Below are 57,136 nucleotides of genomic sequence, written 5' to 3'. Positions count from 1 at the left end.
GGTCTATGTCGGTCCGGCAGCCGGCTGGCTGGTTGAGCTGTGGGGATGGCCGACGTTCTATGCCTTTACCGTCGTCGCCGGCCTGCCGGGCTTGCTGCTGCTGGCATTCTGCCGCCAGACGCTGGATCAGGTACAGCAAAGCGGCACCTTCCTGGTCCGCTGCTGCTACCCGCAGGGTTATCGCTGGACCCATCGTCTGTTCGCCGCCGGATGCAGCATCCTGGCACTGTGGCTGCTGGCGCTGGCGATCGACGCGCTCGGGGTGCTGACACTCTCTTCGTGGCTGCCAGCGCTGTTTGAAATCGGCATGGCGCTGACCTTGCTGGCGGTGTTGTCTGGCGTGGTGCTGGACTATCGGGCGCTGAAGAACAGCCGCGCGTCGCCGGCCACCAGTCATTAGCAGAATCAATGTTTCACCGGCGATCGCTTATTGTTTTACCGAAGCGCGGTGGTCGCCTGGTTTTATCATCGCGTGTTATTTTAAAAAAAAACATTCTTGCGAAAATAGGATCCTCTGAAATACTAAAAACCGGTGAGCAATTAGTTTGGTTAAATTTCATCGATCAAATGATGCGAATTTGTTAAATAATCTGGAGATAAAAGTAAGGGTTATTCCTTTCCCTGATTTTTTAGCGGTTACTTCCATTGGTTTTTGTTATATTAGCCCCAACTGCTTGTCTGCGTTAATAATTTGTCACCTGAAGCAACATCTGTGACACCCTTAGCAAAAGGTGTCAACACGCCTCTGACACATCCTTAAGCTGGTTTACACTGCATAAACCTTCCCGTAAAATGCGCGCACACTTAAACGACAATAGAGCCCTTTGTCATTGAGGTCGTTAAATGAGACTCAGTAAATACAATAAAAGTTTGGGGATTTTGTCATTAATTGCAGGCACTTTATTAATGAGTGGCTGCGATAGTGCATTGTTAAATCCCAAAGGACAGATTGCACTGGAGCAACGTTCGCTGATACTGACTGCCTTTGGCCTGATGTTGATCGTCGTGATTCCCGCAGTCTTGATGGCCGTGGTGTTTGCCTGGAAATATCGGGCGTCCAACACGAATGCGAAGTACAGCCCGAACTGGTCACACTCTAATAAAGTGGAAGCCGTGGTCTGGACCATTCCGATCCTGATCATTCTCTTCCTCAGCGTGCTGACCTGGAAATCAACCCACGCACTGGAGCCCAGCAAGCCGCTGCAATCCGATGTGAAACCGGTTGAAATCGATGTGGTTGCACTGGACTGGAAATGGTTGTTCATTTACCCGGAACAGGGTATTGCGACCGTGAACCAGATTGCCTTCCCGGCAAATACGCCAGTGAACTTCAAAATCACGTCCAACTCCGTCATGAACTCTTTCTTCATCCCGACACTCGGCAGCCAGATTTATGCAATGGCTGGTATGCAGACCAAGCTGCATCTGATTGCGAATGAGCCAGGGACTTTCGACGGTATCTCTGCGAACTTCAGTGGTCGCGGTTTCTCTGGCATGAAGTTCAAAGCCATTGCAACCAAAGACGATGCGGAATTCCAGCAGTGGGTGGCAAAAGTTAAAGCAGCCCCTAACACGCTGAACACTATGGAAGATTTCGAGAAAGTGGCGGTGCCAAGCGAAAATCATCCGGTGGAATATTTCTCTTCAGCTGATCCGAAACTGTTCTTGCAAGTCATTAACAAGTTCAAGATGAGCCACGGGAAAATGGACATGCCTGAGCACGAAGGTATGGACATGAGTCACGCCGCTTCCGCGGGAGCCGAGGAATAATACGATGTTCGGAAAATTAACACTGGATGCAGTGCCGTACCATGAGCCGATTATCATGGTTACGGTCGCCGGTATCATCTTAGGTGGTCTGGCGCTGGTTGCTGCCATCACCTATTTTGGTAAATGGCAATATCTGTGGTCAGAATGGCTAACGTCTGTTGACCACAAAAAACTGGGTATCATGTATATCATCATGGCATTCGTCATGCTGCTGCGTGGCTTTGCTGATGCAATCATGATGCGTACCCAACAGGTAATGGCTTCGGCCGGGGAAGCGGGCATACTACCACCGCACCACTACGACCAGATCTTTACCGCGCACGGCGTGATTATGATCTTCTTCGTAGCGATGCCGTTCGTGGTTGGCCTGATGAACATCGCCGTACCGCTGCAGATTGGCGCACGCGACGTGGCGTTCCCGTTCCTGAACAACCTGAGCTTCTGGTTTACCGCGGTCGGTGTGATCCTGGTTAACCTGTCGCTGGGTGTGGGCGAGTTCGCACAGACCGGCTGGCTGGCCTATCCGCCGCTCTCCGGCGCGGAGTACAGTCCCGGCGTCGGGGTCGATTACTGGATCTGGAGTCTCCAGCTTTCCGGTATTGGTACGACCTTAACCGGTATTAACTTCTTCGTGACCATTCTGAAGATGCGCGCACCGGGCATGAGCCTGTTCAAAATGCCGGTATTTACCTGGACCGCGCTATGCACCAACGTCCTGATCATCGCTGCGTTCCCGGTTCTTACCGTTACGCTGGCACTGTTGACCCTTGATCGTTATCTCGGCTTCCATTTCTTCACCAATGAAATGGGCGGGAACATGATGATGTACGTCAACCTGATCTGGGTCTGGGGTCATCCGGAAGTTTACATTCTGGTTCTGCCGGTGTTTGGTGTGTTCGCTGAAATTACCGCGACCTTCTCCAAAAAACGCCTGTTTGGTTACACCTCACTGGTGTGGGCGACCATCGCCATTACCGTACTGTCGTTCATCGTCTGGCTGCACCACTTCTTCACCATGGGTGCGGGTGCCAACGTTAACGCCTTCTTCGGTATCATGACGATGATCATCGCGATTCCGACCGGGGTTAAAATCTTTAACTGGCTGTTCACCATGTATCAGGGCCGCATTCAGATGCACTCTGCCATGCTGTGGACCGTTGGCTTCCTGGTAACCTTCTCCGTAGGGGGTATGACCGGCGTACTGCTGGCCGTTCCGGGCGCTGACTTCATTCTGCACAACAGCCTGTTCCTGATTGCACACTTCCATAACGTAATTATCGGTGGTGTGGTGTTCGGTTGTATGGCGGGCGTGACCTACTGGTTCCCGAAAGCCTTTGGCTTCACCCTGAACGAAACCTGGGGTAAGCGCGCATTCTGGTTCTGGATCATTGGCTTCTTTGTTGCCTTTATGCCGCTGTACGCACTGGGCTTCATGGGTATGACCCGTCGTCTGAGCCAGGATATCGATCCACAGTTCCACTCCTTACTGGTGGTTGCTGCGGTCGGTGCTGGTCTGATTGCAATGGGTATCCTGTGTCAGCTGACCATGTTCTACGTTTCGGTCCGTGACCGTGACCAGAATCGCGATGTGACCGGTGACCCGTGGGGCGGCCGTACGCTGGAGTGGGCAACCTCTTCACCACCACCGTTCTACAACTTTGCTGTCATCCCGCATGTCCATGAGCGTGACGCTTTCTGGGAAATGAAAGAGAAAGGCGAAGCGTACAAACAGCCGGAAAAATATGAAGAAATTCATATGCCGAAAAACAGCGGCGCTGCACTGGTTATCTGTGCATTCGCTACAGTTATGGGCTTCGCGCTGATCTGGCATATCTGGTGGCTGGCTGGCCTCTCATTCCTCGGCATGATCGTTACCTGGATCGTGAAGAGCTTCGACGAAGACGTGGATTACTACGTTCCGGTTGCCGAAGTTGAGCAGATTGAGAAGCAGCACTTTGACGAAATCAGCAAAGCAGGTCTGAAATAATGTCAACTGAAACTCTGATTAAGCATCACCACGACGCCCATGCGGAGCATGGGCATCACGATGCAGGAGCCAATAAAGTCTTTGGTTTCTGGATCTACCTGATGAGTGACTGCATTATCTTCGCAACCCTGTTTGCGACCTATGCAGTTATGGTCAACAACACTGCCGGTGGCCCGGCAGGTAAAGATATCTTTGAACTGCCGTTTGTTCTGGTAGAAACCGCCCTGCTGCTGTTGAGTTCGATCACTTACGGCATGGCTGTTATCTCGATGAACAAGGAGCAAAAAGGTGCCGTTATCGGCTGGCTGGCGCTGACCTTCCTGTTTGGTCTGGGCTTCATCGGCATGGAAATCTATGAATTCCATCACCTGATTGCTGAAGGCTTCGGTCCGGATCGCAGTGGCTTCCTGTCTGGCTTCTTTACGCTGGTCGGTACCCACGGTCTGCACGTGACCTCCGGTCTGATTTGGATGCTGGTACTGATGTTCCAGATTTCCAAACGCGGCCTGAATGCCACTAACCGTACCCGTATCATGTGTCTGAGCCTGTTCTGGCACTTCCTGGACGTGGTCTGGATTTGCGTCTTCACCGTTGTTTACCTGATGGGAGCCATGTAATGAGTCATTCTGTTAACGAACATGGCGCTTCTCACGGTAGCGTGAAGTCTTACATGATCGGCTTCATCCTCTCTATCATCCTGACGGCGATCCCGTTCTGGATGGTAATGGATGGCAGTGCATCTCACGGTACCATTCTCGGTGTTGTGCTGGTCTGTGCAGTGATTCAGGTGCTGGTGCACCTGGTCTACTTCCTGCATTTAGACAGCAAATCTGAGGGTGGCTGGAACATGGTGGCCATTGTCTTCTCGGCAATTATCATCCTGATTGTCGTAGTAGGCTCACTGTGGATCATGTGGAACCTTAACTACAACATGATGCCTCACTAAAGAGTCGCGCGTAATGTTTAAGCAATACCTGCAAGTTACAAAACCAGGAATTATTTTCGGGAATTTAATTTCTGTGATCGGCGGATTTCTGCTGGCTTCTAAAGGCAGCATTGATTACGCCCTGTTTCTCACCGCACTGGTTGGCGTGTCACTGGTGGTCGCATCAGGTTGTGTTTTCAACAACGTGATTGACCGCGACATCGACATCAAAATGGAGAGAACCAGGAATCGGGTGCTGGTAAAAGGCCTCATCTCCGCGAAAGTAAGCCTGGTTTATGCCACTGTTTTGGGTATTGCTGGCTTTGCGTTGCTCTATTTCGGCGCTAACCCGCTGGCCATGTGGCTGGCGGTGATGGGCTTCGTGGTGTACGTTGGCGTTTACAGCCTCTATATGAAGCGTAATTCAGTCTACGGAACGCTGATCGGCAGCCTGTCTGGCGCCGCGCCGCCGGTGATCGGTTACTGTGCGGTCTCCAACGAGTTTGATGCAGGCGCGTTAATCCTGCTGGCGATCTTTAGCCTGTGGCAGATGCCGCATTCGTACGCGATTGCCATCTTCCGCTTTAAAGATTACCAGGCAGCGAACATCCCGGTTCTGCCGGTGGTGAAAGGCATCTCAGTCGCGAAGAATCATATTACGCTCTACATCCTGGCGTTTATGATTGCTACGCTGATGCTGACGCTGGGCGGATACGCCGGCTACAAATATCTGGTGGTGGCTGCTGCCGTTAGCGTCTGGTGGCTGGGCATGGCGTTATCGGGCTATAAGACCGCTAACGATCGGGTCTGGGCACGTAAGCTGTTCGTCTTCTCCATCGTCGCCATCACCGCACTCAGCGTGATGATGTCGGTAGATTCGATGGCTCCGGCCTCGAAAGACCTGCTGACCTACGTCTGGTAACTGATACCGCAACAGCATGATAAGGGCGCGATTTTCGCGCCCTTTCTTTTTGTTACCACTGCTTAAAAACTATTATTTTACCCGCCCTGCCCCGCCCCCTAGAATAAACGCAGCACATTAACAGAGGTTGGAATGAACGATAATAAAATGACTCCGGTGGAGCTGCGCGCCACATGGGGCCTCGGTACGGTCTTTTCCCTGCGCATGTTGGGAATGTTCATGGTCCTGCCGGTATTAACCACATATGGCATGGCGTTACAGGGCGCGAGTGAAACCTTAATCGGCCTGGCGATTGGTATTTACGGCCTTGCTCAGGCGATATTTCAGATTCCTTTTGGCCTGCTATCCGATCGTATCGGTCGTAAACCGCTGATCGTCGGCGGACTGCTGCTGTTTGTGCTGGGCAGCATCATTGCGGCCTGCACCGAATCGATCTGGGGAATTATTCTGGGCCGCGCGCTGCAGGGGTCCGGAGCCATTGCCGCCGCAGTGATGGCGCTGCTGTCCGATCTGACGCGCGAACAGAACCGCACCAAAGCGATGGCCTTTATCGGCATTAGTTTCGGTATTACCTTTGCGATTGCGATGGTGGTCGGCCCCATCGTCACCCACGCGCTGGGCCTGCATGCGCTGTTCTGGATGATTGCGATTTTGGCGTCGCTCGGCATCGTGATTACCCTGCTGGTGGTGCCGTCCGCCTCCCATCACGTGCTGAATCGCGAATCCGGGATGGTGAAAGGCAGTTTCCGCAAAGTGCTGGCCAACTCCCGGCTGGTTAAGCTCAATATCGGTATTTTCTGCCTCCACGTGCTGTTGATGTCGAGCTTTGTCGCCCTGCCCGGGCAGTTTGAGCAGGCAGGCTTCCCGGCACCTGAGCACTGGAAAGTCTATCTCGCCACCATGCTGATCGCCTTTGCTGGCGTGGTACCGTTTATCATCTACGCCGAAGTGAAGCGTCGTATGAAGCGGGTGTTTGTCGGCTGCGTCGGGATGATCGTGGTAGCGGAAATTGTACTGTGGGGCGCGGCGGGCCACTTCTGGACGCTGGTGGTCGGGGTGCAGCTATTCTTCTTCGCCTTCAACCTGATGGAAGCGATCCTGCCGTCGCTGGTGAGTAAAGAGTCCCCTGCCGGTTATAAAGGCACGGCGATGGGCCTCTACTCCACCAGCCAGTTCCTCGGCGTGGCGGTGGGCGGCAGCATGGGTGGCTGGGTATTTGGCCACTTCGATGCGCAAACGGTATTCCTGGTCGGTGCTATAGTCGCCGCCGCGTGGCTGTTTGTCAGTATGACGATGCAGGAGCCGCCGTATGTCAGCAGCCTGCGGCTGGTGCTGAGCGATGCGGCACTGGCAGCGCCGAATCTGGAGCAGCGTCTGAAAGCCCAGCCGGGCGTTAACTCTGTGTTTATCGTGCCCGAAGAGAAAAGCGCCTACATCAAAATTGATAGCAAGGTTACCAGCCGCCCTGAGCTGGAAGCTCTGTTAGGCAGTTGCTAGTTTAAAATGGGTTCTGCCGGTTAAATCTGGCCGATTAGCCCGTTTCGCTGTGGGATCGAACTGGCTCAGGGAACACGGTCAGATCGGAAAGACGCAAAAGCCGCCATCCATGGCACGCTCGGCCCGCGCCGTCCCTGGCGCGGGACGCTTTCCTCTTCTGCCCGTGTTCCCTGCGCCCCTGAGCTTTTGAATTGCTGCCAGGAGCAACCGCATTTAAATTTGTGAGTAGCCTCAACCCCAGTTTAATCCTGGCTCCAGAAAGTTCATAACTTAAGCAATATTGGTCAACCCCCACTCAACAGCTTCAAACCCGGCACAAGCCTTACTTACAGACGACTCATAAATGGAAAGCGATGGGAGCCTGTGCCTGTAGCAAAGCATCGCGGGCCAGGGACAAAAACGCCGGGAGCGTTTTTGAACAACGCAACGTGTTGGCCCGGCTACGGGCGCACCTCAGGGATGAGGTGCGTAATCGCCCGCGCTGAGCCGCCATGGATGGCGCTTTTGCGTCTTTGCGAAAGGCACAGGCTCCCTGAGCCAGCGCGCGATCGCACAGACGACCTCTCGCTCAACAACAAAAAACCGGCCTTAGCCGGTTTTTTTCACTACCTTCAGGCTGAGGAAACGCAGCCTGCCCCGCTTAGTCGCGGAAGTTTTTAAACTGGAACGGCTGCCCCAGATTGCTGCCGCGCACGATCGCCATCGCACCCTGCAAATCATCACGGGCTTTGCCGGTAACACGCAACGCTTCGCCCTGAATCTGAGTCTGCACTTTCAGCTTGCTGTCTTTAATCAGCTTCACCAGCTTCTTCGCCACGTCGCTTTCAATGCCTTTTTTCAGTTTGGCATCGACCGCCCAGCTTTTACCGCTGTGCTCAATCTCTTCCGGCACCTCTAAGGCACCGCCTTCAATTCCGCGCTTCAGCAGCTTCTCACGCAAAATATCGACCAGCTGTTTGACCTGGAAGTCAGACTCGCTGGTGATTTTGATGGTTTCATTCTTTTCGTTGAGCTCAAATTCGGCGCTCACGTTGCGGAAATCAAAGCGGGTAGACACTTCACGGTTGGCATTTTCCACCGCATTGCGAATTTCCTGCAGATCGACTTCTGAAACGATATCGAAAGATGGCATCTCTTCTTCTCCTGACGCTAAAGTGACATGCATAATACGCGTCTTACGGTGCTAAATAAAATCAGGCTGCACACAACGCTATACTTGTTTTGTGACAGTGAAAAATAAATAGATAGCCCGCCAGCGGGAGGCAGTATGAAAATTACCGTGTTAGGTTGCGGCGCTCTGGGTCAGGTGTGGCTCACGGCGCTGGCCCGCCAGGGACACGAGGTTCAGGGGTGGCTGCGGGTGCCACAGCCCTATTGCTCAGCCAACGTCGTCGATCCGCAAGGCAACATTTCAAACCGCACCTTTATTGCTAACGATCCGCTGTTTCTGGCCGAGAGCCAGTTGCTGCTGGTGACACTGAAAGCGCCGCAGGTGTCGCCTGCGGTTAAAAACCTCGAAAGCGTGCTGGCGGAAAACTGCCCGGTACTGCTGCTGCATAACGGTATGGGCACGCTGGAGGAGCTAAAAGGGCTAACCCAACCGCTGCTGCGCGGTGTCACTACTCATGCAGCGATGCGCGACGGGACGGTAATCAAACACATCGCCAGCGGCATTACCCACATCGGGCCGGGCAACCGTAAAAGCGCCGCTTACAGCGATATCGCCGACATCCTGCATCACGCCCTGCCCGACGTCGCCTGGCACGACAATATCCGCGCCGCCTGCTGGCGTAAGCTGGCGGTCAACTGCGTCATCAACCCGATGACGGTGGAATATGATTGTCAGAACGGTGCCTTACGCGCTTACGCCGATCAGATCGCGCGGCTGTGTGATGAAATCAGTTGGGTGATGGAGCGTGAAGGTCAGAACGTCGCCAGCGAAAGCCTGCAGGATATTATCTTTGATGTGATTGAAAGCACCGCGGCCAATACCTCGTCGATGCTGCAGGACGTTCGCGCCCAGCGGATGACCGAAATTGATTATATCAGCGGCTTTCTGCTGCGCCGCGCCCGAACCCACGGTCTGGTGCTGACGGAAAACAGCCGGCTGTACGACATTGTTAAACGTAAGGAGTCCTATTATGTCCGCGAACGCATCGGTACTGGTTTGCCTGGCACATGGCAGTGAAGAGACCGAAGCCGTCACCACCATCGATCTGCTGGTGCGGGGTGGACTAAAGGTGGTCACCGCCAGCGTTGAGAGTGATGGCAACCTTGAAATTCGCTGCTCGCGCGGCGTGCGTCTGCTGGCTGATGCCCCGCTGGTTGAAGTAGCCGACAACGATTATGCCGCGATTGTGCTGCCCGGCGGGCTGAAAGGCGCCGAGACGTTTCGCGACAGTCCGTTGCTGGTTGAAACGGTGCGCCAGTATCATCTCAACGACAAAATCGTGGCGGCCATCTGTGCCGCAGCCGGCACGGTGCTGGTGCCACACGACCTGTTTCCGATTGGCAACATGACGGGCTTCCCCGGATTGAAACAGACAATACCTGAAGAAAAATGGATGGAACGGCGGGTCGTCTGGGATCCACGGGTGAAGCTGCTGACCAGTCAGGGTCCCGGTACGGCAATGGATTTCGCCCTGAAGCTGATCGATCTGCTGGTGGGAAAAGAGAAAGCGCGCGAGGTGGCCGCACAGCTGGTGCTGGCACCGGGCATTTACGATTATCAGGCCTGATAATACTGAAGGCGACCCGTCAGGAGCGTGCTGGTCCTGACGGATCGTGTTACCGGCGCCGAAGGACTACGGACGGTAAACTTTGACGTTCTTATAGCCCTGCTCGTGCAGGTAGAGCGCCTGCAAACGACTCATCACGCCGCGATCGCAGTAAAGCAACCAGGTACGGTTCTGGTCGAGATCGCCAAACTGGCTGCTGAGCTTATAAAACGGCAGCGATTTGACTTCGGTGGCACTGAGCTTTAACGGGTTCTCTTCCTGCTCATCGATCGCCCGAATATCCAGCACGATGTCGTTATCGCCCAGCGAGGCCACGGTTTCGACTTCCACTACCTCTTCTTCAGTCTGTTCGGCGATGGTACGAATATCGACATTGGTTGCTTCTTCCACCACCCGATTAAGAATATCGAAATCGAAATTCTGCTCTTCGGCCTCAATTTTCGCCTTAACTGCTTTCACCGTCGGGCTTTTTGAGATCACGCCGCAATATTCCGGCATGGTGCTGGCAAAATCTTCGGTGCCGATCTCACGCGCCACCTTGATGATGTGTTCTTTATCATGCGAGATCAGCGGACGCAGAATCAGGGTATCCGAGGCGTTATCGATCAGGCGCAGGTTGGTCAGCGTCTGGCTGGAGACCTGGCCAACCGCTTCACCGGTCACCAGCGCCTGTACGCCGTAGCGCTCAGCAATCATTGAGGCAGCACGCACCATCATGCGTTTCAGCACCACGCCCATCTGGCCGTCATCGACTTTTTCGAGGATTTCACCTACTACCGGCTCGAAGTTAATCGCCACGAAGCGAACGCGGTGCGAACGGCCGAAGCGATTCCACAGATAATGTGCGACCTGACGGACGCCAATTTCATGCGCTGCGCCACCCAGATTAAAGAAGCAGTAGTGCACGCGGCTGCCGCGACGCAGCAGCATGTAGCTGGAGACGCCGGAGTCGAAGCCGCCGGAAATTAGCGACAGCACATCTTCCTGGGTGCCGATTGGGAATCCGCCCAGCCCTTCGTAACGCGCCGTCACCAGCGTCAGACGGTTCTCTTCCACTTCAAGATTCACCGTCACGTCCGGATTCTTAAGCTGTACCCGGGCGCTCTCGATGTGCTGGTTCAGCCCGCCACCGACGTACCGTTCCACATCCTGCGAACTGAAGCTATGCTTACCGCGACGTTTAACGCGGACGCAGAAGCTCTTTCCTTCCAGGCTGTCGCGATACTGGGCTAAAGTCTGTTCAAAGATGTGATGAATATCGGTGTACTCACGATCTTCAACGGCTAAAACGTGATGGATCCCCGGAATGCGCGTCAGCTCATCAGGAATAATCTCCCCGAGCGCCGGATTTTTCGAACGCACTTCAATGTGATCCCAGTAACGCACTACCGCGATCTCATCACTGACCGTCTTCAGGACGTTGCGGATATTGCTGGCAAGAATCTTAATAAAGCGCAAACGCACCGACGGACTCTTGATGGTGATTTCAGGAAATAACTTGATGATAAACTTCATGGCGACACAGCTTCGTTGGGCAAATAAGTGCTAAAACAGGCTGCACTTAGCTGGTAAAATCACAAAATTGCGGGCTGCATGGCGCAACCGCATCCGAGGCGCAGGAGTATATCACCTTTGTCAGGTGACTGCTTCTTCAACAGCCGCCGCATTGATTATTTTGCTAATCATTTGGTCTCAGCTACCATGACCGATTGCAGGATAATGTCCCAACCGTGAGTCGATCCGAAATATGCCGAAAAAAGCCGAACAGCCAGCCAGCTTTGAAACGTCATTGCAGCAGCTGGAACAGATAGTCAGCCGTCTGGAAAGTGGTGAACTGCCGTTGGAAGAGGCGTTAAATGAGTTTGAACGGGGCGTGCAGCTGGCGCGTACCGGTCAGCAAACGTTGCAACAGGCTGAACAGCGTGTGCGCATTTTGCTGAGCGATGATAAAGATGCCGACCTCACCTCTTTTACCCCGGAAAACGACTAATGGATTTTGCCCAGATGCTCAACGGGTATCACCAGCAGGTGAATGCCGCGTTGACGCGCTTTATAGAGCCACTCCCTTTTCAGAGTTCTCCTCTGGTTAATGCCATGCATTATGGGGCATTATTAGGCGGTAAACGTCTGCGCCCTTTTCTGGTTTATGCCACCGGCGAAATGCTCCATGCCGACCCGGCGAGTCTGGATGCGCCCGCTGCGGCGGTTGAATGCATCCACGCGTACTCCCTGATTCATGACGATCTCCCTGCAATGGACGACGACGCACTGCGTCGCGGTCAGCCGACCTGCCACATTAAATATGGCGAAGATACCGCGATACTGGCTGGCGATGCACTACAGACGCTGGCCTTCTCGATTCTGACCGATGAGCCGATGCCCGGCGTCAGCGCGGAATATCGGCTGATGATGCTGTCGGAACTGGCGCGGGCCAGCGGCGTGGCGGGTATGTGTGGCGGCCAGGCGCTGGATCTGGCGGCAGAAGGTCAGTCGGTCGATCTGCTGCAGCTGGAGCAGATTCATCGCCATAAAACCGGCGCACTGATTCGGGCCGCGGTGCGGCTGGGTGCGCTGGCGGCGGGTGAAGCAGGTCGTGCAGCATTACCGGCACTTGACCGCTATGCTGATGCTATCGGGCTCGCCTTTCAGGTGCAGGACGATATTCTGGATGTGGTGGGCGATACCGCGATTATCGGAAAACGTCAGGGTGCCGACCAGCATCTCGGCAAAAGCACCTATCCTTCACTGTTAGGATTAGAACAGGCCCGTGCCAAAGCGCGGGATTTGTATCAGGAAGCCCTTGATGCATTAGAAATTCTCGCAGCGCAATCTTATAACACCACAGCATTGCAGGCGCTGGCGAGCTTCATAATTGAACGCGACAAATAACTTCCATAATGAGTCTCTGATGAGTTTTGATATTGCGAAATACCCGACACTGGCGCTGGCAAATACGGTTCAGGAGCTGCGCGCCCTGCCGAAAGAGAAGCTGCCGGCGCTCTGTGATGAACTGCGTCAGTACCTGTTAGACAGTGTGAGTCGCTCCAGTGGCCACTTTGCATCGGGTTTGGGCGTGGTCGAACTGACGGTTGCGCTTCATTATGTCTATAACACCCCGTTCGATCATCTGGTGTGGGATGTCGGCCATCAGGCTTATCCGCATAAAATTCTGACCGGTCGTCGCGATCGCATCGGCACCATTCGCCAGAAAAATGGCGTGCATCCTTTTCCGTGGCGCGGCGAAAGCGAATATGACGTGCTGAGCGTCGGCCACTCATCGACCTCGATCAGCGCCGGTCTCGGCATGGCGGCGGCGGCAGAGCGTGAAGGCCTCGGTCGTCGCACCGCCTGTATTATCGGCGATGGCGCGATCACCGCCGGTATGGCGTTTGAAGCGATGAACCACGCGGGCGATATCAAACCTGACATGCTGGTGATCCTGAATGATAACGAGATGTCGATTTCAGAGAACGTCGGCGCGTTAAACAACCGGCTGGCGCAGATCCTGTCGGGCAAAACCTATGCGCGCCTGCGCGAAGGCGGTAAGCGGGTGCTGACCGGCCTGCCGCCGATTAAAGAGCTGGTGCGCCGCACCGAAGAGCATCTGAAAGGCATGGTGGTGCCGGGTACGCTGTTTGAAGAGCTGGGCTTCAATTACATTGGTCCGGTCGACGGCCATGACGTGCTGACGCTGGTCAATACCCTGAGCAACATGCGTAGCCTGAAAGGGCCGCAGTTCCTGCACATCATGACCAAAAAAGGCAAAGGCTACGCCCCGGCGGAAGAAGATCCGATCGCCTGGCATGCGGTGCCAAAATTCGATCCCGCCAGCGGTGAACTGCCTAAAAGCGCAGAAGGCCTGCCGAGCTACTCAAAAATCTTCGGCAACTGGCTGTGCGAGATGGCAGCTGACGATCCGAAACTGATGGCGATTACCCCGGCGATGCGTGAAGGTTCCGGCATGGTCGGCTTCTCACGCGAATATCCCAACCAGTATTTTGACGTGGCGATCGCCGAGCAGCATGCGGTGACCTTTGCGGCCGGGATGGCGATTGGCGGTTACAAACCGATCGTCGCCATCTACTCTACTTTCCTGCAGCGCGCCTACGATCAGCTGATTCACGACGTGGCTATCCAGAAACTGCCGGTGCTGTTTGCTATCGATCGCGGCGGCATTGTTGGCGCGGACGGCCAGACCCATCAGGGCGCGTTTGATCTGGCGTATCTGCGCTGTGTGCCGGATATGGTGATCATGACGCCAAGTGATGAGAACGAATGCCGACAGATGCTCTACACCGGCTACCACTATCAGGATGGCCCGAGCGCGGTACGCTATCCGCGTGGCACCGGCATCGGCACGCCGCTGGCACCGCTGCAAAGTCTGCCGCTGGGCAAAGGCGTGGTGAAGCGTCAGGGCGAAAAACTGGCGATCCTTAACTTCGGTACGCTGTTACCCGAGGCCGCGGCGGCGGCGGAAGCGCTCAATGCCACGCTGGTGGATATGCGCTTCGTTAAGCCGCTGGATGAGGCGCTGATTGCTGAGCTTTCGACCCGTCACGAGGCGTTAATCACGCTGGAAGAAGGGGCGATCAAAGGCGGCGCGGGCAGCGGCGTCAACGAACTGGTGATGGCGAAACGTCTGCGCATTCCGGTACTGAATATCGGCCTGCCCGACGAGTTTATCCCGCAGGGTACGCAGGACGAAATCCGTCATGACTATCTGCTGGACGCCGAAGGCATTCAGCAACAGATCGCCAGCTGGCTGGTACAGTAACCTCCCTTCCCTGCGCTCCTCTCGGGGAGCGCAGCCCCTGCTATGCTTATTCTCTGCTAAAAATCATGCGCTATGCCGCGGGAGTCATTATGAAAACCATTCAACTGGGTAATACCGATCTGCAGGTTTCACGTCTCTGTCTCGGCTGTATGACCTATGGTGAGCCGACGCGCGGAAATCACGCCTGGACGCTGCCGGAAGCCAGCAGCCGCCCGCTGATTCAGCAGGCGCTGAATGCCGGCATCAACTTTTTTGACACCGCCAACAGCTATTCCGATGGCAGCAGTGAAGAGATCCTCGGTCGGGCGCTGAAAGATTTTGCCCGTCGCGACGAGGTGGTAGTTGCCACCAAAGTTTACTTCCCGCTGAGTAACCTGTCGCAGGGCCTGTCGCGCCAGAATATCCTGCAATCAATTGATGACAGCCTGCAACGCCTTGGCATGGAGTATGTCGACCTGCTGCAGATCCACCGCTGGGATTACGACACGCCGCTGGAAGAGACGCTGGAAGCGCTGCACGACGTGGTGCAGGCCGGTAAAGCGCGCTATATCGGTGCCTCATCGATGCATGCCAGCCAGTTTGCCCAGGCATTAACCCTGCAGAAGCAACAGGGCTGGCATCGCTTCGTCAGCATGCAGGATCAGTACAACCTGATCCAGCGTGAAGAGGAACGTGAAATGCATCCACTCTGCCTGCAGGAACAGATTGCGGTACTGCCGTGGAGCCCGCTGGCGCGCGGTAAGCTAACCCGTCCGTGGGGCGAAACCACGGCACGATCGACCTCGGATAAGGTGATGGCGTCGCTGTATGCCAATACCGAAGAGAACGATGCGGCGATTGCGCAACGTCTGGCGCAGGTGGCTGAGGATAAAGGCGTCACCCGGGCGCAGGTCGCCCTGGCCTGGCTGCTGAGTAAACCCGCCGTGACCGCCCCGATTATTGGTGCCTCACGGGCTGAGCAGTTCGATGATTTGGTCAGGGCGGTAGATGTGACGCTGAGTGAGGCTGAGATTGCTACGCTGGAAGAGGTCTATCAACCGCATCAGGCGGTCGGATTCGAATAAACGCTGACGCCCGCACCTTAACCGAGGAGTTAAGGTGCGCGCCGCTAACGGCATCCGATGCCGGATGCCGGCAGTATTAGCTGGCCAGCCAGCTACCGATGCCGTACAGCATCGCGGCGGCAATCACGCCGGCAATAATATCGTCGACCATGATGCCCATGCCGCCATGCACGTTGCGATCGAACCAGCGTATCGGCCAGGGTTTCCACATATCCAGAATGCGGAACAGCACAAAGCCGCCCAGCACCCACTGCCAGCTGTTGACCGGGATCGCCATCAGGGTGATCCACATGCCAATAAACTCATCCCAGACAATACTGCCGTGATCGTGAACGCCCATATCTTTGGCGGTACGGTGACAGAGATAGACGCCGACGCAGATCCCCACCAGCACCACCAGCGAATAGAGATCCTGGGGCAGATGCGTCATCAGCCACCAGAAGGGGATCGCCGCCAGCGAGCCCATGGTACCCGGAACCACCGGGCTGAGTCCGCTGCCGAAACCGGTTGCCAGCAGATGCCAGGGATTGCTCATCCGCAGGCGGCCTTTTGCCACGTCGTTATTTAATATCAAAGTGATCAAACCCTTTATGGCGGAACGTCGCTGGCTTGCCGTTTTCCAGCAGCATCAGCCCTTCTGACTCCGGTGCCATCTGACCAATGCAGGTATAAGGCACACCAAGGTGGCCGAGCGCCACGTCCAGCGCGCCGCGGTTTACCTCGGGTACGGTGAAGCAGAGTTCATAATCTTCACCGCCGCTCAGCGCCCAGCGTAAAACCTGCTCGGGTTCGAAGTGATCGCGTAGCGCGGCGGAAAGCGGTAACGCGTCGAGGTTAAGGCGCGCACCACAGCCGCTGGCTTTCAGCACATGGCCGAGATCAGAGATCAAACCGTCTGAGAGGTCGACCGCCGAGGTGGCCAGAGAACGCAACGCCTGTCCCTGCAGAATGCGCGGCATCGGCCGCAGATGGCGCTTAATCAGCGCTTCATGCACCGCCGGATCGCTGATGCGGCAGTGATGTTGCAGCAGCGCCAGACCGGCCGCACTGTCACCCAGCGTGCCGGTAACGTAGATCCAGTCACCCGGTTTTGCTCCTGAACGTTTCAGGGCGCGGCCCTGCGGCACCAGGCCGTGGATCGCCAGCGTCAGGCTCAGCGGACCACGGGTGGTATCGCCGCCCACCAGCTGCATATCGTAATATTCCAGCAGCTCGAACAGGCTGGTGCTAAAGGCAGCGAGCCAGCTCTCATCGACCTGTGGCAGGGTTAAGGCCAGCGTCAGCCACGCCGGATCGGCGCCCATGGCAGCAAGATCGCTGAGGTTAACCGCCAGCGCTTTGTAGCCTAAATCGGCAGGATGGATATCCCGTAAGAAATGCACACCCGCGACCAGGGTATCGGTACTGATCGCCAGCGTCTGTTTTTCCGGCACGCTAAGTAACGCACAATCATCGCCGATGCCAAGTTCAACATCACGACGGCTGCGCGTTCTGCGGTTGAAGTAGCGTGCGATGAGTTCGAATTCACCACAAGACATAATTACGTTCCGCTTAACCCTTAATGAAAAAAGGCCGGCAAGCCGGCCTTTTTATTTATTTGCGATGGGGTCGAATCTGTGGACCGGCTTTATCCAGCACGCCGTTAACAAATTTATGACTGTCTTCAGCGCCGAACACTTTCGCCAGCTCAATCCCTTCGTTGATGGCCACTTTATACGGCACATCATCGCGTTTGCTCAGCTCATACAGCGAGATACGCAGGATAGCTTTCTCGACCTGGCCCAGCTCTTCGAGCTGACGCGACAGGTAAGGCTTCATCAGTCCATCCAGATACGCACTGTTGGTCGCCACACCGGACAGCAGTTCGCGGAAATAGCTAATGTCGACGTCTTTGACGTCTTGTTCCGCCAGAAACTGGTATTCCACATCGGCAATGTCGTTGTTGGACAACTGCCAGGAGTAAAGCGCCTGAACAGCGCACTCACGGGCGCGACGACGAGCAGCAGGTTTCACAAAATTCCCCTTACAAAAATCAGGCTTTGATGGCTTTCAATACGTTGATCATTTCGAGCGCGGTCAGGGCCGCTTCGGCACCTTTATTACCGGCTTTGGTGCCAGCACGCTCAATGGCCTGCTCGATATTTTCGGTGGTCAGCACGCCGAACGCGACAGGAATCTCGCTGTTCATGGCAACGCTGGCGATACCGGAGCTGGCTTCACCGGCCACATATTCGAAGTGAGCAGTGCCACCACGAATTACCGTGCCCAGTGCAATAACGGCGTCATATTTGCTGGTGTTTGCCAGTGCGCGCGCTGCCAGCGGCAGTTCATACGCACCCGGAACCCAGACTACGGTGATATTGTCATCTTTGACCTGGCCAATACGTTTCAGGGCATCAACTGCACCATCCAGCAGGCTGTCATTAATGAAGTTGTTAAAACGCGCAATAACGATGGCGACATTGGCCTCAGGCGTTGCAACAGCAGCTTCGATAACTTTCATACTTATCCTTTCAGGGGGTTTGTTTGGCCCCGCGCAGGGGGGCGGATTCTATCATACTCTTCGGCGGCGTGCTCTCGCTTTTCCGTCCGTGTTATTGCGGCGTCAGGGTCAGGCGTAAATCCTCGCCGACCTGGCGAACGTCGCGGAAAATCAGGCCCGGCGCATCAGCCAGACGATCAAGGCCCGGTAGCTGGCACAGGCCACGTCCCTGGTCGCCAAGTAATTTCGGTGCCAGATAGACAATCAGTTCATCGACCAGTCCGGCCTGCAACAGCGCGCCCGCCAGGCTGGCTCCCGCTTCGACCCAGACGCTGTTTACCTGACGCTGGCCCAGCAGCATCATCATCGCTACCAGATCCAGCTGCTGCTCGCGCAGCGGCACGGCGATCTGACTGACGCGCTCTGGCCAGTGCTGCTGATCGGGTTGATGACGCATCAGCCAGGTTTCACCCGGCTGGTCAATGATGCGATGCTGCGGCGTCACGCGGTTCTGGCTGTCAATAATCACCCGCAGCGGCTGCCGCAGTTGCTGTTGATCGAGTAACGCCTGAGTCTCCGGGTTGAGTTCGGACCAGCGCACCGTCAGCGACGGATCGTCAGCCAGCACCGTGGCGCTGCTGCTGAGGATTGCGGCACTTTGCGCCCGCAACCGCTGCACATCGCGACGGGCGGCCGCCGAGGTGATCCACTGGCTTTCGCCATTCGCCATCGCGGTGCGGCCATCGAGGGAGGCACCCAGCTTAAGCTTGATCCACGGAAAACCGGTGCGCATCCGTTTCAGGAAACCGCGGTTCAGGGCTTCCGCTTCTTCCATCATCAGACCGTGGCTGACCGCAATCCCGGCCTGATGCAGCCGGTGTAAGCCGCGACCGGCAACCTGCGGATTGGGGTCCTGCATTGCGGCGACCACCCGGCTCACGCCCGCGGCTATCAGCGCGTCGCTGCAGGGCGGCGTACGTCCATGATGGCTGCACGGCTCCAGCGTGACATAGGCGGTGGCGCCACGCGCTTTGTCACCGGCCATTCGCAGCGCATGCACTTCCGCGTGCGGTTCGCCGGCGCGCTGATGCCAGCCCTCACCCACTACCTGATCGTCACGGACAATCACACAGCCGACGTTCGGATTGGGCATGGTGGTAAAACGGCCGCGGCGCGCCAGTTCCAGCGCGCGCGCCATATAGACTTCATCGCTCATGGCTTAATCCTGTAACCGGGCGATCTCTTCGCCAAAATCACGAATATCTTCGAAGCTGCGATAAACCGAGGCGAACCGGATATAGGCGACTTTATCGAGCTTTTTCAGCTCGTCCATCACCAGATTACCAATCAGTTTACTGGGAATTTCGCGTTCACCCGTGGCGCGCAACTGGGTTTTAATGTGGTTCACCGCACTCTCGACCGCGTCAGCACTCACCGGACGCTTCTCAAGCGCTTTCATCATCCCGCTGGCCATTTTGTCTTCATTGAAAGGTTCACGCACGTCATTACTTTTTACCACGCGCGGCATCACCAGCTCCGCTACTTCGAAGGTGGTAAAGCGTTCATGACACATCAGACACTGGCGCCGGCGTCGCACCGACGATCCTTCACTAACCAGACGAGAATCAATCACTTTGGTGTCCACAGCGGAGCAGAATGGGCAATGCATGACGTTTCCTGACGCGAGATAGATGGGCCTGACAGTGTAGCGCGAACTGCCGGTCAACAAAATCTCTTCCGTGCGGTTGCCTGGTTCGCTTCTCAGCATAATCAGTGGTAAATTTGACCTGCAGCAAAAGGGACTACGCTTAATAAGCTGCACGTTAAATATTTTACCTAACACATCGGAGGTTTTATGGGCTTGTTTAATTTCGTCAAAGAAGCGGGTGAGAAGTTGTGGGATGCCGTGAACGGCGGCGACGACCCAAGTAAAAAATTGCAGGAGCACATTAATAAGCTGGGATTGCCTGACAGTAACAAAGTCGACGTCAAAGTGAACGGCGATACCGTCACAGTAAGCGGTGATGGCCTGTCACAGGAACTGAAAGAGAAGATTCTGATCGCCGCCGGTAACGTTGCCGGTATCACCAAAGTCGAAGACAAGGTGACAACCAGCGACAGCGCCACCGAGTCTGAACTTTACACCGTCAAAAAAGGCGACACTCTCAGCGCTATCTCGAAGCAGGTTTACGGAAATCCTAACGAATACAACAAGATTTTCGAAGCCAACAAACCTATGCTGTCGCATCCTGATAAGATCTATCCTGGCCAGGTTTTACGCATTCCAAAATAACCGACAAGGATAAACTTATGATCAGGACGGTTTGGGCGCCAGCAGCAGTTTCGCTGGCGTTACTGAGCGGTTGTAGTACTTCCGCGACCAACCCACAGGTTAAGCAGCTGCATCAGGAAGTGAGCCAGCTCAATCAGCAGATGCAACACTTAACCACCCAGGCCAGCGCGCTGGAGATACAGGGGCAGCTGAACAGCCATTCCGCCAACGGCGCATGGCTGGTGCCGCAGGCGAATACCCCGGTTGCCTTGCAGACCCAGCTCGGTACGCTGCGACTGACGTTGTCGCCGGTGATCGCCGAAGCCAGTGGATCGCGGACCACGCTGTCAATCCGCGCGATGGGCGATCAGCCGTTGCCTGCCCTGCATGCGACGGTGATCTGGGGCGAACTCGACCCGGCGACCGGCAAACCGCTCAACAGTGATAGCCTGAGTCAGACCATCGCCGTGCCCGCCTCGCTGTTAGCGCAACATACGGTCGAGGTTCCACTGCGGCTAAGTGGCCTGACGCCGGATCAGCTCGGGTTTATCCGGGTGCACGATGTCACCGCTGACGCACCGGCGCAAACCGTTCCTGCCGCGCCTTAACCGGCGCATAAAAAAACGGGCTGCCATCACTGGCAGCCCGTTTTATCATTCCGCCGCGCTTACGGCAGGATAGAAGGCTGATCGGCGCCCTCTTTCTCAACTTTCTGCACCAGCATATGTTCACGCTTCATGCCCAGCTTCAGCGCCAGCGCCGAAGAGACATAAATTGATGAAATCGTACCGATGGTCACACCGATCAACATGGTCAGTGAGAAGCCTTTCAGCAACGCGCCACCAAAGATGAACAGGATCAGGATCATCGCCAGCGTGGTCAGTGAGGTAATCAGGGTACGGCTTAACGTCTGGGTCAGCGACACGTTGGTAATGTCGTAAGAGCTGCCGCGGCGAATCTTGCGGAAGTTCTCACGAATACGGTCGGAAACCACGATTTTATCGTTAAGCGAGTAGCCAATCACCGACATCAGCGAGGCGACAATCGTCAGGTCGATCTCAATCCGGAACAGCGCCAGCAGTCCGCAGGTAATGATGACGTCATGCGCCAGCGCCAGCACGGTGCCCAGCGCCAGACGCCACTCAAAGCGGAAACCGATATAGATCAGAATCGCAATCAGCGCCGACAACAGTGCCATCGCCCCCGCCTGCGCCAGATCGCTGCCGACGCTCGGGCCGACAAACTCAATGCGCTTAACGGTCGCGTTCTGCTGGGTGGTCTGGTTGATCACCGACACCACTTTGTTACCTAACTCGGTGCCTGCCGGGCCGCTGACCGGTGCCATGCGCACCATCACGTCACGGCTGCTGCCGAAGTTTTGTACCAGCGGCTCGTCGAAGCCCGCTTTTACCAGATCGCCACGCAGCGTATCGAGGTCGGCCGGTTTTTCCAGCGCGATCTCAATCACCGTACCGCCGGTGAAATCGAGACCCCAGTTGAAGCCACGAATGCCGACAATCGCAATCGCGGCTACGATCAGCAGCCCCGAAATGATGAAGGCCAGCTTATCCCAGCGCATAAAGTCGACGACTTTACGCCCGTGGTTCAACTGCTCAATGTTATATTCCTGTGCCACAACGCACTCCTCAGATAGACAGCTTGTTGATGCGTTTGCCACCGTAAACCAGGTTAACAATGGCACGGGTACCGACGATCGCGGTGAACATTGAGGTCGCGATACCAATTGCGGTAGTAATCGCAAAGCCTTTGATCGAACCGGTGCCGACCGCATAAAGAATGATGACTTTGATCAGGGTGGTCACGTTCGCATCGACAATACTGGAGAAGGCACCTTTATAGCCTTCATGAATTGCCTGCTGAACCGAGCGCCCGTTACGCAACTCTTCTTTAATACGTTCGTTAATCAGTACGTTAGCATCGACTGCTACCGCCAGCGTTAACACAATACCGGCAATACCCGGCATGGTCAGGGTCGCACCAGGCAGCAGTGACATGACGCCGACGATCAGCACCAGGTTCACCAGCAGCGCACTGGTCGCAATCAGACCAAACTTCTTGTAGAACACCACCATAAACAGGATCGACGCAAGCAGGCCCCACAGGCAGGCTTCCAGACCCTGGGTAATGTTCTGCTGTCCCATGGTCGGACCGATAGTGCGCTCTTCCACAATCTGGATAGGCGCAATCAACGCACCGGCACGCAGCAGCAGCGACAGCTGACGCGCTTCGTTCGGGTTGTTGATACCGGTGATGCGGAAGCTGTTCCCCAGACGAGACTGGATGTTGGCGACGTTAATCACCTCTTCCTGTTTCACCAGAATTGAACGGCCATTGGCATCTTTCTTACCGCTGTCTTTGTACTCCACAAACAGGGTCGCCATCGGCTTGCCGATGTTGTCCTTGGTGAAGTTCGACATGATGTTACCGCCCGCGCCATCCAGTGAAATGTTCACCTGTGGCTGGTTGTACTCATCCATGCTGGAGGTCGAGTCGGTGATGTGGTCACCGGTCAGGATCACCCGCTTGTAGAGCACCACCGGCTGGCCGTCACGCATATCTTTGACTTCAGAGTCACCCGGCACCCGACCACTGGCCGCCGCGGTAGGATCAACGCTGGTATTCACCAGACGGAATTCCAGCGTCGCGGTCGCACCCAGAATCTCTTTGGCGCGTGCAGTGTCCTGAATCCCTGGCAGCTCAACCACAATGCGATCGGAACCCTGACGCTGTACCAGTGGTTCGGCCACGCCCAGCTGGTTCACACGGTTACGCAGAATCGTGATGTTCTGCTGAACCGCATATTCACGCGCTTCGCTCAGGCGCGCATCGCTCATGGTGGCGCGCAGCGCATCGCTGCCGCTGCTGTTGATCACCAGATCCTGATGACGGGAGGTCAGCCAGGAGACGGCAGCATCGCGGCTGGCGGCGTCACGGAAACGAATTTCCACCCCGTAGTTCGCGATTTTGTTGACGTTGGTATAAGGAATATTTTTGGTGCGCAGGTCGCTACGCAGCGTATCGGCATTCTGCTCCTGCAGCTTGCCTAAGGCGGTATCCATGTCCACTTCCATCAGGAAGTGCACGCCGCCACGCAGATCGAGACCGAGTTTCATCGGTTCCGCTGACAGCATCGTCAGCCAGCGTGGCGTGGCCGGTGCCAGGTTCAGCGCCACAACGTAGTCTTCGCCCAGCGCTTTCATGATCGCTTCTCGGGCGCGTAACTGCACATCGGTGTTAGCGAAACGCGCGGTAATGGCGCCATTTTCCAGCGCAACGGATTTGCTCTGGATATTGTCTTGTTTTAATGCGGACTGAATGTGATCCAACGTCTGCTCACTGGCGGCGCTTCCGCGCGCGCCAGTGATTTGAACGGCCGGATCCTCACCATACAGGTTGGGAAGCGCATACAGCAGGCCGACGAGAATCACGACGACCAGCATCACATACTTCCACAAAGGATAACGATTTAACACGGCAGTTCCCTTAGGGAAGATAGAATTACAGCGCCTTCATAGTACCTTTCGGCAGGACGGCAGCGACGAAATCACGTTTAATGACCACTTCATTGGTCTCATTCAGCGCGATAGAAACGTAGCCAGTGTCAGACACTTTTGTTACGCGACCTACCAGGCCACCGCTGGTCAGCACTTCATCGCCCTTTGAGATGGAATCCATCAGCTTCTTGTGCTCTTTCGCACGTTTCTGCTGCGGACGCAGGATCATGAAATAGAAAATCAGACCAAACACCACCAGCATGATCACCAGAGAATACGGACTTCCCTGCGACGGTGCGCCTGCTGCGGCCACGGCGTCAGAAATGAAAAAGCTCATTAAATTTCCCTCATAGATGAATTATCAGACGTTAAAGGCGGAACTTCTTTGCCCGTCCGTTGGTAGAACTCGTTTACAAAGCGCTCTAATTTACCCTCTTCGATGGCCTGGCGTAAACCTGCCATCAGGCGCTGGTAATAGCGCAGATTGTGAATCGTGTTCAGACGCGCGCCCAGTATTTCGTTACAGCGGTCCAGATGATACAGGTAGGCGCGGCTGTAGTTGCGACAGGTGTAGCAATCACATTCGGCATCCAGTGGCGCGGTGTCATCTTTATATTTGGCGTTGCGGATTTTAACCACCCCGTCAGTCACAAACAGATGACCGTTACGCGCGTTACGGGTTGGCATCACGCAATCGAACATATCGACGCCGCGACGGACCCCTTCCACCAGATCTTCAGGTTTGCCGACGCCCATCAGATAGCGCGGTTTATCCTGCGGCAGCTGCGGGCAGACGTGCTCAAGAATACGGTGCATGTCCTGTTTAGGCTCACCCACCGCCAGGCCGCCCACAGCGTACCCATCAAAGCCAATCTCTACCAGACCTTTCACCGACACATCTCGTAAATCTTCGTAAACCGAGCCCTGGATGATGCCGAACAGCGCATTTTTGTTACCGAGGCTGTCAAAACGGTCACGGCTGCGTTTCGCCCAGCGCAGCGACATCTCCATCGAGCGTTTGGCATAGTCCCAGTCCGCCGGGTACGGCGTACATTCGTCGAAGATCATTACGATGTCGGAGCCGAGGTCATACTGAATCTCCATCGACTTTTCAGGATCGAGGAAAATCGCGTCGCCATTGATGGGGTTACGGAAGTGCACCCCGGCTTCGGTAATTTTGCGGATGTCGCCCAGGCTGAAGACCTGGAAACCACCGGAATCGGTGAGGATCGGCCCTTTCCACTGCATAAAATCATGCAGGTCGCCGTGCAGTTTCATGATCTCCTGGCCCGGACGCAGCCAGAGGTGGAAGGTGTTGCCCAGAATAATCTGCGCCCCGGTCTCCTGCACTTCTTCCGGCGTCATGCCTTTTACCGTGCCGTAGGTACCGACTGGCATAAACGCCGGGGTTTCGACCACGCCGCGATCAAAAATCAGACGGCCACGGCGCGCGCGCCCGTCTGTGGTATCAAGTTCAAATTTCACAAAGCCTCCACCGGAGAAACAGTCCGATGTCTACAACCCTGCGCCAGAAGGCGCGTCAGGTCGTGGGTTAATAAATCAGTCGCCAATCTTTTCCATCGGCGCCTGCGGATTTTTGCTGATAAACATCGCGTCACCATAACTGAAGAAACGATATTGCTCAGCCACGGCAGCGCGGTAGGCCGCCATGGTGTGCTGGTAACCGGCAAACGCCGAGACCAGCATAATCAGGGTAGATTCGGGCAGGTGGAAATTGGTGATCAGCGCATCGATCACCTGGTAGTGGTAGCCCGGATAGATAAAAATCTGGGTATCGTCGAAGAACGGCGCAATCAGCGCATCCTGACTCGCTTTGGCCGCGCTCTCCAGCGAGCGTACCGAGGTGGTACCGACCGCGACCACCTTGTTGCCGCGCGCTTTACAGGCCAGCACCGCATCCACGACCTCCTGCGGCACTTCGGCATATTCGGCGTGCATGTGGTGTTCTTCGATGTTGTCGACGCGCACCGGCTGGAAAGTGCCCGCCCCGACATGCAGCGTGACGAAGGCCATTTCAACGCCCTTCTCTTTCAGCGCCTGCAACAGCGGCTCATCGAAGTGCAAGCCGGCAGTCGGTGCTGCTACGGCCCCCGGACGGGCGCTGTAAACGGTCTGATAGAGTTCGCGGTCGGCTTCTTCATCAGGGCGATCGATGTACGGTGGCAGCGGCATATGGCCGACGCTGTTCAGGATGTCGAGTACTGCCCGATCATCGTCAAAGGCGATCTCGAACAGGGCGTCGTGACGCGCCACCATCGTCGCTTTAACGCTCTCATCTTCACCCAGCAACAGGGCTGCACCCGGCTTGGGTGCTTTTGAGGCGCGCACATGGGCCAGCACGCGCTTGTCGTCGAGCATCCGCTCCACCAGCATTTCGATTTTGCCGCCGCTGGCTTTACGTCCATAGACGCGCGCCGGGATCACGCGGGTGTTGTTGAACACCAGCAGATCGCCTGGATTGAGCTTATCCAGCACGTCGGTGAACACACCGTGCGTCAGTGCGCCGCTGGGACCGTCGAGCGACAGCAGACGACAGCCGCTGCGCTGCGCCTGGGGATAGTGGGCAATCAGGGATTCGGGCAATTCAAAAGCAAAATCGGCGACACGCATGAAAGAGTTCTTTCTCAGGCAAAAACAGGCGGCACAGTTTAGCGGAAAAACGACCAATTCTGAACAACTGGCTGCGCAAAGGCAGTTCAGCCTATAATGCACCATGAACTTTCTTGCTCATCTCCATCTGGCCCAACTGGCTGACAGCTCGCTACTCGGCAATTTAATGGCTGATTTTGTGCGCGGTAACCCGCACCAGCACTGGCCGACGCCGGTGGCTGACGGCATTCTGATGCATCGCCGGCTCGACGTCATGACCGATGCGTTGCCGGAAGTCCGTCGCGCCCGTCAGCTGTTCCGTCCGGAAACCTACCGCGTGGCCCCGATTACCCTTGATGTCATATGGGACCATTTTCTCGCCCGTCACTGGTCACACTTCACAGCTGATCTGACCCTGACGCAGTTTTCTGCCGCCGCCGAGCGCGAAATCGTGCCGCAGCTGGCGACGACGCCGGAGGAATTTCAGCGGCTGAACGCGGTGATGTGGCGCGAACGCTGGTTTGAGCACTACGCCCAGCCCGCCCGGCTGGAGCGGGTGTTGCACGGCATGGCCGCCCGCCGCCCGCGCCTGGCGGCACTGCGCGACTCTTACCACGACTTCACTGAACATTATGAACAGCTTGAAGCCCTGTTTTTCATTTTTTATCCGCGTTTAATGGCGCAGGCGACGGCCAGAACGCTGTAAAACCCGATCCTCTTCTGTTGGCTGGCAAATGCCAGCCAATTCCGCACAAAAAAGCCGCCTGCCCGCCCCTTGCCCATCTTGCCATCGGGTCTTATCTGCGGCTTAATGAAGCCTTTCTTAACAATAGTTAAGCAAAACACACAGCCAGACCGCCTGTTCAGGCGTGCCTTCCGTTCGCTATGGCAAAAAATCATAAGAGGGAAAGATGTCATCCGCTTCGCATTCTGAAATTGACGCGCGCTACCGTTACGCCTGCGACATCGCCCGTGCGGCGGCCAGCCGGGCTTATTCGTGGTATCAGCAGCGTCAAAACCTGGTGGTGGAACACAAGAGGGATCTGCAGGACGTGGTCAGCGAAGCCGATCGCAACGTCGAAGCTTTAATCAAAACGCTGATTGAGGAGCGCTTCCCGGACGATGCCGTCTACGGTGAAGAGAGCGGCGGCGAAATGGGCAACGCCAGCTTTATCTGGGTCGTCGATCCGATCGATGGCACCGCCTGCTTCGTCAACGGCCTGCCTAACTGGTGCGTCTCGCTGGCGGTGGTGTGCGACGGTGAACCGGTGATTGGCGTGGTATGCGATCCCAATCATCAGGAGCTGTTCCACGCCCGACAGGGCCAGGGGGCGTGGGTCAACGAGACCCGATTGCAGGTGCATGCTGCGCAACGTCTCAACGAAGGCCTGCTCGGTATCAGTCACTCCAGCCGCACCCCGGCCGAGAGCGTTACCCGCCTGATCGCCGGACTGACTCAACAGGGCGGCATGTTTATCCGCATTGGTTCTGGCGCGCTAACCAGCGCCTGGGCAGCCGCAGGCCGGTTAATCGGCTACTACGAAGCGCATATGCATCCGTGGGATAGCCTGCCAGGTATCGTGCTGATGCGCGAAGCCGGCGGCGTTACCAACGATTACCTCAGTAACGACGGCCTGAAAAAGGGTAATCCGGTGCTGCTGGCGAACGCCACGCTCTACCCACAGATAAAAGCGCTGACCGGCAATCGCGCGCTGGACGAATAAATGCGCGCTACCCGGTGGTACCAATGCGCGTTAACCCTGAGTGCGCTCTGGCTGCTGAGCCTGCCGTCGCAGGCGGCCCCGCCGCCTCACTATCAGCTGGAAAAGGTGGTCGAACTCAGCCGGCACGGCGTGCGGCCACCGACGCCTGCTAACCGTAAAGAGATCGAAGCCGCCAGCCAGCAACCGTGGACGGTGTGGACCACTGCGGATGGTGAGCTGACCGGTCACGGCTACAGTGCAGTGGTCAACACCGGACGCTGGCAGGGCGACCACTATCGTCAGCTCGGTTTACTGCCCGCTGGCTGCCCGACGGCAGACGACGTCTATCTGCGCGCCAGTCCGCTCCAGCGCACCCGAGCCACCGCCCAGGCGATCGCTGACGGTGCGTTTCCGGGCTGTGGCGTGCCGATCCATCAGGTGACCGGTGAGGTTGATCCGCTGTTTCAGAGCGATAAGCTGGCGTTTGCGCAAACCGATCCGCAGCAAGAGCTGGCGGCCAAGCAGCAGAAAGCGGGCGATCTGGCGCAGTTACAGCAGCAACTGCAACCGGCGATTCAGCTGCTTAAAGCCGCGGTTTGCCCGCCCACTGCGAAATGTGATTTCTTTGATCGCCCATGGCAATTCAAACAGACCCGCAGCGGCCACACCTACGTCGAAGGACTGAGCGTGATGGCCAGTATGGTTGAGACCCTGCGGCTGGGTTACAGCGAAAACCTGCCCGTCGATCAGCTGGCGTGGGGGCATATCACCACCGCGGCGCAAATTACCCGCCTGCTGCCGTTGCTGACCGCTAATTACGATTTGAGTAATGATCTGCTGTATCAGGCGCAGCGACGGGGATCGATCTTACTGCAGGCGATGCTGACCGAAATCGCCAGCAACACCTCCACTGCCCGCTGGCTAATCCTGGTGGCGCATGACACCAATATTGCGATGGTGCGCACCCTGATGGGCTTTGACTGGCAGCTGCCGGGCTACGCGCGCGGCAATATTCCGCCCGGCGGCAGTCTGGTGCTGGAGCGCTGGCGTGACAGCCAGAGCGGCGAGCGTTTTCTGCGGCTCTACTTCCAGGCACAGAGTCTTGATGGCCTGCGCCAGTTACAGCCAATTGATGACGCGCAGGATTTATTGCGTCAGGAGTGGCATCAGCCAGACTGCAGGATGACCGACGTCGGGCTGCTGTGTCCTTATCAATCGACCCTGACCGGCTGGCAAAAACGGCTGGACACCACCGCCACGCCGCCGGTTTCCATCCGGCTGCCCTGAATCGCCGCTAATCAGATTTATGCCGCGCTCGCTGCGCGGCATAAATATGCTTTATCAGTCTTAATTAGTTTTATTGATGCCGCCTGGTACTTTTCTTATTTAAATAACCCGGCTATCAGCGGCGCTAATTTTGTTTTACGATTATCGGGTCAATCATCCCTTTTTATTACTCTGATTCTCTTGAATATTTCGGCGACTGGTTTCGCCGTTTTTTTATTTATTTATCATTCTCTCTGCCCAGCCACAGCCATCCTGACGCGCTTAACGCCAATGTTTATCTGACAATCCGCTTCCACACGGATTATTAACCGCGCGCGCAGGCGTGTTATTCCACCGTCTGCAGGCGGTATCCGCAAAGATTATTTCAGAACGGGGTTATGGCTGAGATGAATAGCCGGAGCAGCGTCAGGAAAGTCAGGCGGGGAAAGAGAAGGGCCAGGTGATGGCAAATAGCAACTGCTCCCCCCGCCAGAGGGGGAGCAGTCGTGGATCAGTGCGCTTTACGTACCAGCTTATAGCCCAGCAGCAGCACTACTATCCACACCACGCCGACATAGAGCGACACCCGGGTATCCGGGAAATAGCCGATCAGCGCAATGATGAAGCAGAGGAATGCGACACCGACACCTGCGGTCCAGCTGCCGCCTGGCAGCGCAAACTTCAGCTCACTGGCAGCCTGCTTGCCGATTTTGCGACGGAAGGCGATCTGTGACAACAGGATCATGATCCACACCCAGACCGTCGCAAAGGTCGCCAGCGAAGCGATCACCAGGAACACCTTCTCTGGCATCAGGTAGTTGAGGTAGACCGCAATCAGCATGGCGAACATCATCACCACCACCGTCACCCACGGAATACCGCGTGAAGAGACCTTCATAAACATCTTCGGCGCATGTCCCTGCTGGGCCATGCCGTGCAGCATGCGGCCCACGCCAAACACGTCGCTGTTGATCGCTGACAGTGAGGCGGTCAGCACCACAAAATTAAGAATCGAGGCGGCCGCCGCGATGCCCAGATGCTGGAAGGTCAGTACAAACGGACTGCCCGAGGTGCCCACCTGATTCCACGGATAGATCGACATAATCACAAACAGTGTGCCGACATAAAACACCAGAATACGCCACGGGACCGAGTTAATGGCGCGCGGAATCGACTTCTCCGGCTCCTTCGCTTCACCGGCGGTGATACCGATAATTTCGATACCGCCGTAGGCGAACATCACCATCTGCAGCGACAGCAGCATTCCGACCACGCCGTGGGCAAAGAAGCCGCCGTTGGTCCACAGGTTATGGATGCCGGTCGGCTGGCCGCCGTTGCCGATGCCCCAGATAATCATGCCGAAACCAGCCAGAATCATCACAATGATGGTGGCGACTTTGAAGAAAGAAAACCAGAACTCCACTTCGCCGAACACCTTCACGCTCATCAGGTTGACCGCGCCGATGATCAGCACCACGCTCAGTACCCAAATCCAGTGCGGCACCTCCGGAAACCAGACGCCCATATAGATGCCGAACGCCGTGACATCGGCGATCGCCACGATCAGGATTTCGAAGCAGTAGGTCCAGCCGGTAATGTAGCCCGCCATCGGACCGAGATAATCCTGGGCATAGCGGGAGAAGGAGCTGGCCTGGGGATTGTTGACTGACATCTCGCCCAGTGCGCGCATAATGATGTAGGCCACCGCCCCGCCGATAATATAGGCGAGCAGCACGCTGGGTCCGGCCATTTTGATCGCATCGGCGGAACCATAAAACAGCCCGGTGCCAATCGCCGATCCCAGCGCCATAAAGCGGATGTGGCGCGTGCTCAGTCCGCGTTTGAGCTTATTGGTTTCTTGCATAACAACCTGTACCTGTGAAATGAAAAAACCACGGGCAAGCCCGTGGTTAAAGAAAAATCAGTGCCATCTGCTACGAGTGAACGGAAACCTGTTCGCGTCCTTTTACCCGATCCACCACGGCGGCAATCAGCAGCATCACCAGCGATGGCGGTAACCAGGCAAGTCCCTGATCGGCCAGCGGCAGGTGCTGACTGAATGCAGGCAGCAACACTTTAAACCCGGTCGTTTTAATCGCATCAACAATGCCGAACAGCAGGCTAATCAGCATCACTGGCGCAATAATCCGGCTGCTCTTGTTCCACCAGTTCAGGGTGAAGCTCAGTACCACCAGCACGATACAAGGCGGATAAATTGCCGTCAGGACCGGGATGGAGATCTGAATCAGGTGGCTCAGGCCGAGGTTTGACACCACCATCGAGAACAGACCGAGGATAAACACCAGCGTTTTATACGACAAAGGCAGGTATTGCGCAAAAAATTCCGCACAGGCGCAGGTCAGACCGACCGCCGTTACCATGCAGGCAACGAAGATCAGCGCCGCCAGGAAGAAGCTGCCCATGCTGCCAAAGGTCTGCTGGACGTAAGCGTGCAGAATCGCTGCGCCGTTCGCATTCTGATCGACCAGCGCGCCGCTGCCGGAGCCCAGTTTAAACAGGCACAGGTAGACCAGCGTCAGGCCCACGCCGGCAATCAGGCCGGCCAGAACGGTGTAGCGCGTCAGCAGCGCGGCATTATCGACGCCGCGTGAACGGGCGGCGTTGACGATCACGATGCCAAACACCAGTGCGCCCAGCGTATCCATGGTCAGATAGCCATTCACAAAACCGCTGGAGAATGCCGCGCGCTGATACTCTTCCGTCGCCGGAATAGTGCCGCCCGCTGGCCACACCAGTGCAGCAATGCCCAGTACGGTCAGCGCCACAATTTTTAACGGCGCAAGGAAATGGCCGACGGTATCGAGCAGTTTACCCGGATAGAGCGATACGCCAATCACCAGCGCAAAGTAGACCAGACTGTAAATAAACAGCGGCATCGCGCCATCACCGGTCAGCGGGGCGATACCCATCTCAAAGGAGACGGTGGCGGTGCGCGGCGTCGCGAAGAGTGGCCCGACCGCCAGGTAGCAGACGGTGGCCAGCACCAGACCGGCAACCTTGCCGATTGGGGTACTGAGCGCATCCACGCCGCCGCCGACGCGCGCCAGCGCTACCACGGTCATCACCGGCAGACCCACGGCAGTGATCAGAAAGCCAATCGCGGCGGTCCAGACGTGTTCGCCAGACTGAATACCGACCATCGGCGGGAAAATAATGTTGCCCGCGCCAACGAACAGGGCAAATGTCATGAAGCCCAGCGCGAGAATGTCTTTCGAGGTTAAACGATGTGTCATACGGCCTGTCACTGATGTTGCGGTGGAAGTTGGGTTTGTGTTGTCCCCTCGCTGCGTTAAAACCACGACCAGCCAGCCAATGTCAGCGCATTATGCTCATCGTGAGGTGAAGCGCAGGTGATTTAAGCTGCTTTTTTTCTGTTCACGGAGGGATGGATCGACAACGGGGCTAAGTAAAACGTTTATAGCGGGGAAAGGCAATACGGGATCGGAAAACCAGAAGGTTATCTCGTTATTTAAGCCACAGCCAGTGGATAGCGTTAATTTTTAACCCAGGCACACAAGATGATGTGCCTAAATAATAAACAGGCCGCGAGAATTCCCCGCATAACGCCGCTGACAAATGCACAAAAGGCGCGTTTTACGCGCCTGTTTGCACAAGTTTACAGCATTACCACACCTGTTTTGCGATATCGACCACCAGGCGGATCTTCTGCCACTGCTGCTCTTCGCTCAGGCTGTTGCCCTCTTCGGTAGAAGCAAAGCCACACTGCGGGCTGAGACAGATCTGGTCGAGGCTGACATACTGCGCCGCTTCCTGCAGACGGGCTTTCACCTGCGCCGGATCTTCCAGCTCGCCGGATTTGGTGGTGATCAGGCCCAGCACCACCTGCTGATGGCCTGGCTTGATGAAGCGCAGCGGCTCAAAACCGCCTGAACGGGCATTGTCATATTCGAGGAAGAAGGCATCGACATTGACGCTGCCGAACAGGATTTCCGCCACCGGCTCGTAGCCGCCTTCTGAAATCCAGGTTGAGCGGAAGTTACCACGGCAGACATGCAGGCCAACGGTCAGATCGGCTGGCTTATCTTCCAGCGCCTTGTTCAGCACCTGAGCATAGGTCCGCGCCAGCGCTTCCGGATCGTCGCCGCGTGCCCGGATTTCGCGTTTCTGATCTTCAGAGCAGAGATACGCCCAGACGGTGTCATCCAGTTGCAGATAGCGGCAGCCAGCGGCGTAAAACGCTTTAATAGCGTCTTTATAAGTCTGTGCCAGGTCGTCAAAGTAATCAGCCAGGTCCGGATAGACCTCTGCATCGATCACTTTGCGCCCGCCACGGAAGTGCAGCACGCTGGGGCTGGGAATGGTCATTTTTGGCATTGCATCACCGGCGACGCTTTGCAAAAAGCGGAAATGCTCCAGCATCGGATGGCTGGAAAAACCGAGCTTACTTACCACTTTCACGCCATGCGCTTTGGTCTGCACGCCGTTGAACTGGATACCCTGCTCCGCTTCATACGCTTCCACGCCATCCAGGCCGTAGAAAAAGTCGAAGTGCCACCAGCCGCGACGAAATTCGCCATCGGTCACCACCTGCAGGCCATTTTCGCGCTGTTTTGCCACCACATCGCGGATGGCGTCATCTTCAACCTGCCGCAGGGCTGCCGCATCAATTTCACCGGCGGCGAACTGCTCACGCGCTTGCTTAATCGCGGCGGGACGCAGAAAACTGCCGACGGTATCAGCACGGAACGGGGCGGTATTTCTTTGCATGATCACTCCTGTCTCGCCTGCCGGTGGTTTCAGCAGGAAATAATTGCGCTCTGTTATTTATAGCCATCTGGATGGCTATACGTCTGAACGCAGGATGACACGTGCCGCCGTCCGCTGCAATAGAAGAAAATTCACCGCTCATGAAGAAAATTCATGTTGGTTGATAAGATGAGGTGCTGCCCAGCTTTGCAGCGGCTAAGGAGAGCCGTCTGTTACGCCGGTGACGATGATATTTACAGCAGCTAAGAAGAGCAGAAGGTGCGACCAGAGGTGAATCGTCCAGCGCCGGTTAAGCAAAGTGTTACGCGCCTGAAGACGACCGATACAGCGCCGCGTGCCGGTCGCGGATAAGCAAAGCCATACGCGCCTGAAGACGATCGGTTAAACGCCGCGCGCCGGTCAAGCACATGCAGAACGCGCGCCTGAAGATGATCGATTAAGCGTGATGCCTGCCTGAAAAGGGTTAATTAAGCGCCGCGCGCGCCTGCGCCATCTGGCTATCAGAGAGCGGCAGATATCCCGCCTCGCTGACCCGTCGCTGTCCCTGCACCGAGAGCACCTGCTGCAGGAACGCTGCCACCAGCGGCGGCAATGGCTGACCCGGCGCCTTGTTGACGTACAGATAGAGCGGACGGGCCCACGGATAACGACCACTGCGGATCGCCTCTGCGTCGGGTGCTACAGCCTCACCCCGAGGGTTCACCACCGCCAGCATTTTTACGCCGCTGAGATGGAAGCCAAAACTGGCGTAACCGATGCTGCGTGGATTGCCGGCCACCGCCTGTACCACCGCTGCCGAACCGGGAAATTCGGCTACGTCATTGCGAAAATCGCCCTGACAGAGCGCCTGCTGCTTGAAGAATCCCCAGGTGCCGGACGCCGAGTTGCGTCCGTAGCGCTGGATCGGTCGGCGGACCCACTCAGATGCCTGCGTGCCGAGATCGCCCCAGCGTTGCGGCACCGATGTCGCGCCACACAGGCGGGTAATCGAGAAAATGGCGTCGAGCTGACGCGGCGTAATCTGCTGCAGCGGATTGCGTTGATTAACCACCACCACCAGCGCATCCATCGCTACCGGTACCGCCAGCGGAGGATAACCATAGCGCGCTTCAAACGCCTGCCGTTCATCCGCCTGCATCGGGCGGCTCATTGGTCCAAGCTGCGCCGCACCGGCAGCCAGCGCAGTCGGCGCGGTCGACGAACCGGAAGCCTGCACCTGCACATTGACGCCCGGAGCCTGCCGGCTGAAATCCTCGCCCCACAGCGTCATCAGGTAGCCCAGCGTATCGGACCCGACGCTGCTGAGGTTGCCCGACAGCGTGCCGGACTGGGCCAGCGCCATGCCTGGCAATAAAATGACCATCAACAAAACAAGTGCGCGCATCAAGCAGATCCGTCAGCCATTAATGGAAGCATTCTCCTGCATCCCACTGCTGACAATCAACCTTGCCGGCAGGGTAAAGGTAAAACAGGTCTCCTGATGCGGCACGCTGGTGATATCCAGCCGCGCATTATGGTGGCTCAGGGCATGTTTCACGATCGCCAGCCCCAGCCCGCTGCCGCCGGTCGCCCGCGATCGCGCCTTATCGACCCGGTAGAAACGCTCGGTGAGACGGGGAATATGTTCAGCCGCGATGCCCGGCCCGTTATCGCACACCCGAAACGTTGCGCCCTGCTTGCTGCGCAGCCAGCTGATATCAATGCGCGTGCCCTCCGGCGTATGATTTACCGCGTTGTAGACCAGGTTGGAGATGGCGCTGCGCAGCTGTTCATCGTTGCCGAACACTTTCAGATGCGGATCGGTATGGAAATGGATGTCGTGACGTCCGCCGCTCAGGGTGGCGGCCTCATGCTGCAGCAGCCGGAGCATCACCGGCACATCAACCTTCTCTTTCAGATCGATCGCCGGCGCAGCTTCAATCCGCGACAGCGTCAGCAGCTGTTTAACCAGGCTATCCATGCGGCGCGTCTGCTCTGACATGGTATGCAGCGCCTTACCGCGTGAACGCTCGTTCATCACCGAGTCATTCATCATCTCCAGATAGCCCTGCAGCACCGTCAGCGGGGTGCGCAGTTCATGGCTGACGTTGGCAAAGAAGTTACGCCGCGCCCCCTCCAGCTGATGCATCTGAGTGACGTCACGCGCCACCAGCAGCCACTGGCCTTCACTGTAGGGCATAACGCGAAATTCCATGTGGTACTGGTTATTCAGCACCAGCGTCAGCGGTTTGTCGAAGTCACGCTGGCGGATATAGCGCGAGAATTCCGGATAGCGCAGCAGGTTAAGGATGTTCTGGCCATTATCTTCTGGCCAGCGTAGCCCGAGATGCTGTTGTGCCAGCCCGTTGCACCAGAAAATGGTGCCCTCTTCGGTGGTGAGGATCACCGCATCCGGCAGCGACTCGGCGCCGCTGCGAAAGCGTTTAATCAGGTTGCCGAGTTCGCGCCGCCGCCGCCGGTTGCGTAACTGCATCTGGTAGAGCCCGTAAAACAGCGGTTCCCAGCTGGCCCGCCCGGCTGGCGGCGTCATGGTACGATCGAGCCACAACCAGTGCGACAGGCGCATCAGGTTGTGGAAATGCCACAGCAGCACCGCCAGCACGCTCAGCAACAGCAGCCACGGCAGATAACCGAACAGCAGGCCAAGCAGCAGCGCAGGCAGACACGCCAGCAGCAGTTCTGACAGTAATCTCTTCCAGGAGAGGCGTTCCAGCACGGTGAAAACTCCGTTTAGTAGCGGGCAGAGAAACGATACCCTGTTCCACGGACGGTTTGTACCATGCGATCGTGGCCGGAGACTTCCAGCGCTTTACGTAAACGGCGAATGTGAACATCGACGGTGCGATCTTCGACATACACGTTGGTGCCCCAGACGTGGTTCAGCAGCTGTTCGCGGCTATAAACCCGCTCCGGGTGGGTCATAAAGAAGTGCAGCAGTTTATATTCGGTAGGGCCCATTTCCAGCGGCGTGGTTTCCGACATCACCCGGTGCGAGGAGGGATCCAGGCTCAGTCCCTGCATCTCAATCACCTCTTCCACCGCCATCGGTGAAATACGGCGCATGACGGCTTTGATGCGCGCCATCAGCTCTTTTGGCGAGAACGGCTTGGTGATGTAATCGTCAGCGCCGACTTCCAGCCCGCGCACCCGGTCCTCTTCTTCACCGCGGGCGGTGAGCATCATCACCGGAATATCGCGGGTCATCGCTTCGCGTTTCAGATGCTTAATAAACTGAATGCCGCTGCCGCCGGGTAACATCCAGTCCAGCAGAATCAGATCGGGCCAGGGTTCAATCAGCTTACCCACTGCGCTGTCATAATCTTCCGCCTCAATTGGCTGATAGTCGTTCTGCTCCAGAACAAAGCACAACATTTCACGGATTGGGGCTTCATCTTCCACAACCAAAATGCGCTTAGCCATTATTACTCCTGCTGATATGACGGCTGTCACTGAGATTCGCGGCGCCATTATGCGTCAGATTTGTGACACTTTTATGAAAAACATACCCGCTCATTCAGGCCAGTGGTAATCAATTATGACCGCGCAGCGACAATTTTTCGCTTTGGCCACAGAGCCAGTATAATCGCCGGGCGAATTACAACGGCAGGGAGTTTTATGCGCATCATTCATACTGCGGACTGGCATCTGGGGCAGTTCTTTTACAACAAGAGTCGGGCAGCGGAACATCAGGCGTTTCTCGACTGGTTGTTGATCCAGATCGAACAGCATCAGGTGGATGCGTTAATCGTGGCGGGCGATCTGTTCGATACCGGCACCCCGCCCAGCTACGCGCGCGAAATGTTCAACCGCTTTGTGGTGGCGCTGCAGCCCAGCGGCTGTCAGCTGATTGTGCTGGCGGGCAATCACGACTCGGTGGCGACGCTCAATGAGTCATGCGAACTGCTCGCCTGCCTGAATACCCGGGTGATCGCCACGCCCGAGGCCAACAGCGATGTGCTGCTGCTCACCACCCGTCAGGGCGCGCCGGGCGTGCTGCTGTGCGCCATTCCATATCTGCGGCCGCGCGACATCCTGCGCAGCCGCGCCGGCCAGTCCGGACGCGACAAGCAGACCTCGCTGCTGGAGGCGATTGCTCATCATTATCAGCAGCGCGTGGCTGCCGCGCGGGCGCTGGACCCGGCTCTGCCAATCGTGGCCACCGGCCATCTCACCACCGTCGGCGTCAGCCAGAGCGACTCGGTACGTGACATCTATATCGGCACGCTGGACGCCTTTCCGGCCGCCGCCTTTCCTGAGGTCGATTACATCGCGCTCGGCCACATTCATCGCGCTCAGCGGGTAGCGGGCACCGAGCACATCCGTTACAGCGGCTCGCCGATTGCACTCAGTTTTGATGAACTGGGCAGTGAAAAAAGCGTCTTCCTGCTGGACTTCACCCCGCGCGGTTTGCAAACGGTGACGCCGCTGGTGGTGCCGCAGGTGCAGCCGATGCAGGTACTGAAAGGCTCACTGGCACAGATTGCGCAGCAGCTCAGCGATTTCAGCGGCGTGCAGCAGGAAAAACCGACCTGGCTGGATATCGAAGTCACTACTCAGGAGTACCTCAGCGACCTGCAGCGCCAGGTGGAAACCCTGACCGCAGAACTGCCGGTGGAAGTGTTGCTGTTGCGCCGCAGCCGCGAGCAGCGTCAGCACAGTCTGGCGCGACTCGACAACGAAACCCTGAGCGAACTGAAAGTGGAAGAGGTGTTTGCCCGTCGCATGGCGCTGGATAGTGAACTGCAACCGCAGCAGATCGATCAGATGACCACCCTGTTCCGCCAGACGCTGGCCGACATTGAGGAGCCACAGTGAAGATCCTCACGCTACGGTTTAAAAACCTTAACGCACTGCGCGGTGAATGGTTTATCGATTTCCGCGCCGAACCCTTCGCCAGCAACGGGCTGTTCGCGATTACCGGTGCCACCGGCGCAGGCAAAACCACGCTGCTGGATGCCATCTGTCTGGCACTCTATCACCAGACGCCGCGTCTCGGCGCCATCTCCCAGAGCCAGAATGCGCTGATGACCCGCGACTGCGCCGAGTGTCTGGCCGAAGTGGAATTTGAGATTAAAGGCGAAGCCTGGCGCGCCTTCTGGAGCCAGAACCGCGCACGCGGCACCGCCGACGGCAAACTGCAGGCGCCGCGGGTGGAGCTGGCGCGCTGTGCCGACGATACCATCGTCGCCGACAAGGTCGGTGACAAACTGAGGCTGATTGAGACCCTTTCCGGCCTCGACTTTGAGCGTTTTACCCGCTCGATGATGCTCTCCCAGGGACAGTTCGCCGCCTTCCTCAACGCCAAAGCCAGCGAACGGGCCGAACTGCTGGAAGAGCTGACCGGCACCGAAATTTACGGCCAGATTTCCGCCGCGATATATGAACGCCATAAAGAGGCAAAAACCGCGCTCGACCTGCTGCGCAGCCGGGCGGGCGCCATGGCGCTGCTGGATGACGACACCCGCACCGCGCTGCAACAGCAGATGCTGCAACTGAGCGCGGCGGAACAGACGCTGAGTCGTGACTATCAGCACGCCCAGCAGCAGCAGCAGTGGCAGCAACAGGCGCAGCAGCTCCAGCAGGATATCGCGCAGACCCGCCAGGCGCTGCAACAGGCGGAGGCGGCGGCGCAGGCCGCTGAAGCGGACCGGCAGCGGCTGGCGCGCAGCGAACCGGCTGAAAAGCTGCGGGCTACCCTGCAGCAGCGCGACGAACGGGCGAACGCGCTGCGTGAGGTACGCAGTCAGCAGCAGCAGCTGTCCGACGCGCACCAGCAGGCGCTGGCTGAACAGCAACGCCAGCAGCAGCACTATGCCGCCGCCCAGGCCGCGGCGGAACAGGCACGCCAGCAACAGCAGCAACAGGAGAGCCTGCTGACCGAACAGGTGATGCCCCTGGATCAGTCACTACAGGCACTGCAACAGCAGCTGACGCAGCAGCAGCAGGAAAAAGATCGCCAGCAGCAGCAGTGCGATCGGACTCAAGGTACGCTGACCGATCAGACTCACCAGCTTAGCGCCTTACAACAGGCGATCGCGGAGCAGCAAACCCTGCGTCAGCAGTTAGCCGATATGGCGCAATGGGGCGCATCGCTGCCGCTGTGGCAGGAACGGTTTGCCCAGCTGGCGCAGCGCGAGGCGACCCTCGCCGGACTGGTGCAACAGCAGCAGCAACAGCAGCAGAAAATCGCGGCGCAGCAAGCAGAACGGGAACAGCAGGCGAAGCAGGCCTTACCCCGCCAGCAGGCTGAGCAGGCCGCCGCTCAGGCGCTGCTGCAAGCAGAGCAAGTACTAACTTCGCTGCAGGAGCAGCATCCGCCAGCCGCGCTACGCGAGGCGCTAAGCCAGCTGCACAGCAGCCGCGCGGCGCGGCAGCAGCTGTTACTGCTTTCCACTCAATGGCACCCGCTGCATCAGCAGCTTGGTCAGCGCCAGCAGCAGCTGGCCGGGCTGGAAAAAGCTCACCAGCAGGCGGAGGCGGAATTACACAGCCTGCGCGAAACATGGAAACGCGAGAAACAGCAGCTGGATGATGTCGATAAAATCTGCGCGCTGGAGCAGCAGATTGCCGATCTTTCGCAGTATCGCGCCCGGCTCACACCAGACCAGCCCTGTCCGCTGTGTGGCTCCTGCACGCATCCGGCAGTCGCCAGCTACAGCACGCTGGAAATCAGCGCCAATCAACAGCGACGCGCTGCCCTGCAACAGCAGGTCGATGCACTGCGCGAAGCGGGTACCGCCAAAAAAGAACAGTTAAAGCAGTCGGCGACCCAGCAGCAGACGCTGCGCGACGACATTGCCGAAACCCAGCGGCAGCTTGCTGGTCTGGAGCAGCAATGGCAGGCGCTCAGCGGTGAGCTGGCACTTACCTTCACCCTGTCAGATCGCGACGCACTGACCCAGTGGCAGCAGCAGCAAAATCAACGCGAACAGCAGCTTGAGCAGCAGCGACAGGCGCTGGAGGCGGCTGAGCAGGCGCGCCAGGCGGCAAAAGATCACCATCTTCAGCAGTCGCAGGCCTGGCAGCAGCATCTGCAGGCCGAACAGCTGGCACAGCAGTCGCTGGATAACCTGCAGCAGGCGCTCAGCGCGCTGCAACAGCGCCAGCAGCAGGAACAGGCGAGCTGGCAGCAGTTGCAGGACGCGGTACAGCAGCAGTTCAGCCAGCATGGCCTGAGCCTGCCTGCCGCCGCTGAACGTGAATCCTGGCTGGCTGCTCAGCAATCCCGCTGGCAGCGCTGGCAGGAAAGTGAGCAACTACTCGCTAACCTGCAGCCGCAGCTGCTGCGCGGCGAAACTCAGCTGACTGCGCTGCAACAACAGGCTGAACGTGAACAGCAGCAGCTGACCACTCAGCAGCAGCAACTGCACCACCATCAGACCCGGCTCGACGAGATGCGCCAGCAGCGTCAGGCGCTGTTTGGCGATCGCGAGGTCGCCGTGGCCCGCCAGCAGATGCAGGCCAGCCTCCGCCAGCATGAGGCGCAGCTCGCGCAGCAGCTGGAGGGGTTACAGCGGGCGCAAAGCGGAGTCAGCAGCCTGCAGGGCCAGCTGGCGGTGCTGGAGAGCCAGCGGCAACAGCTGGTCACCCGTCTGGCTGAGGCGGAACAGACCCTGCTGCAGGCGCTGACCGCCGCCGGGTTCCGTGATGAAGCCACGCTGCGCGCCGCGCTGCTGGACGAGCAAACCGCGCAGCAGCTGCGTCAACAGCTGCAGCAGATCGATCAGCACCATCAGCAGCAACAGACGCGGCTGGCGGATCTGCATCAGCGGCAGGCGGCGCACCAGCAGGCGCAGCCCGCTGCGATGCCAGCCTCGGCTGAGGCGCTGGCGCAGCAGCTGGAACAGCTGCGGCTGGCGCTACGTGACAATGCCAGCCAGCAGGGCCAGATACAGCAACAGCTACAGAGCGATGCCAGCCTGCGCCAGCAGCAGCAGAGCCTGATGACGCAGATTGCAGAGGACGAAACGGTGCTGGCGCAGTGGGGATTGCTCAACGATCTGATTGGCTCCGCCAGCGGCGACAAGTTCCGGCGCTTTGCCCAGGGCTTAACGCTGGATCACCTGGTGGCGCTCGCCAACCGTCAGCTCGACCGGCTGCACGGCCGTTATCTGCTGCAGCGTCGGGCGCAGGATCTGCTGGAGCTGGACGTGGTGGATACCTGGCAGGCTGACACGGCGCGCGATACCCGCACCCTGTCCGGCGGCGAGAGCTTTCTCGTTAGCCTGGCGCTGGCACTGGCGTTATCCGATCTGGTCAGCCACAAAACCCGTATCGAATCGCTGTTTCTCGACGAAGGCTTCGGCACGCTGGATGCGCAAACGCTCGATACCGCGCTGGACGCGCTGGATGCGCTCAACGCCAGCGGCAAAACCATCGGCGTGATCAGTCACGTTGAAGCGATGAAAGAGCGGATTCCGGTGCAGATCAAGGTGAGAAAAATGAATGGGCTGGGCTACAGCCAGCTGGAGTTGCCGCAGGGATAACGGGCGCCGCAGCGCCCGCTTTGTTGCCGATCAGCGGGCGCTAATCAGCCTGTAGCGCGGTCCGGTCAGCAAACCACCCTGCTCATTCTGTGCCAGCAGGCGATTGCTGGTCAGGCCGGCAATCGAGTGGGCTTTATCGCTGACGTTGTTGGCGATCTGTTTGATCGCCGCACTGACCAGCATGCCAACCAGTCCGCCATTGTTGTTGTTGCCCTGCTCACTGTCACTGGCGGTGGCATAGCCCTGCCAGAGCTCTTTACCGCTGCGCAGATCCACCAGCCGCGCGGTGGCTGACACGGTGGTCACGCTGTCGATCACCCGATAGCTGCTGCCATAATCGGTGATCGAGATATAGAGCGCGCTGTCGGCGTGAAAGATCTTATTCAGGCGAGCCGGGCTGACGGCCTGGATTTCACTGCCGCTGGTCAGGCCATTCTGCTGGAAAGTCTCTTCCACCACCGCCACCGGAAACACGTAGTAACCCGCTTCGGCCAGCGGCTGGGTCACCAGCGAGGTCAGACTGTGAGCGGCATTAATGTCCGGAGCTTTGTTTTCGGCCGGTAATACCAGAATAGACGCCGGCTTGCTGGCGCGAAACGCGCTGTAGTCATACGGTTTTTTGTGCTGCGCACAGCCGGTCAGCAGCAGCACGGCCAGTGCGCCGCCCAGGGCAATCAGTTTTTTCACCGGGTCACTCCTTGTTTGTTACTCATCAGAAAATCCATGTAAGGGCCAGCTTCCGGAAACAGCTGCTTTTCCGTGGCAAACTGGCCAAAGGCTTTATTGGTATCACCGGTTTTGGCGTACAGCAGGCCGAGCTGAGCGTGCAGCCCTGGCGCGACCGGCTGGTTTACCGCACGGGCTTTTTCAATATCAAGATTCAGCGCGTCGATTTGCTTCTGCGGATCGCTATCTTTCTGGTAATAGCTGTAAATCTGCTGCTGATAGTCGCCCCAGTAGTAGATCGTTTTCGGCGCTTTCGGCGCACAGCCCGCCAGCAGCGCAGCCGTCATCAGCAGGCCGCCCAGTGTGATTATTTTCATTTACTGCTTCCTTATTTAGCCGGACGCCAGGCGCCGTTGTTGATTCCATCCACTAAATGATCGACCGCTTCACGAATCGCCAGATCCATCACTTTGCCGTTCAGCGTTGAGTCGTAGCTGCTGGTGCCGCCAAAACCGATGATTTCCCGGGCGGAAAGCTGATATTCGCCCGCGCCCTGCGCGCTGAACACCACTTCGGAGGTAGTGACGTCCACCACGTTGAGATTAACTTTGGCGTAGGCGATCTGGCTCTTACCCCGGCCGAGAATGCCCCACAGCTGCTGATCGCCCACTTCTTTACGGCCAAACTCGGTGATATCACCGGTGATGATGTAGTTCGCGCCTTTGATATTTTGCTGGCTGCGCTTGAAGTCCGCTTCCTGCTCTAACTCTTTCAGGTTGCTGCGGTCGAGCACGCTGAAGCGGTTAGTCTGCTGCAGGTGGGTGATCAGAATGGTTTTTGACTGATTGCCCAGCCGGTCAACGCCATCGGAGAAGATGCCGTTCATATACGAAGAGCGGTTATCAAACTGACCGACGGCAATCGGACTGCGCACCCCCTGGTAAGCGGGCTGGCTGGCCGCGCGGACCTGGGGTGCCTCGATGGCTCGGGATGATTCGGTGGCGCACCCGCTGATCAGCGAAGCACTTAATAAGGTGAGTGCCGCAACGGCATATTTTCTCTGCATTTCTAATCCATGAATAAATAATAAGAAACCGCAATGGGGGCGGTAAATTCTGGTTCTGCCGACAGTCGGAGTAATGCCATAGCATTCACCAGTCCGGTCTGTAGACTGTCGGCAGCAGATGAGCAGAACTTTAATCAGAATTGGTCAGTTCAATGAATTTAATTAATGTAATAGTGAAAATATTACCGGGCGTCATTATTGCCGCCCTGCTCAGTGGCTGTCAGCATTCTGAACCACAGCAACGGGATAGCGTGGCCAACCTGTGTCAGCCAGCGAAGGATCCTGACAGTGCATCCTGTCAGTGGACTAACCAAATGCAGCATCGCCTGAATCAGCAATTCAGCGATGCGGCGCGCTATGCGGGTCAGCAATGTCTGGTCCGGCTGGAGTGGCAACAGAGTGGACGCTATGCGGTGACGCAGACTCAGGGAGACGAGGCGTTGTGCTTACGCGCCTGGCAGCTGGCTGCGCAGACCCAGGGATTGCCGCCGCCGCCGGTGCGCAGCCAACCGGCGTGGTTTGGCTTTGCGCCGCGCCAGGCTAGCTTGCCAGCCCATGCTGCCGCCACTGACGCGGGCTGATGCCAAACCAGCGACGAAAGGCCCGCGAAAAGGCGCTGACTTCTGAATAACCCAGCAGCAGCGCCATTTCAGAGATCGGCAGCTGCTTCTGCTGCAGATAGTGAGTGGCCATTTCGCAGCGAACCTGATCCACCAGCGCAGTAAAGCTGCAGCCCTCTTCACGCAGCCGCCGCTGCAGCGACCAGCTCGATAGCCCCAGTTTATCGGCCACCTCCTCCAGCACCGGTTCGCCCTGCATCAGCGACAGATTCACCTGTGAGCGCGCCTGCTCTGCCAGGCTCTGCTGCGAGGCGGCCCGGTTAAGCCGGCGGATCGCATCCTGCATTACCAGCAGCAACATCGGATCGCTGTCCGGCATGCTGCGCAGCAGATCGCGCTTCGGGATCACCAGCGAGTTAAACGGTTGATCGAACCAGATCGGGGCATCGAACACTTTACCGTGATCGTGCCACTGTTCCGGGCGCGGATGTTCAAAATGCACTTCACGCGGCGCCCAGTTTTTGCCTGCCGCATGACGAATCAGATTCATGAACATGCCCAGCGTCAGCTCCGCATCCTGACGGCGCGACAAAATAGCGCCGTGACGAACCTGATAGTCGAGCCGCCAGCACTCACCTTTGTCCACCAGCCGGGTCAGCGTGTCGTGCTGATGCCAGGGAAAAGCATTAACCACGTTGTGCAGCGCCTGCTCCAGCGTGGCCGAGCAGAGTCCGATATAGCCAATCAGGCCTAATGACTGCGGTTTAAACTGCCTGCCGTAGTGCAAACCGAAGTTATCAAAACCGGAGTGCCGTGCCGCCTCTTCCAGCACCCGGCAGTAGTTGACCAGCCCGAGGCTGAGCGTCGGGCTGGTCAGCCGCTCCGCATCGATGCCGCTGATGCCAAAGATGCGGTCAACGTCGCCGCCGCGGATATGAATAAAATCGCTCAGGCCGGTGGCCGCAGCGGCCAGCACGCCGTGATTGCCTGCACCCGCCGCAGCGGAGCAGGCAGCAAACGCATCGGGCTGTTTCATCATCATCGGATTCATGGTCGCCTCAGTCAGAATTCAGGGGGATCACCCACTGTCAGACCGAGCAAATTCCGTACCAGCTTAATTCTTCCGGGTTTCAGTCGGTTAGCCAGCCGGTATCCGGCGGGCAGCACTGCGGCAGCGCACTGACGCCCGCCGCTGGTGCATCAGGCGCCCACCGGCAACTGTTCGCTTTCCAGGTAACGACGGCAGAGTCGCACCGAGTGGCTGGCCCATTCGCTGCCCAGGCTCTGCGCCATTTCGGTTTCAGCGTGCGATCCTACCCAGGCGGTGAGCTGGATCCGGCGCTGGATCAGCAGCGTCGGCAGCAGCGCCATCTCCCGATCGCTGATGTGCGAGACCCGCTCGTAACCGCGGATCCAGTGATCGATCCACTCTGCCGCGCGCGGATGATGCTCAACAAAACTGATCGCCGCCGCCAGATCGTGCAGATACCAGCCCATCCCGCAGTCATCAAAGTCGATCACCCGGGTTTCGCCGTTGTGCAGCAGCAGATTGGTCAGCCGCAGATCGGCGTGGATCAGGCCGTAACGATCCGATCCTTTGCCGAACTGCGCCAGCGCCTCGCCCGCCTGGGCGATCGCCTGCTCGACGATAGCGTGATCGGCAGGATGCAGATGCGGCGCATCCTGCCAGCGTCCCCAGTGACTCTGCGCGCTGGTCATGGTGTGGTGATCCCAGATGATGCGCTGGAAGCCCGCCGGCGGCTGCCACTGTTTGCTGTGCTGATGCAGCCGGGCCGTAATCTGTCCCAGCTGCTGAAAGGCGCGCGGGTCGACCTCGGTAGTCGGCATCTCGCCGTCAATCCAGTGAAACAGCACCACATAGCGCTCGCCGCCATCGGGCAAACGCAGCGTCAGCACGCGCTCGCCCTGGCGGTCGGCTATCGCCTGCGGCACCACAATGCCGGTTTCACGTAGCGCATCCAGCCACAGCAGTTCGCTAAGAATATCCGCTTTTTGATGGTAGTCGCCGCGATGCAACCGCAGCGCATAGCGTCTGCCGCCCGCCTGAAGCAGGAAGGTGGCATTTTCCGAGCGACAGAGCAGGCGCAGCGTGCCCTGCAGCGCCGCGGGATAACGGCCCAGCGCCTGCTGCGCCAGTGCGGTGAGTTGGGAATCAGTCAGGTTGTCATATTGTTTAGCGCTCATCAGTCCGGCTCCTGGTCACTTGCGTCACCTCAGCATGCGTTGCCAGAACCTGTGCTGCTTGACCGCAGAGCAGTCAAAGTTGACCGCAGCGTGCATCTGGCCCGGTTGTTGCCTGTGAGTTGACCGTGGAGGACAGCATTGACCGCGCCGACGTCAAGTCGCGGCCCGCAAGGCAACGGCATTATCCCTTCACTGTAGCGTAAACCATGATGTGCGGTATCACTGCCGCGCTGCACCAACAACGACGGGGATAACAGTATGACAAACAGACTCAAGCCCACTCTGGGCACCCTGCATCTGTGGGGGATCGCGGTAGGCCTGGTTATCTCAGGTGAATACTTTGGCTGGAGTTACGGCTGGGCGGTGGCGGGCACGCTGGGCTTTCTGGTCACTACCGCGTTGATTGCCACGCTCTACACCTGCTTTATTTTCAGCTTCACCGAGCTGACCACCGCGATTCCGCATGCCGGCGGGCCGTTTGCCTACAGCCGCCGCGCTTTTGGTGAAACCGGCGGGCTGATTGCCGGTCTGGCCACGCTGATTGAGTTCGTCTTTGCGCCGCCAGCGATTGCGATGGCAATTGGGGCCTACCTCAACGTGCAGTATCCGGCACTTAACCCGAAAACCGCCGCGGTCGGTGCTTACCTGCTGTTTATGACGCTCAACATTGTTGGCGTGAAACTGGCGGCGATGTTCGAACTGGTGGTCACGGTTCTGGCGGTGATTGAGCTGCTGGTGTTTATGGGCGTGGTGTCACCGGGTTTCAGCCTGGCCAACTTTGCCGCGCACGGCTGGGCCGGCAGCGACAGCTTCGGTATGCCGGCGTTTTCCGGTATTTTTGCCGCTATTCCGTTCGCCATCTGGTTTTTCCTTGCCATTGAGGGGGCTGCAATGGCGGCGGAAGAGGCAAAAGATCCGACCCGCACCATTCCTCGCGCCTATATCAGCGGCATTCTGACGCTGGTGGTGCTGGCGATCGGCGTGATGCTGATGGCAGGCGGCGCGGGCGACTGGCGCAAACTGTCAGACATTAACGATCCGCTGCCGCAGGCGATGAAAATGATTGTCGGCGAACACTCTAACTGGATGCACATGCTGGTGTGGATCGGCCTGTTTGGCCTGGTGGCCAGCTTCCACGGCATCATTCTCGGCTATTCACGTCAGTTCTTTGCGCTGGCACGCGCGGGCTATCTGCCGCCCGGGCTGGCGAAACTGTCACGCTTCCGGACCCCGCACCGCGCCATCATTACCGGCGGCGTACTGGGGATCGCGGCGATCTACAGCGACGGCATTATTAATTTGCAGGGAATGACGCTAACGGCAGCGATGATCACCATGGCGGTGTTTGGGGCAATTGTGATGTATATCATGAGTATGCTGAGCCTGTTCCGGCTGCGCCGCAGTGCGCCAGAGCTGGCTCGCAGTTTCCGTGCGCCCGGCTACCCGATTGTGCCGGGCATCGCCCTGCTGTTGTCGGTGGTCTGTCTGCTGGCGATGCTGTGGTTTAACCCGATCATTGGCGCGCTGTTCGTCGCCTTTATGCTGGTCGGCTATCTCTACTTCCTTGCGACCAAAGCCCAGCGCGATCGGGCACCACAGGACAGCATGCTGGTGGGTGAATAGCAGGGCGCGCCCCGCTATTCGGTGCTGATCAGTCGTTGAGCGGCCAGAGCCAGGCCGCTCCACGCACGCCGCTGGAATCGCCGTGATGAGCCTTAAGCACCGGGGTTTCGCATTCGCCGCCAAATACCCATTTTTTCATCAGCGTCGGCACGGTCTGATAGAGACGATCAACATTGCTCATCCCGCCGCCCAGCACGATCACGTCCGGATCGATCAGATTCACCACCTGCGCCAGCGATTTTGCCAGCCGCAGTTCGTAACGGCTCATCGCCAGTTCGGCGATCGGATCCTGCTGCGCCAGCAGCGATACGATCTCCGCACCTTTACGTGACACCCCGCTCAGCCGCTGATAATCGATGGCGAAACCAGTGCCCGAGACGAAGGTTTCAATACAGCCCTGCTGCCCACAATAACAGGGCACTTCCTGCCGATATCGCAGCTCATCCTCATCCATCCACGGCAGCGGATTGTGGCCCCATTCGCCGGCATTGCCGTTACCGCCGATGCGTGACTGACCGTTGATCGCCACCCCGGCACCCGATCCGGTGCCAATGATCACCGCAAACACCAGCGGCTGCCCCGCACCCGCCCCGTCGACCGCCTCAGAAACGGCGAGACAATTCGCGTCATTGGCGATGCGCACGTCACGATTCAGCGCCTGCGCCAGATCTTTATCCAGCGGCTGGCCGTTGAGCCAGGTGGAGTTGGCGTTTTTTACCCGCTTGCTGTAGGGCGAAATCGTGCCGGGAATGCCGAGGCCGACGGTGCCGGTCTGCCCGGTTTTCTGCTCCGCCAGGCGGACCAGATCGACAATCGCCTGAACCGTTGCCTGATAGTCATCGCGCGGAGTGTTGACCCGGTGACGAAACAGCTCCTGTCCGGCGTTCGATAACGCAATTACTTCTGTCTTGGTGCCACCCAAATCAATGCCTATGCGCACGGTTTATTCCTCATTATTCGTTCAGGTGGAACATACAGTAGAAGGCGCCAGCCGGAAAGGCAATGAAACCACTCCGATGTTTCGCTATCATGCGCGCTGACTCTGTTAGACTTGTGCGCCCGATCGCGCCACGGTAAGGAATCCCGATGTTGTGGTTTAAAAATATGATGGTTTATCGTCTGAATCGTGACATTCCGTTGTCCGCAGACGAGATGGAAAAACAGCTCGACGCCTTCACTTTTTCACCGTGTGGCAGTCAGGATATGAGCAAAACCGGCTGGGTGCCGCCGATGGGCAACCGCAGCGATGCACTGACGCATGAAAACAACGGCCAGATCGTCATCTGCGCCCGTAAAGAAGAGAAAATCCTGCCGTCTCCGGTAGTAAAACAGGCGCTGGAAGCGAAAATCGACAAGCTGGAAGCGGAGCAGAGCCGCAAGCTGAAGAAGACCGAAAAAGATTCGCTGAAAGATGAAGTGCTGCACAGCCTGCTGCCGCGTGCCTTCAGCCGCTTCAGCCAGACCTACCTGTGGATCGACACGGTGAACAACCTGATTATGGTTGACTGCGCCAGTGCCAAAAAAGCGGAAGATACTCTGGCGCTGCTGCGCAAAAGCCTCGGCTCACTGCCGGTGGTGCCGCTGACGCTGGAAAGCCCGATTGAGCTGACCCTGACCGAATGGGTGCGCTCTGGCGAGGTGCCAGCCGGTTTCGCCCTGATGGATGAAGCGGAGCTGAAAGCAATTCTGGAAGATGGCGGCGTGATCCGCTGCAAGAAGCAGGATCTGGTGTGCGATGAGATCGCTAATCACATCGAAGCGGGCAAGCTGGTGACCAAACTGGCGCTGGACTGGCAGGAGCGCATTCAGTTTATGCTGGCCGACGACGGTTCAGTCAAACGCCTGAAGTTCAGCGACACGCTGCGCGACCAGAACGACGATATTGATCGTGAAGATTTTGCTCAGCGTTTTGACGCCGACTTTATTCTGATGACCAGCGAACTGGCTGCGCTGACCAGCAACCTGGTGGAAGCGTTAGGCGGCGAAGCCCAGCGTTAAACTGGCGAAGCCCTGAAAAAAAATGGCCGCATTGCGGCCATTTTTTTATCCTTTCAGGTAGCGACAGAGATAAGAACTGGGTTCGCCAACCTGTAAATGAAATTCGCTGTGGCCCGGCACGTTGAACACCGAACCCGCTTCAAACCATTGCCACTCGGTTTCACCCGGCAGCAGCACCTTCAGCGACCCGCTTACCACGGTCATCTCTTCCGGCTGAGCAGTACCAAAGGTATATTCGCCTTCAGCCATCACGCCCACGCTGGCACGGCCGGTGCTCGCACTGTCAAAACCAATGGATTTAACTTTTCCGTCAAAATACTCACTAATGTTGAGCATAATACTTCCTCACAGCACATTAAGGTGTCTGGCAGTGTAGAAGGGAACTCGCTGATCTGTCACGCGAAATGATGGTCGTTTGTGATCTCTCACGTCAGCCCAGCAGTTCCGCCGCCAGTCTGGCCACCAGCTGGTTAGAGAGCAGTACCGGTACGCCAAGCTGCGCCTGCAACGCGGCCCGATGCTGCTGGTGATAGCCAATACAGTCCAGCACCACCAGCCCGACATCAGCAGCCTGCAAGGTGCGGGCCGCCGCTGCGAACACCTGGTCATCAGCCAGATAGGGGCTGGCGACGGCGAAACAGGGCGGCGTCGGTAACGGCTGCCATTTACCGGCCTGTTCAACGATCTGCTCCTCTACCGGCACCACAATGCCCACCCGTTGCTGCTGCACCAGCGCGCCGATCAGCGGCGGGATAATACGATCTGGCTCCAGCAGCAGTGCGCGCCGGGTGCGTAAGGCACCGAACTCGCCGGTACACAGCAGCAGAATGGTGTCGTAACCGGCCTGCTCCAGCGCACTGATTTTGCGCTGTAATCCCTGCTCCACCTTTGGTGCCGCCAGCCGCACCTGCTCACCGCTCTGCAGCCGGGAAACCAGGATCGCCTCGCCCGCCGCCGGAGCATACTGCGCCGCAATGTCGGCCGCGCTCAATCCATCCAGCAAGCCAGCATGGTCGGTAACGTCGTCCGGCAGATGCTGGCGCAGCAGCGGCAGAATGTCGCTGCGCGGTGACTGACCAATAGTCAGGGTGACCAGAGATTTGGCCATATCAGTGATTCCGCTGGCGCAGATGTCCCAGGCTGCCATACAGCGCGAGCAGCCGCGCATATTCTTCAGCGTCATAAAAGTGGCAGGTCTGGCGACCAAATTCTTTCGCCACTTCAACCGCAAATTTCGCCGCAGCGGCGATATCCACCTCATGACTGGCACCGGTACCGCAGCCCGGCACCACCGTTTCGGCAGTGATCGCCACCCCGACCACCGGTACATCAGTGGCGGTCGACGGTTGCAGAATGCTGTTCAGATGATAGATGCCGTTGCCGTAGGGGGTGATGTCCTGAGTGGTAATCGGAAAGGTGACGGCCGGACGACCGGTAGTCATCTCCATAATGCGCAGCAGATCCTCCGACACCCGCAGGATGTAACCCTCTTTCACCGTAGGCGACAGCGCAAAGCCCTTGTGGTTGATGATGCGGTTACCTTTGGTAGTGTCGATTGACAGGATCGCATCCACCCCCGCCATCACCTCATTATCGTTCATGGTGACATCGTCAATTGGCGAATCCATAAAATCGACCGGCTGATGCGGCCGGGTCGGCGCATCCGGGCAGATGTGGGTGGTGATAATCACATCACCGCTCAGGCGATCGCCATTGCTTTGCATCCGGGCCAGCTTCAGCGCACTGGCGATCGCCGCCACGGCCCCGTCCGCATCGGACACCATGCCGATACGGCCTGGACGCGCACCGATACCGCCAAGACGCCCGATAATGCCCAGCGTAGGGGCGTTGCCGCCACTGGCTTTGCCCTGGGTGCCAGGAATATCGATGCGGATAAAATCGGTACGGCCTTTGGGGCCGGTAACCCGGCTAAAACTGGCTTCCACCTGCGGATACGCGGCGAACAGGTCTACCACCTGCTGTCCATCAATCAGGGCGCTATCCAGTAACTCAAAAACCTGTAAGGTCTGCTGTAAACTCATGGTTAATCCTTAGCTATTTCTTACTGCTGCTGGCAAACAGCGAATTAAAGAAGCTGTACAGGGCATCGCCGGCAATAAAGCCCGCCGCCATCACTTCCATCGGCGATCGGCCGCGCTCGCCCCAGACGCGAATGATCACGATACGCAGCGCGATACCCACCACCACCGCCCAGCCGGCCATGGCGTTGTTAATCAATAAACCGGTGGCTAACAGCACGCCCAGCTGGCGTTTTGGTCCGCCGATCAGCTGAATAATTGCGCCTGGAATGGCCCAGATCAGCAGGTTGCCGGCGATGCCGGGCTCTGCGCCAGCCTGAATAGTTTTGGCATAGACCCGCGCGACCGGTGGCAGCAGATTGTCGGTGAAGAACAGCGTGTGGGCATACCAGACCAGCGGAATTGAGACCACGAAGGCGATCATCGCGGCGATCAGCTGAATACGACGGCCCCACAGCTCCTGCTGCATATCCGCGCCGTTGCCGCGCAGGATAAAGCCCGCCTTGAGGTCGTACCCCATATCGGCAAAGGCTGGCCCGGTCGCGGCGGTAAAGCCGCACAGCAGGCAGAGCGCCAGCGGTGGGAAGCCGATCAAAATACCGATAATCAGGGTGATCAGCGCCACCGCAAAGGCTGGAAACCAGCCGGAGTGCATGGCAGCAATGCCGACAATCAGTTCGTGAACGAAGGCGGCAAAGGCGGCGTAGAGAATAAACAGCAGCAGCATGGCCAGCCCCATCTCACTCCACAAGCCGCCAGCCAGCGCCAGCAGCGCCGAAATAATGATATAGCCCGCACTGCCCAGTCCCAGCGCCCGCTGCACTTCATTGCCGTTACGGCTGACCACCAGCGCGTCATTTTTGCGGCTGCGGATCACCATTACCACCTGAATCAGCGCCACCAGTCCGGCCCCGACCATAACGCCATGAGGAATATAGAGCGCGTTAATATCAATGCCGGCCACCGGCTGGGCATAGGCGCGCAGCAGGAAGCCAATGCCCAGCATCGACAGCGCCCAGATGTTGCCGATAAACGCGGTGCCAAAGGCGGACATCGGAATCTTCAGCATCGCGCCGACGATGCCGCCCACAATGCCCATCACCAGCAGCCAGGCCTGACGTCCGCCTTTATCGCCCGCCTTAATCGCTTCTGCAGCCGCGACGCCCGGCGGCCAGGCATTGCTGGCCGGGAAGACGCGGGTATCAAACAGCCGATAGAGCAGCCAGGCATCCAGCAGCATGGCGGCACTGACGCCACAGAACAGCGGCAGCACCAGCTGTGGCTCGCCCAGCGCCCATGGGACAGCAATTGGCATCAGTAAGCTGTTAGCAGCACCGAAGGTAGCCGAGGAGATGGCGGTCTGCGCCAGGTTCTGAATCTCTATTGAGCGATAGCGGCGAAATGCCTGCAGTGGAATGCGCGCCAGTAACATCGCAAACAGCGCACCGATAATTGAGGTATTGGGCGTCACCCCAATGGTGGTGATCAACTGAATGCCAATAATGGCACCCGCAATTGACAGAAAAATTAAAACCAGCGCAACGCCAGCGTGCTTAATCGGATTGACCCGTTCCATCTATTCCCCTCTCCCTTCCCAGACGAAATGAAATAACGTTTTGCCAGCCCGCAGGCTTACGTCGTTGTTATATTTCACTGATCTGACACGCTGAATCGTTGCGGCAGCAGCCAGCGTGTGCGTACCGTCCCGGCAACGCCCCTGAGACGTGGGGAGGCCCGCACAGACAACCGAAGCGCTGCGTAAAGAGTGACGGTCAGATTAAAAGAAAAAGGCCCGAAGGCCTTTGTTTTTCCCTGGTGTGGCGAAATATTACGCCGATAAAATCGTTGTGACGTTACGCGCCGAATTTCCCAGCCATCTCTGCGGCGGTAGCGCGTAAGGCATCAAGCAGTGCTGGCGGGTAGCCCGGCTCAGTCTCCTGCGACAGAAACGACAGGCAGAGCGCCACCGTTTCGCCATGATGTTTGTTGTGCACGATGACTGACAGCGAACTGATGCCAGGCAAGGTTTCATTGCGAGCCAGCGACCAGCCGTGCTGACGCACTTCAGCCAGTCTGGCACACAGTGCGTCGGGCGTTTGCGGCGAATTAGCTGAAACGACCTGCCAGTCATCACGGTAGCGCGCCTGCACCTCTTCATCGCTCAACCGGGCTAACAGCGCCCGGCCGGTAGAGGTTGCGGCAGCGGGCATCCGGCTGCCTGGCGGTGTCACCATCTGGGTGAAATGGCGACCGTGATACATGCGCATGACTAATATTTCGCGCCCGGCCAGCTTAGAGACATATCCCATGCAGCCGGTGCTTTCAGCCAGCCTGATCATCGCGGCAGAAACGCTATCGACCAGCGGTGCCGAGAGATAATGCCCGGCGGCGGCCAGCAGTACGCGCCCAATATGATAGCCGCGCGTTTCGGCATCCCGCTCCAGCAACCCCTGACTTTCCATCGTCGCCAGCAGACGCGAAACGGTGCTCTTTGGCAGCGTTAATGCCTCAACCACCTCACTAAACGTCAGGCCGACATGGCCCTGCGTCACGCCTTTTTGCTGGAACAGTCTGAGTACTGCGGCGGCGTTTTCGAGTGTGGTCATGCTGCGAGTTTCACTATATGGAACTGAGTTCCTGAATCGGATAAGTCGAAAATAAAGCGTTGCGCTGAATCGGTCAAGTCACAATTTTTAGCCCGGGTAATTGGCAAGCGGACAAAATACGGGCAGTGAAATGATTAGCGGGCCTTTATCTGGCGATGAGGCGATCGGGCAGGACAGAAATCAATGCAAAACCGGGTTCAGCAGGAAATTTGCACAGAATTGAAGGTCGGGTCGGCGGGCTTACAGGCTGGCGTCCCTGCCAGCGGCAACGTTTTACTCTTTTTCGACGTCTTCATAACGCAGTTTGGCGTCACGCGCTTCCTCTTCCGTTTCATGCTCACTGATTAACGAATTCGGTTTAGGATGGTCAGCACGCAGTTCGTACGACGTCACTTTGTTGGCTTCGGTGCCCTTTTCAACCGGCACAATGCGCGCTTCACGTGGATAGGGTGGTCTGGTCGGCATACGGTATCCCTCCTGGCTGAATAACTCTCTGTGAGACAGGCTAATGCCTGCCAGACAGTAAGTATAGACAACGGCGCCCGAAGCGGGATCAAAGCGGGAAAAATCTGAGGGTTAGCTGGCGCGCGCCAGTGACAGAGAGTGCAGGATTTCATCAACCACGCCGTCGGGCGACTGCATGGCATTAACCTGATGATGGGCCGCCGCGCGGTATAAATGCGCGCGCTCACGCAGCACTTCTTCCATCTCGTCAGCGATAGGGCGTCCGGTTAAGGTCGGTCGCTGTGCGGTTTCCGGCTGACTCTCCAGCCGCTCTGCCAGCACATCAGGTGAGGCGCTGAGCCAGATAACGCGGCCCTGCTCCTGCATAAAGCGGCAGTTGTGTTCTGCCAGTACCATGCCGCCGCCGGTGGCAATCACCGTCAACGGCGCGGTAACCGCCTGCAGCGATTCGGTTTCACGGGCGCGGAAGCCTTCCCAGCCTTCAGCCGCAACAATTTCCGCCACGCTGCGTTGCGTCGTCAGTTGCAGGTGATGATCGGTATCGCAGAAGGCGTAGCCCAGCGCCTGCGACAACGCTTTGCCGACAGTGGTTTTGCCGCAACCGCGTGCGCCAATCAAAAAGATGGGTAGAGACATCAGGGCCGTTCCTCCGCCTGGCCGCGTGCTGCGGCTGCATGTTTAGCTCAATAATGCGACGCATGATAACTGGAAATCTTTTTTGCCTCTACCCATCAAGCATGATTTGCGCACCATCCCCGACAAACTTCGGATAATTCCTTTATTTTCAATGTGAAAACCATGCACGTTTTGTGCATCAGCGGCATCCGGTTACCTCCGCAACATTTGCTTACCGCCTCAATTTTACTTTGCAGCTTGCCGCCCCCATATACTGATCACAGTCGCAACAGGAGAGTCACCATGCAACGCGAAGAACAACAACTGATTGAAGGGCTATTCAGCCGTCTGAAACAGGCAGAAAGCCAGACTGCGGCACGCGATGCCGCCGCCGAACAACTGATTAACCAGCACCTGCAGGCACAGCCGGGCGCGCCCTACTACATGGCGCAGGCGATTTTGATTCAGGAAGCGGCGCTGAAGAAACTGAATGAGCGGGTGAGCGAGCTGGAGAGCCGCCTGGCACAACAGCA

Annotated in this window: 56 protein-coding genes (2 of these 56 only partly in view); 24 read left to right on the top strand and 32 right to left on the bottom strand. The window is 57.5% G+C overall.

Annotated elements, in window-relative coordinates; genetic code table 11:
* The 7 genes from ampG to AC6I8I_RS04415 form a co-directional block, all read left to right on the top strand.
* Positions 1-400, top strand: the final stretch of a protein-coding gene (gene ampG, locus AC6I8I_RS04445; protein WP_312758283.1) for a muropeptide MFS transporter AmpG. The gene continues 1,091 nt to the left of window position 1, outside the view; the window shows 400 of its 1,491 coding nt (coding positions 1,092-1,491); the start codon falls outside the window, past its left edge; it ends in the stop codon at positions 398-400.
* A gap of 443 nt (positions 401-843) precedes the next feature.
* Entirely contained in the window at positions 844-1,770 is a 927-nt protein-coding gene (gene cyoA / locus AC6I8I_RS04440) for a cytochrome o ubiquinol oxidase subunit II (RefSeq protein ID WP_031374679.1), read from the top strand.
* A gap of 4 nt (positions 1,771-1,774) precedes the next feature.
* Positions 1,775-3,757 carry a cytochrome o ubiquinol oxidase subunit I gene (gene cyoB, locus AC6I8I_RS04435; RefSeq protein WP_312053399.1) on the top strand — a complete coding sequence of 661 codons (1,983 nt, stop codon included), beginning with the start codon at positions 1,775-1,777 and terminating at the stop codon, positions 3,755-3,757.
* Positions 3,757-4,374 (top strand): cytochrome o ubiquinol oxidase subunit III, encoded by a 618-nt coding sequence (locus AC6I8I_RS04430; RefSeq protein ID WP_009091720.1) that lies wholly within the window; start codon positions 3,757-3,759, stop codon positions 4,372-4,374. The genes cyoB and AC6I8I_RS04430 overlap by 1 nt, the downstream gene beginning before the upstream one ends.
* Positions 4,374-4,703, top strand: a complete 330-nt coding sequence (locus AC6I8I_RS04425) for a cytochrome o ubiquinol oxidase subunit IV (protein WP_008924889.1) — start codon at positions 4,374-4,376, stop codon at positions 4,701-4,703. Before AC6I8I_RS04430 ends, AC6I8I_RS04425 begins: the two co-directional genes overlap by 1 nt.
* 13 nt (positions 4,704-4,716) lie before the next feature.
* Positions 4,717-5,604: a heme o synthase gene (cyoE, locus tag AC6I8I_RS04420; protein WP_046288485.1), complete on the top strand. Its 888-nt coding sequence runs from the start codon at positions 4,717-4,719 to the stop codon at positions 5,602-5,604.
* 132 nt (positions 5,605-5,736) lie between these two features.
* Positions 5,737-7,101, top strand: a complete 1,365-nt coding sequence (locus AC6I8I_RS04415; RefSeq protein WP_312758287.1) for an MFS transporter — start codon at positions 5,737-5,739, stop codon at positions 7,099-7,101.
* 640 nt (positions 7,102-7,741) lie between these two features.
* Here the strand turns inward: AC6I8I_RS04415 and AC6I8I_RS04410 are convergent.
* Positions 7,742-8,233 (bottom strand): YajQ family cyclic di-GMP-binding protein, encoded by a 492-nt coding sequence (locus AC6I8I_RS04410; RefSeq protein WP_003852530.1) that lies wholly within the window; start codon positions 8,231-8,233, stop codon positions 7,742-7,744.
* 135 nt (positions 8,234-8,368) lie between these two features.
* Here AC6I8I_RS04410 and panE point away from each other — a divergent pair, with 135 nt between their 5' ends.
* Both panE and yajL read left to right on the top strand, forming a co-directional pair.
* The gene (gene panE, locus AC6I8I_RS04405; protein ID WP_312053393.1) at positions 8,369-9,289 is read left to right on the top strand and encodes a 2-dehydropantoate 2-reductase; all 921 of its coding nucleotides are present in this window, start codon (positions 8,369-8,371) and stop codon (positions 9,287-9,289) included.
* A complete protein-coding gene (gene yajL, locus AC6I8I_RS04400; RefSeq protein WP_497828361.1) occupies positions 9,243-9,839 on the top strand; it encodes a protein deglycase YajL in 597 nt (198 codons plus the stop codon). The genes panE and yajL overlap by 47 nt, the downstream gene beginning before the upstream one ends.
* A 66-nt stretch (positions 9,840-9,905) precedes the next feature.
* On the opposite strand, the gene thiI is transcribed toward yajL, so the two are convergent.
* Positions 9,906-11,354, bottom strand: a complete 1,449-nt coding sequence (thiI, locus tag AC6I8I_RS04395; RefSeq protein WP_312053389.1) for a tRNA uracil 4-sulfurtransferase ThiI — start codon at positions 11,352-11,354, stop codon at positions 9,906-9,908.
* Between the two features lie 232 nt (positions 11,355-11,586).
* Here thiI and xseB point away from each other — a divergent pair, with 232 nt between their 5' ends.
* From xseB to AC6I8I_RS04375, 4 genes are all read left to right on the top strand, one after another.
* Entirely contained in the window at positions 11,587-11,829 is a 243-nt protein-coding gene (xseB, locus tag AC6I8I_RS04390) for an exodeoxyribonuclease VII small subunit (protein WP_031374685.1), read from the top strand.
* Entirely contained in the window at positions 11,829-12,728 is a 900-nt protein-coding gene (gene ispA, locus AC6I8I_RS04385) for a (2E,6E)-farnesyl diphosphate synthase (RefSeq protein ID WP_312758290.1), read from the top strand. The genes xseB and ispA overlap by 1 nt, the downstream gene beginning before the upstream one ends.
* A 19-nt stretch (positions 12,729-12,747) precedes the next feature.
* A complete protein-coding gene (gene dxs / locus AC6I8I_RS04380) occupies positions 12,748-14,613 on the top strand; it encodes a 1-deoxy-D-xylulose-5-phosphate synthase (protein WP_497828360.1) in 1,866 nt (621 codons plus the stop codon).
* Positions 14,614-14,702: 89 nt separating this feature from the next.
* Positions 14,703-15,677 carry an aldo/keto reductase gene (locus AC6I8I_RS04375; protein ID WP_312053382.1) on the top strand — a complete coding sequence of 325 codons (975 nt, stop codon included), beginning with the start codon at positions 14,703-14,705 and terminating at the stop codon, positions 15,675-15,677.
* A 76-nt stretch (positions 15,678-15,753) separates the two neighbouring features.
* Here AC6I8I_RS04375 and pgpA read toward each other — a convergent pair whose 3' ends face one another.
* The 6 genes from pgpA to nrdR all read right to left on the bottom strand — a co-directional run bounded on the left by pgpA (position 15,754) and on the right by nrdR (position 19,828).
* Positions 15,754-16,248 carry a phosphatidylglycerophosphatase A gene (gene pgpA / locus AC6I8I_RS04370; RefSeq protein WP_312053735.1) on the bottom strand — a complete coding sequence of 165 codons (495 nt, stop codon included), beginning with the start codon at positions 16,246-16,248 and terminating at the stop codon, positions 15,754-15,756.
* Positions 16,238-17,215 carry a thiamine-phosphate kinase gene (thiL, locus tag AC6I8I_RS04365; protein WP_312053381.1) on the bottom strand — a complete coding sequence of 326 codons (978 nt, stop codon included), beginning with the start codon at positions 17,213-17,215 and terminating at the stop codon, positions 16,238-16,240. Before thiL ends, pgpA begins: the two co-directional genes overlap by 11 nt.
* Before the next feature lie 55 nt (positions 17,216-17,270).
* The gene (gene nusB, locus AC6I8I_RS04360; protein WP_094120174.1) at positions 17,271-17,690 is read right to left on the bottom strand and encodes a transcription antitermination factor NusB; all 420 of its coding nucleotides are present in this window, start codon (positions 17,688-17,690) and stop codon (positions 17,271-17,273) included.
* Between the two features lie 19 nt (positions 17,691-17,709).
* Complete coding sequence (gene ribH / locus AC6I8I_RS04355; protein ID WP_031374691.1) at positions 17,710-18,180, bottom strand: 6,7-dimethyl-8-ribityllumazine synthase; 471 nt, start codon at positions 18,178-18,180, stop codon at positions 17,710-17,712.
* A gap of 91 nt (positions 18,181-18,271) precedes the next feature.
* A complete protein-coding gene (gene ribD / locus AC6I8I_RS04350) occupies positions 18,272-19,375 on the bottom strand; it encodes a bifunctional diaminohydroxyphosphoribosylaminopyrimidine deaminase/5-amino-6-(5-phosphoribosylamino)uracil reductase RibD (protein ID WP_497828359.1) in 1,104 nt (367 codons plus the stop codon).
* Between the two features lie 3 nt (positions 19,376-19,378).
* Positions 19,379-19,828: a transcriptional regulator NrdR gene (gene nrdR / locus AC6I8I_RS04345; RefSeq protein WP_009091750.1), complete on the bottom strand. Its 450-nt coding sequence runs from the start codon at positions 19,826-19,828 to the stop codon at positions 19,379-19,381.
* 186 nt (positions 19,829-20,014) lie between these two features.
* Between nrdR and lysM the strand changes: the two genes are divergently transcribed.
* Both lysM and AC6I8I_RS04335 read left to right on the top strand, forming a co-directional pair.
* Entirely contained in the window at positions 20,015-20,452 is a 438-nt protein-coding gene (gene lysM, locus AC6I8I_RS04340; protein WP_312057648.1) for a peptidoglycan-binding protein LysM, read from the top strand.
* A gap of 17 nt (positions 20,453-20,469) precedes the next feature.
* Positions 20,470-21,039, top strand: a complete 570-nt coding sequence (locus tag AC6I8I_RS04335; RefSeq protein WP_312057646.1) for a SadB/YajI family lipoprotein — start codon at positions 20,470-20,472, stop codon at positions 21,037-21,039.
* A 59-nt stretch (positions 21,040-21,098) separates the two neighbouring features.
* Here AC6I8I_RS04335 and secF read toward each other — a convergent pair whose 3' ends face one another.
* The 5 genes from secF to queA form a co-directional block, all read right to left on the bottom strand.
* A complete protein-coding gene (gene secF, locus AC6I8I_RS04330) occupies positions 21,099-22,067 on the bottom strand; it encodes a protein translocase subunit SecF (protein WP_031374694.1) in 969 nt (322 codons plus the stop codon).
* Between the two features lie 10 nt (positions 22,068-22,077).
* Positions 22,078-23,925, bottom strand: coding sequence for a protein translocase subunit SecD (gene secD / locus AC6I8I_RS04325; RefSeq protein ID WP_312758297.1), 1,848 nt, complete (start codon positions 23,923-23,925; stop codon positions 22,078-22,080).
* A gap of 25 nt (positions 23,926-23,950) precedes the next feature.
* Complete coding sequence (gene yajC, locus AC6I8I_RS04320) at positions 23,951-24,283, bottom strand: preprotein translocase subunit YajC (protein WP_031374695.1); 333 nt, start codon at positions 24,281-24,283, stop codon at positions 23,951-23,953.
* Positions 24,283-25,431 carry a tRNA guanosine(34) transglycosylase Tgt gene (tgt, locus tag AC6I8I_RS04315; RefSeq protein ID WP_031374696.1) on the bottom strand — a complete coding sequence of 383 codons (1,149 nt, stop codon included), beginning with the start codon at positions 25,429-25,431 and terminating at the stop codon, positions 24,283-24,285. Before tgt ends, yajC begins: the two co-directional genes overlap by 1 nt.
* Positions 25,432-25,506: 75 nt before the next feature.
* Positions 25,507-26,577 carry a tRNA preQ1(34) S-adenosylmethionine ribosyltransferase-isomerase QueA gene (gene queA, locus AC6I8I_RS04310; protein ID WP_031374697.1) on the bottom strand — a complete coding sequence of 357 codons (1,071 nt, stop codon included), beginning with the start codon at positions 26,575-26,577 and terminating at the stop codon, positions 25,507-25,509.
* Positions 26,578-26,680: 103 nt separating this feature from the next.
* On the opposite strand from queA, the gene AC6I8I_RS04305 reads away from it, so the two are divergent.
* From AC6I8I_RS04305 to AC6I8I_RS04295, 3 genes are all read left to right on the top strand, one after another.
* Positions 26,681-27,262, top strand: a complete 582-nt coding sequence (locus AC6I8I_RS04305; RefSeq protein WP_312057254.1) for an acyl carrier protein phosphodiesterase — start codon at positions 26,681-26,683, stop codon at positions 27,260-27,262.
* Between the two features lie 205 nt (positions 27,263-27,467).
* Positions 27,468-28,280 (top strand): inositol monophosphatase family protein, encoded by an 813-nt coding sequence (locus AC6I8I_RS04300; RefSeq protein ID WP_497828358.1) that lies wholly within the window; start codon positions 27,468-27,470, stop codon positions 28,278-28,280.
* Positions 28,281-29,546, top strand: coding sequence for a histidine-type phosphatase (locus AC6I8I_RS04295; RefSeq protein WP_312057252.1), 1,266 nt, complete (start codon positions 28,281-28,283; stop codon positions 29,544-29,546).
* A gap of 490 nt (positions 29,547-30,036) precedes the next feature.
* Here the strand turns inward: AC6I8I_RS04295 and proY are convergent, their stop codons facing one another.
* From proY to phoB, 6 genes are all read right to left on the bottom strand, one after another.
* Entirely contained in the window at positions 30,037-31,389 is a 1,353-nt protein-coding gene (gene proY, locus AC6I8I_RS04290; protein WP_312057251.1) for a proline-specific permease ProY, read from the bottom strand.
* 70 nt (positions 31,390-31,459) lie between these two features.
* Positions 31,460-32,779: a branched-chain amino acid transporter carrier protein BrnQ gene (gene brnQ, locus AC6I8I_RS04285; protein WP_312057250.1), complete on the bottom strand. Its 1,320-nt coding sequence runs from the start codon at positions 32,777-32,779 to the stop codon at positions 31,460-31,462.
* Between the two features lie 391 nt (positions 32,780-33,170).
* A complete protein-coding gene (locus AC6I8I_RS04280; RefSeq protein WP_312758303.1) occupies positions 33,171-34,274 on the bottom strand; it encodes a cobalamin-independent methionine synthase II family protein in 1,104 nt (367 codons plus the stop codon).
* Positions 34,275-34,737: 463 nt separating this feature from the next.
* Positions 34,738-35,658 (bottom strand): PstS family phosphate ABC transporter substrate-binding protein, encoded by a 921-nt coding sequence (locus AC6I8I_RS04275; protein ID WP_497828357.1) that lies wholly within the window; start codon positions 35,656-35,658, stop codon positions 34,738-34,740.
* 12 nt (positions 35,659-35,670) lie between these two features.
* Positions 35,671-36,990, bottom strand: coding sequence for a phosphate regulon sensor histidine kinase PhoR (phoR, locus tag AC6I8I_RS04270; RefSeq protein WP_312057247.1), 1,320 nt, complete (start codon positions 36,988-36,990; stop codon positions 35,671-35,673).
* A gap of 14 nt (positions 36,991-37,004) precedes the next feature.
* The gene (gene phoB, locus AC6I8I_RS04265) at positions 37,005-37,694 is read right to left on the bottom strand and encodes a phosphate response regulator transcription factor PhoB (RefSeq protein ID WP_003852491.1); all 690 of its coding nucleotides are present in this window, start codon (positions 37,692-37,694) and stop codon (positions 37,005-37,007) included.
* 195 nt (positions 37,695-37,889) lie between these two features.
* Between phoB and sbcD the strand changes: the two genes are divergently transcribed.
* Together sbcD and AC6I8I_RS04255 are read left to right on the top strand one after the other, a co-directional pair.
* Positions 37,890-39,089, top strand: a complete 1,200-nt coding sequence (gene sbcD / locus AC6I8I_RS04260) for an exonuclease subunit SbcD (protein ID WP_497828356.1) — start codon at positions 37,890-37,892, stop codon at positions 39,087-39,089.
* Complete coding sequence (locus AC6I8I_RS04255; protein ID WP_497828355.1) at positions 39,086-42,760, top strand: AAA family ATPase; 3,675 nt, start codon at positions 39,086-39,088, stop codon at positions 42,758-42,760. Before sbcD ends, AC6I8I_RS04255 begins: the two co-directional genes overlap by 4 nt.
* Before the next feature lie 30 nt (positions 42,761-42,790).
* On the opposite strand, the gene AC6I8I_RS04250 is transcribed toward AC6I8I_RS04255, so the two are convergent.
* From AC6I8I_RS04250 to AC6I8I_RS04240, 3 genes are read right to left on the bottom strand one after another with little or no spacing between them, the layout of a single operon-like run.
* A complete protein-coding gene (locus AC6I8I_RS04250; RefSeq protein WP_312057243.1) occupies positions 42,791-43,447 on the bottom strand; it encodes a DUF799 domain-containing protein in 657 nt (218 codons plus the stop codon).
* Entirely contained in the window at positions 43,444-43,803 is a 360-nt protein-coding gene (locus tag AC6I8I_RS04245) for a DUF4810 domain-containing protein (RefSeq protein ID WP_312057242.1), read from the bottom strand. The genes AC6I8I_RS04250 and AC6I8I_RS04245 overlap by 4 nt, the downstream gene beginning before the upstream one ends.
* Before the next feature lie 11 nt (positions 43,804-43,814).
* Positions 43,815-44,492 (bottom strand): CsgG/HfaB family protein, encoded by a 678-nt coding sequence (locus tag AC6I8I_RS04240; RefSeq protein WP_312057240.1) that lies wholly within the window; start codon positions 44,490-44,492, stop codon positions 43,815-43,817.
* A gap of 152 nt (positions 44,493-44,644) precedes the next feature.
* Here AC6I8I_RS04240 and AC6I8I_RS04235 point away from each other — a divergent pair, with 152 nt between their 5' ends.
* Complete coding sequence (locus tag AC6I8I_RS04235; protein WP_312057238.1) at positions 44,645-45,073, top strand: cell envelope integrity TolA C-terminal domain-containing protein; 429 nt, start codon at positions 44,645-44,647, stop codon at positions 45,071-45,073.
* Here the strand turns inward: AC6I8I_RS04235 and qhpR are convergent.
* Both qhpR and AC6I8I_RS04225 read right to left on the bottom strand, forming a co-directional pair.
* Entirely contained in the window at positions 45,033-46,103 is a 1,071-nt protein-coding gene (gene qhpR / locus AC6I8I_RS04230; RefSeq protein ID WP_497819686.1) for an AraC-like transcriptional regulator QhpR, read from the bottom strand. The genes AC6I8I_RS04235 and qhpR overlap by 41 nt on opposite strands.
* A 149-nt stretch (positions 46,104-46,252) precedes the next feature.
* Positions 46,253-47,257: a phosphotransferase enzyme family protein gene (locus tag AC6I8I_RS04225; protein WP_497828354.1), complete on the bottom strand. Its 1,005-nt coding sequence runs from the start codon at positions 47,255-47,257 to the stop codon at positions 46,253-46,255.
* 258 nt (positions 47,258-47,515) lie between these two features.
* Between AC6I8I_RS04225 and eat the strand changes: the two genes are divergently transcribed.
* On the top strand, positions 47,516-48,880 hold the full coding sequence (gene eat / locus AC6I8I_RS04220) for an ethanolamine permease (RefSeq protein WP_312758318.1): 1,365 nt from the start codon (positions 47,516-47,518) through the stop codon (positions 48,878-48,880).
* A gap of 28 nt (positions 48,881-48,908) precedes the next feature.
* Here eat and mak read toward each other — a convergent pair whose 3' ends face one another.
* Positions 48,909-49,820, bottom strand: a complete 912-nt coding sequence (gene mak, locus AC6I8I_RS04215) for a fructokinase (RefSeq protein ID WP_031377603.1) — start codon at positions 49,818-49,820, stop codon at positions 48,909-48,911.
* Positions 49,821-49,966: 146 nt separating this feature from the next.
* Here mak and rdgC point away from each other — a divergent pair, with 146 nt between their 5' ends.
* Positions 49,967-50,878 carry a recombination-associated protein RdgC gene (gene rdgC / locus AC6I8I_RS04210; RefSeq protein WP_312758320.1) on the top strand — a complete coding sequence of 304 codons (912 nt, stop codon included), beginning with the start codon at positions 49,967-49,969 and terminating at the stop codon, positions 50,876-50,878.
* 45 nt (positions 50,879-50,923) lie between these two features.
* On the opposite strand, the gene ppnP is transcribed toward rdgC, so the two are convergent.
* The 7 genes from ppnP to aroL all read right to left on the bottom strand — a co-directional run bounded on the left by ppnP (position 50,924) and on the right by aroL (position 56,624).
* The gene (gene ppnP, locus AC6I8I_RS04205) at positions 50,924-51,214 is read right to left on the bottom strand and encodes a pyrimidine/purine nucleoside phosphorylase (RefSeq protein ID WP_031377601.1); all 291 of its coding nucleotides are present in this window, start codon (positions 51,212-51,214) and stop codon (positions 50,924-50,926) included.
* Positions 51,215-51,308: 94 nt separating this feature from the next.
* The gene (locus AC6I8I_RS04200) at positions 51,309-51,986 is read right to left on the bottom strand and encodes an AroM family protein (protein WP_312056842.1); all 678 of its coding nucleotides are present in this window, start codon (positions 51,984-51,986) and stop codon (positions 51,309-51,311) included.
* Between the two features lies 1 nt (position 51,987).
* Positions 51,988-52,920, bottom strand: coding sequence for a DUF1177 domain-containing protein (locus tag AC6I8I_RS04195; RefSeq protein ID WP_312758322.1), 933 nt, complete (start codon positions 52,918-52,920; stop codon positions 51,988-51,990).
* A gap of 13 nt (positions 52,921-52,933) precedes the next feature.
* Positions 52,934-54,493 carry an OPT/YSL family transporter gene (locus AC6I8I_RS04190; RefSeq protein WP_312758324.1) on the bottom strand — a complete coding sequence of 520 codons (1,560 nt, stop codon included), beginning with the start codon at positions 54,491-54,493 and terminating at the stop codon, positions 52,934-52,936.
* 277 nt (positions 54,494-54,770) lie between these two features.
* Complete coding sequence (locus tag AC6I8I_RS04185; RefSeq protein WP_312056848.1) at positions 54,771-55,523, bottom strand: IclR family transcriptional regulator; 753 nt, start codon at positions 55,521-55,523, stop codon at positions 54,771-54,773.
* A 273-nt stretch (positions 55,524-55,796) separates the two neighbouring features.
* Positions 55,797-55,988 carry a YaiA family protein gene (locus AC6I8I_RS04180; RefSeq protein ID WP_031377596.1) on the bottom strand — a complete coding sequence of 64 codons (192 nt, stop codon included), beginning with the start codon at positions 55,986-55,988 and terminating at the stop codon, positions 55,797-55,799.
* Between the two features lie 111 nt (positions 55,989-56,099).
* Positions 56,100-56,624 carry a shikimate kinase AroL gene (aroL, locus tag AC6I8I_RS04175; RefSeq protein WP_312056851.1) on the bottom strand — a complete coding sequence of 175 codons (525 nt, stop codon included), beginning with the start codon at positions 56,622-56,624 and terminating at the stop codon, positions 56,100-56,102.
* A 282-nt stretch (positions 56,625-56,906) separates the two neighbouring features.
* On the opposite strand from aroL, the gene AC6I8I_RS04170 reads away from it, so the two are divergent.
* A protein-coding gene (locus tag AC6I8I_RS04170) for a DUF2076 domain-containing protein (protein ID WP_497819681.1) crosses the window boundary here: on the top strand, positions 56,907-57,136 show its 5' portion. The gene runs 445 nt beyond the window's last position; only the first 230 of its 675 coding nucleotides appear in the window; its start codon is at positions 56,907-56,909; its stop codon lies off the right edge, out of view.

The organism is Pantoea sp. X-Soil-YNGN-775 (assembly GCF_059730575.1).
The sequence above is the reverse complement of the archived record's forward strand: the minus strand, read 5'-3'. Positions and strand labels throughout refer to the sequence as shown.

Bases quoted from the DNA above. Each gene is read 5' to 3' on its own strand.
- cyoA (WP_031374679.1), top strand. From the start codon at position 844: ATGAGACTCAGTAAATACAATAAAAGTTTGGGGATTTTGTCATTAATT.
- cyoB (WP_312053399.1), top strand. From the start codon at position 1,775: ATGTTCGGAAAATTAACACTGGATGCAGTGCCGTACCATGAGCCGATT.
- AC6I8I_RS04430 (WP_009091720.1), top strand. From the start codon at position 3,757: ATGTCAACTGAAACTCTGATTAAGCATCACCACGACGCCCATGCGGAG.
- AC6I8I_RS04425 (WP_008924889.1), top strand. From the start codon at position 4,374: ATGAGTCATTCTGTTAACGAACATGGCGCTTCTCACGGTAGCGTGAAG.
- cyoE (WP_046288485.1), top strand. From the start codon at position 4,717: ATGTTTAAGCAATACCTGCAAGTTACAAAACCAGGAATTATTTTCGGG.
- AC6I8I_RS04415 (WP_312758287.1), top strand. From the start codon at position 5,737: ATGAACGATAATAAAATGACTCCGGTGGAGCTGCGCGCCACATGGGGC.
- AC6I8I_RS04410 (WP_003852530.1), bottom strand. From the start codon at position 8,233: ATGCCATCTTTCGATATCGTTTCAGAAGTCGATCTGCAGGAAATTCGC.
- panE (WP_312053393.1), top strand. From the start codon at position 8,369: ATGAAAATTACCGTGTTAGGTTGCGGCGCTCTGGGTCAGGTGTGGCTC.
- yajL (WP_497828361.1), top strand. From the start codon at position 9,243: ATGTCCGCGAACGCATCGGTACTGGTTTGCCTGGCACATGGCAGTGAA.
- thiI (WP_312053389.1), bottom strand. From the start codon at position 11,354: ATGAAGTTTATCATCAAGTTATTTCCTGAAATCACCATCAAGAGTCCG.
- xseB (WP_031374685.1), top strand. From the start codon at position 11,587: ATGCCGAAAAAAGCCGAACAGCCAGCCAGCTTTGAAACGTCATTGCAG.
- ispA (WP_312758290.1), top strand. From the start codon at position 11,829: ATGGATTTTGCCCAGATGCTCAACGGGTATCACCAGCAGGTGAATGCC.
- dxs (WP_497828360.1), top strand. From the start codon at position 12,748: ATGAGTTTTGATATTGCGAAATACCCGACACTGGCGCTGGCAAATACG.
- AC6I8I_RS04375 (WP_312053382.1), top strand. From the start codon at position 14,703: ATGAAAACCATTCAACTGGGTAATACCGATCTGCAGGTTTCACGTCTC.
- thiL (WP_312053381.1), bottom strand. From the start codon at position 17,215: ATGTCTTGTGGTGAATTCGAACTCATCGCACGCTACTTCAACCGCAGA.
- ribH (WP_031374691.1), bottom strand. From the start codon at position 18,180: ATGAAAGTTATCGAAGCTGCTGTTGCAACGCCTGAGGCCAATGTCGCC.
- ribD (WP_497828359.1), bottom strand. From the start codon at position 19,375: ATGAGCGATGAAGTCTATATGGCGCGCGCGCTGGAACTGGCGCGCCGC.
- nrdR (WP_009091750.1), bottom strand. From the start codon at position 19,828: ATGCATTGCCCATTCTGCTCCGCTGTGGACACCAAAGTGATTGATTCT.
- lysM (WP_312057648.1), top strand. From the start codon at position 20,015: ATGGGCTTGTTTAATTTCGTCAAAGAAGCGGGTGAGAAGTTGTGGGAT.
- AC6I8I_RS04335 (WP_312057646.1), top strand. From the start codon at position 20,470: ATGATCAGGACGGTTTGGGCGCCAGCAGCAGTTTCGCTGGCGTTACTG.
- yajC (WP_031374695.1), bottom strand. From the start codon at position 24,283: ATGAGCTTTTTCATTTCTGACGCCGTGGCCGCAGCAGGCGCACCGTCG.
- queA (WP_031374697.1), bottom strand. From the start codon at position 26,577: ATGCGTGTCGCCGATTTTGCTTTTGAATTGCCCGAATCCCTGATTGCC.
- AC6I8I_RS04305 (WP_312057254.1), top strand. From the start codon at position 26,681: ATGAACTTTCTTGCTCATCTCCATCTGGCCCAACTGGCTGACAGCTCG.
- AC6I8I_RS04300 (WP_497828358.1), top strand. From the start codon at position 27,468: ATGTCATCCGCTTCGCATTCTGAAATTGACGCGCGCTACCGTTACGCC.
- AC6I8I_RS04295 (WP_312057252.1), top strand. From the start codon at position 28,281: ATGCGCGCTACCCGGTGGTACCAATGCGCGTTAACCCTGAGTGCGCTC.
- proY (WP_312057251.1), bottom strand. From the start codon at position 31,389: ATGCAAGAAACCAATAAGCTCAAACGCGGACTGAGCACGCGCCACATC.
- brnQ (WP_312057250.1), bottom strand. From the start codon at position 32,779: ATGACACATCGTTTAACCTCGAAAGACATTCTCGCGCTGGGCTTCATG.
- AC6I8I_RS04280 (WP_312758303.1), bottom strand. From the start codon at position 34,274: ATGCAAAGAAATACCGCCCCGTTCCGTGCTGATACCGTCGGCAGTTTT.
- AC6I8I_RS04275 (WP_497828357.1), bottom strand. From the start codon at position 35,658: ATGCGCGCACTTGTTTTGTTGATGGTCATTTTATTGCCAGGCATGGCG.
- phoB (WP_003852491.1), bottom strand. From the start codon at position 37,694: ATGGCTAAGCGCATTTTGGTTGTGGAAGATGAAGCCCCAATCCGTGAA.
- sbcD (WP_497828356.1), top strand. From the start codon at position 37,890: ATGCGCATCATTCATACTGCGGACTGGCATCTGGGGCAGTTCTTTTAC.
- AC6I8I_RS04245 (WP_312057242.1), bottom strand. From the start codon at position 43,803: ATGAAAATAATCACACTGGGCGGCCTGCTGATGACGGCTGCGCTGCTG.
- AC6I8I_RS04240 (WP_312057240.1), bottom strand. From the start codon at position 44,492: ATGCAGAGAAAATATGCCGTTGCGGCACTCACCTTATTAAGTGCTTCG.
- AC6I8I_RS04235 (WP_312057238.1), top strand. From the start codon at position 44,645: ATGAATTTAATTAATGTAATAGTGAAAATATTACCGGGCGTCATTATT.
- qhpR (WP_497819686.1), bottom strand. From the start codon at position 46,103: ATGAATCCGATGATGATGAAACAGCCCGATGCGTTTGCTGCCTGCTCC.
- AC6I8I_RS04225 (WP_497828354.1), bottom strand. From the start codon at position 47,257: ATGAGCGCTAAACAATATGACAACCTGACTGATTCCCAACTCACCGCA.
- eat (WP_312758318.1), top strand. From the start codon at position 47,516: ATGACAAACAGACTCAAGCCCACTCTGGGCACCCTGCATCTGTGGGGG.
- rdgC (WP_312758320.1), top strand. From the start codon at position 49,967: ATGTTGTGGTTTAAAAATATGATGGTTTATCGTCTGAATCGTGACATT.
- ppnP (WP_031377601.1), bottom strand. From the start codon at position 51,214: ATGCTCAACATTAGTGAGTATTTTGACGGAAAAGTTAAATCCATTGGT.
- AC6I8I_RS04200 (WP_312056842.1), bottom strand. From the start codon at position 51,986: ATGGCCAAATCTCTGGTCACCCTGACTATTGGTCAGTCACCGCGCAGC.
- AC6I8I_RS04195 (WP_312758322.1), bottom strand. From the start codon at position 52,920: ATGAGTTTACAGCAGACCTTACAGGTTTTTGAGTTACTGGATAGCGCC.
- AC6I8I_RS04190 (WP_312758324.1), bottom strand. From the start codon at position 54,493: ATGGAACGGGTCAATCCGATTAAGCACGCTGGCGTTGCGCTGGTTTTA.
- AC6I8I_RS04185 (WP_312056848.1), bottom strand. From the start codon at position 55,523: ATGACCACACTCGAAAACGCCGCCGCAGTACTCAGACTGTTCCAGCAA.
- AC6I8I_RS04180 (WP_031377596.1), bottom strand. From the start codon at position 55,988: ATGCCGACCAGACCACCCTATCCACGTGAAGCGCGCATTGTGCCGGTT.
- aroL (WP_312056851.1), bottom strand. From the start codon at position 56,624: ATGTCTCTACCCATCTTTTTGATTGGCGCACGCGGTTGCGGCAAAACC.